Annotated in this window: 61 protein-coding genes, 1 tRNA gene and 1 pseudogene (1 of these 63 running past the window's edge); 39 read left to right on the top strand and 24 right to left on the bottom strand. The window is 48.4% G+C overall.

All coding sequences use genetic code 11. The annotated features are described in order from the left end of the window. Both rpmB and rpmG read left to right on the top strand, forming a co-directional pair. A pseudogene (gene rpmB / locus M0R47_RS10180) lies at positions 1–85 on the top strand (50S ribosomal protein L28); the annotation flags it as partial. 12 nt (positions 86–97) lie between these two features. After that, positions 98–253 carry a 50S ribosomal protein L33 gene (gene rpmG, locus M0R47_RS10185; protein ID WP_006890747.1) on the top strand — a complete coding sequence of 52 codons (156 nt, stop codon included), beginning with the start codon at positions 98–100 and terminating at the stop codon, positions 251–253. Positions 254–416: 163 nt separating this feature from the next. Here the strand turns inward: rpmG and M0R47_RS10190 are convergent, their stop codons facing one another. Beyond that, positions 417–1793, bottom strand: coding sequence for a cyclic nucleotide-binding domain-containing protein (locus M0R47_RS10190; protein WP_292553993.1), 1377 nt, complete (start codon positions 1791–1793; stop codon positions 417–419). 134 nt (positions 1794–1927) lie between these two features. Here M0R47_RS10190 and M0R47_RS10195 point away from each other — a divergent pair, with 134 nt between their 5' ends. From M0R47_RS10195 to M0R47_RS10215, 5 genes are all read left to right on the top strand, one after another. Then, positions 1928–3286, top strand: a complete 1359-nt coding sequence (locus M0R47_RS10195; protein ID WP_292553997.1) for a DegQ family serine endoprotease — start codon at positions 1928–1930, stop codon at positions 3284–3286. 93 nt (positions 3287–3379) lie between these two features. After that, on the top strand, positions 3380–3901 hold the full coding sequence (gene moaB / locus M0R47_RS10200; protein ID WP_292554000.1) for a molybdenum cofactor biosynthesis protein B: 522 nt from the start codon (positions 3380–3382) through the stop codon (positions 3899–3901). Further along, the gene (locus M0R47_RS10205; RefSeq protein WP_292554003.1) at positions 3901–4305 is read left to right on the top strand and encodes a DUF423 domain-containing protein; all 405 of its coding nucleotides are present in this window, start codon (positions 3901–3903) and stop codon (positions 4303–4305) included. The genes moaB and M0R47_RS10205 overlap by 1 nt, the downstream gene beginning before the upstream one ends. Further along, positions 4305–6965 (top strand): aminopeptidase N, encoded by a 2661-nt coding sequence (gene pepN / locus M0R47_RS10210; protein ID WP_292554006.1) that lies wholly within the window; start codon positions 4305–4307, stop codon positions 6963–6965. Before M0R47_RS10205 ends, pepN begins: the two co-directional genes overlap by 1 nt. A 155-nt stretch (positions 6966–7120) precedes the next feature. After that, positions 7121–7861 (top strand): pteridine reductase, encoded by a 741-nt coding sequence (locus M0R47_RS10215; protein ID WP_292554009.1) that lies wholly within the window; start codon positions 7121–7123, stop codon positions 7859–7861. Here the strand turns inward: M0R47_RS10215 and folK are convergent. Then, positions 7850–8350 carry a 2-amino-4-hydroxy-6-hydroxymethyldihydropteridine diphosphokinase gene (gene folK, locus M0R47_RS10220; RefSeq protein WP_292554012.1) on the bottom strand — a complete coding sequence of 167 codons (501 nt, stop codon included), beginning with the start codon at positions 8348–8350 and terminating at the stop codon, positions 7850–7852. The two genes, M0R47_RS10215 and folK, sit on opposite strands and share 12 nt — an antisense overlap. After that, on the bottom strand, positions 8347–8706 hold the full coding sequence (gene folB / locus M0R47_RS10225; protein WP_292554015.1) for a dihydroneopterin aldolase: 360 nt from the start codon (positions 8704–8706) through the stop codon (positions 8347–8349). The genes folK and folB overlap by 4 nt, the downstream gene beginning before the upstream one ends. Before the next feature lie 95 nt (positions 8707–8801). On the opposite strand from folB, the gene plsY reads away from it, so the two are divergent. Further along, positions 8802–9389, top strand: a complete 588-nt coding sequence (gene plsY / locus M0R47_RS10230; protein ID WP_292554019.1) for a glycerol-3-phosphate 1-O-acyltransferase PlsY — start codon at positions 8802–8804, stop codon at positions 9387–9389. On the opposite strand, the gene tsaD is transcribed toward plsY, so the two are convergent. Continuing rightward, the gene (gene tsaD / locus M0R47_RS10235; protein WP_292554022.1) at positions 9375–10385 is read right to left on the bottom strand and encodes a tRNA (adenosine(37)-N6)-threonylcarbamoyltransferase complex transferase subunit TsaD; all 1011 of its coding nucleotides are present in this window, start codon (positions 10383–10385) and stop codon (positions 9375–9377) included. The two genes, plsY and tsaD, sit on opposite strands and share 15 nt — an antisense overlap. Positions 10386–10490: 105 nt before the next feature. Between tsaD and rpsU the strand changes: the two genes are divergently transcribed. From rpsU to M0R47_RS10290, 11 genes are all read left to right on the top strand, one after another. Next, entirely contained in the window at positions 10491–10724 is a 234-nt protein-coding gene (gene rpsU / locus M0R47_RS10240; protein ID WP_006890759.1) for a 30S ribosomal protein S21, read from the top strand. A 16-nt stretch (positions 10725–10740) separates the two neighbouring features. Next, on the top strand, positions 10741–11190 hold the full coding sequence (locus tag M0R47_RS10245) for a GatB/YqeY domain-containing protein (protein ID WP_292554025.1): 450 nt from the start codon (positions 10741–10743) through the stop codon (positions 11188–11190). 74 nt (positions 11191–11264) lie between these two features. Further along, positions 11265–13031 carry a DNA primase gene (gene dnaG / locus M0R47_RS10250; RefSeq protein ID WP_292554027.1) on the top strand — a complete coding sequence of 589 codons (1767 nt, stop codon included), beginning with the start codon at positions 11265–11267 and terminating at the stop codon, positions 13029–13031. 68 nt (positions 13032–13099) lie between these two features. Further along, on the top strand, positions 13100–14908 hold the full coding sequence (gene rpoD, locus M0R47_RS10255) for an RNA polymerase sigma factor RpoD (protein ID WP_292554156.1): 1809 nt from the start codon (positions 13100–13102) through the stop codon (positions 14906–14908). 11 nt (positions 14909–14919) lie between these two features. Further along, positions 14920–14996, top strand: a tRNA-Ile gene (locus M0R47_RS10260). Between the two features lie 66 nt (positions 14997–15062). Beyond that, positions 15063–16226: a methionine adenosyltransferase gene (metK, locus tag M0R47_RS10265; RefSeq protein WP_292554030.1), complete on the top strand. Its 1164-nt coding sequence runs from the start codon at positions 15063–15065 to the stop codon at positions 16224–16226. A 16-nt stretch (positions 16227–16242) separates the two neighbouring features. Further along, positions 16243–17535: an adenosylhomocysteinase gene (gene ahcY, locus M0R47_RS10270; RefSeq protein ID WP_292554033.1), complete on the top strand. Its 1293-nt coding sequence runs from the start codon at positions 16243–16245 to the stop codon at positions 17533–17535. A gap of 166 nt (positions 17536–17701) precedes the next feature. Next, a complete protein-coding gene (metF, locus tag M0R47_RS10275; protein ID WP_292554036.1) occupies positions 17702–18550 on the top strand; it encodes a methylenetetrahydrofolate reductase [NAD(P)H] in 849 nt (282 codons plus the stop codon). A gap of 96 nt (positions 18551–18646) precedes the next feature. Continuing rightward, a complete protein-coding gene (locus tag M0R47_RS10280; RefSeq protein ID WP_292554038.1) occupies positions 18647–19999 on the top strand; it encodes an adenosylmethionine--8-amino-7-oxononanoate transaminase in 1353 nt (450 codons plus the stop codon). Positions 20000–20001: 2 nt separating this feature from the next. Then, positions 20002–20745: a 16S rRNA (uracil(1498)-N(3))-methyltransferase gene (locus tag M0R47_RS10285; protein WP_292554041.1), complete on the top strand. Its 744-nt coding sequence runs from the start codon at positions 20002–20004 to the stop codon at positions 20743–20745. Next, positions 20742–21617, top strand: a complete 876-nt coding sequence (locus M0R47_RS10290) for a CPBP family intramembrane glutamic endopeptidase (RefSeq protein WP_292554045.1) — start codon at positions 20742–20744, stop codon at positions 21615–21617. The genes M0R47_RS10285 and M0R47_RS10290 overlap by 4 nt, the downstream gene beginning before the upstream one ends. Before the next feature lie 3 nt (positions 21618–21620). Here the strand turns inward: M0R47_RS10290 and M0R47_RS10295 are convergent, their stop codons facing one another. Beyond that, positions 21621–22103, bottom strand: coding sequence for a YajQ family cyclic di-GMP-binding protein (locus M0R47_RS10295; RefSeq protein ID WP_292554046.1), 483 nt, complete (start codon positions 22101–22103; stop codon positions 21621–21623). Positions 22104–22156: 53 nt separating this feature from the next. After that, positions 22157–23401 (bottom strand): multifunctional CCA addition/repair protein, encoded by a 1245-nt coding sequence (locus M0R47_RS10300; RefSeq protein WP_292554049.1) that lies wholly within the window; start codon positions 23399–23401, stop codon positions 22157–22159. A 111-nt stretch (positions 23402–23512) separates the two neighbouring features. Here M0R47_RS10300 and M0R47_RS10305 point away from each other — a divergent pair, with 111 nt between their 5' ends. The 4 genes from M0R47_RS10305 (at position 23513) to M0R47_RS10320 (ending at position 26404) form a co-directional block, all read left to right on the top strand. Further along, the gene (locus M0R47_RS10305; RefSeq protein ID WP_292554051.1) at positions 23513–24304 is read left to right on the top strand and encodes a sulfite exporter TauE/SafE family protein; all 792 of its coding nucleotides are present in this window, start codon (positions 23513–23515) and stop codon (positions 24302–24304) included. A gap of 100 nt (positions 24305–24404) precedes the next feature. Beyond that, positions 24405–25313: a recombination-associated protein RdgC gene (rdgC, locus tag M0R47_RS10310; RefSeq protein ID WP_292554054.1), complete on the top strand. Its 909-nt coding sequence runs from the start codon at positions 24405–24407 to the stop codon at positions 25311–25313. A gap of 224 nt (positions 25314–25537) precedes the next feature. Continuing rightward, positions 25538–26002 (top strand): peroxiredoxin, encoded by a 465-nt coding sequence (locus M0R47_RS10315; RefSeq protein WP_292554057.1) that lies wholly within the window; start codon positions 25538–25540, stop codon positions 26000–26002. Between the two features lie 27 nt (positions 26003–26029). Continuing rightward, the gene (locus tag M0R47_RS10320; protein ID WP_292554060.1) at positions 26030–26404 is read left to right on the top strand and encodes a VOC family protein; all 375 of its coding nucleotides are present in this window, start codon (positions 26030–26032) and stop codon (positions 26402–26404) included. A 6-nt stretch (positions 26405–26410) separates the two neighbouring features. Here the strand turns inward: M0R47_RS10320 and M0R47_RS10325 are convergent, their stop codons facing one another. From M0R47_RS10325 to M0R47_RS10335, 3 genes are all read right to left on the bottom strand, one after another. Beyond that, positions 26411–26686 carry a SemiSWEET transporter gene (locus tag M0R47_RS10325; RefSeq protein ID WP_292554062.1) on the bottom strand — a complete coding sequence of 92 codons (276 nt, stop codon included), beginning with the start codon at positions 26684–26686 and terminating at the stop codon, positions 26411–26413. A gap of 21 nt (positions 26687–26707) precedes the next feature. After that, positions 26708–26923: a DUF1289 domain-containing protein gene (locus M0R47_RS10330; protein WP_292554065.1), complete on the bottom strand. Its 216-nt coding sequence runs from the start codon at positions 26921–26923 to the stop codon at positions 26708–26710. A 156-nt stretch (positions 26924–27079) separates the two neighbouring features. Then, positions 27080–28759, bottom strand: coding sequence for a FapA family protein (locus M0R47_RS10335; RefSeq protein WP_292554068.1), 1680 nt, complete (start codon positions 28757–28759; stop codon positions 27080–27082). Positions 28760–29306: 547 nt separating this feature from the next. Between M0R47_RS10335 and hisB the strand changes: the two genes are divergently transcribed. From hisB to M0R47_RS10385, 10 genes are all read left to right on the top strand, one after another. Then, a complete protein-coding gene (hisB, locus tag M0R47_RS10340; RefSeq protein ID WP_292554070.1) occupies positions 29307–29900 on the top strand; it encodes an imidazoleglycerol-phosphate dehydratase HisB in 594 nt (197 codons plus the stop codon). A 26-nt stretch (positions 29901–29926) separates the two neighbouring features. Beyond that, entirely contained in the window at positions 29927–30571 is a 645-nt protein-coding gene (gene hisH, locus M0R47_RS10345) for an imidazole glycerol phosphate synthase subunit HisH (protein WP_292554073.1), read from the top strand. Between the two features lie 92 nt (positions 30572–30663). Then, positions 30664–31398 (top strand): 1-(5-phosphoribosyl)-5-[(5-phosphoribosylamino)methylideneamino]imidazole-4-carboxamide isomerase, encoded by a 735-nt coding sequence (gene hisA / locus M0R47_RS10350; protein WP_292554075.1) that lies wholly within the window; start codon positions 30664–30666, stop codon positions 31396–31398. 2 nt (positions 31399–31400) lie between these two features. Then, positions 31401–32174, top strand: coding sequence for an imidazole glycerol phosphate synthase subunit HisF (gene hisF, locus M0R47_RS10355; RefSeq protein WP_292554078.1), 774 nt, complete (start codon positions 31401–31403; stop codon positions 32172–32174). Next, entirely contained in the window at positions 32171–32563 is a 393-nt protein-coding gene (gene hisI / locus M0R47_RS10360; RefSeq protein WP_292554081.1) for a phosphoribosyl-AMP cyclohydrolase, read from the top strand. The genes hisF and hisI overlap by 4 nt, the downstream gene beginning before the upstream one ends. Next, positions 32560–32877 carry a phosphoribosyl-ATP diphosphatase gene (locus tag M0R47_RS10365; protein WP_104424462.1) on the top strand — a complete coding sequence of 106 codons (318 nt, stop codon included), beginning with the start codon at positions 32560–32562 and terminating at the stop codon, positions 32875–32877. The genes hisI and M0R47_RS10365 overlap by 4 nt, the downstream gene beginning before the upstream one ends. Positions 32878–32913: 36 nt before the next feature. Continuing rightward, the gene (tatA, locus tag M0R47_RS10370) at positions 32914–33126 is read left to right on the top strand and encodes a Sec-independent protein translocase subunit TatA (RefSeq protein WP_292554088.1); all 213 of its coding nucleotides are present in this window, start codon (positions 32914–32916) and stop codon (positions 33124–33126) included. Between the two features lie 5 nt (positions 33127–33131). After that, a complete protein-coding gene (gene tatB / locus M0R47_RS10375) occupies positions 33132–33494 on the top strand; it encodes a Sec-independent protein translocase protein TatB (protein ID WP_292554091.1) in 363 nt (120 codons plus the stop codon). Continuing rightward, on the top strand, positions 33481–34293 hold the full coding sequence (gene tatC / locus M0R47_RS10380) for a twin-arginine translocase subunit TatC (RefSeq protein WP_292554094.1): 813 nt from the start codon (positions 33481–33483) through the stop codon (positions 34291–34293). Before tatB ends, tatC begins: the two co-directional genes overlap by 14 nt. A 340-nt stretch (positions 34294–34633) precedes the next feature. Continuing rightward, on the top strand, positions 34634–34837 hold the full coding sequence (locus tag M0R47_RS10385; protein ID WP_292554096.1) for a cold-shock protein: 204 nt from the start codon (positions 34634–34636) through the stop codon (positions 34835–34837). Between the two features lie 71 nt (positions 34838–34908). On the opposite strand, the gene M0R47_RS10390 is transcribed toward M0R47_RS10385, so the two are convergent. The 8 genes from M0R47_RS10390 to M0R47_RS10425 form a co-directional block, all read right to left on the bottom strand. After that, positions 34909–35337, bottom strand: coding sequence for a TM2 domain-containing protein (locus M0R47_RS10390; protein ID WP_292554099.1), 429 nt, complete (start codon positions 35335–35337; stop codon positions 34909–34911). A 95-nt stretch (positions 35338–35432) separates the two neighbouring features. After that, positions 35433–35876, bottom strand: a complete 444-nt coding sequence (locus M0R47_RS10395; RefSeq protein WP_292554102.1) for a universal stress protein — start codon at positions 35874–35876, stop codon at positions 35433–35435. Between the two features lie 8 nt (positions 35877–35884). After that, positions 35885–36397: a hypothetical protein gene (locus M0R47_RS10400; protein ID WP_292554106.1), complete on the bottom strand. Its 513-nt coding sequence runs from the start codon at positions 36395–36397 to the stop codon at positions 35885–35887. Positions 36398–36480: 83 nt separating this feature from the next. After that, positions 36481–38364, bottom strand: coding sequence for an ATP-binding cassette domain-containing protein (locus tag M0R47_RS10405; protein WP_292554108.1), 1884 nt, complete (start codon positions 38362–38364; stop codon positions 36481–36483). 68 nt (positions 38365–38432) lie between these two features. Continuing rightward, on the bottom strand, positions 38433–38831 hold the full coding sequence (locus M0R47_RS10410; protein WP_292554111.1) for an MAPEG family protein: 399 nt from the start codon (positions 38829–38831) through the stop codon (positions 38433–38435). Positions 38832–38919: 88 nt separating this feature from the next. After that, on the bottom strand, positions 38920–39450 hold the full coding sequence (locus M0R47_RS10415) for a YcxB family protein (RefSeq protein WP_292554114.1): 531 nt from the start codon (positions 39448–39450) through the stop codon (positions 38920–38922). A gap of 85 nt (positions 39451–39535) precedes the next feature. Then, the gene (locus M0R47_RS10420) at positions 39536–40843 is read right to left on the bottom strand and encodes an NAD(P)/FAD-dependent oxidoreductase (protein ID WP_292554116.1); all 1308 of its coding nucleotides are present in this window, start codon (positions 40841–40843) and stop codon (positions 39536–39538) included. Positions 40844–40917: 74 nt separating this feature from the next. Then, positions 40918–41601 carry a YggS family pyridoxal phosphate-dependent enzyme gene (locus M0R47_RS10425; RefSeq protein ID WP_292554119.1) on the bottom strand — a complete coding sequence of 228 codons (684 nt, stop codon included), beginning with the start codon at positions 41599–41601 and terminating at the stop codon, positions 40918–40920. A 123-nt stretch (positions 41602–41724) separates the two neighbouring features. Here M0R47_RS10425 and M0R47_RS10430 point away from each other — a divergent pair, with 123 nt between their 5' ends. Continuing rightward, complete coding sequence (locus M0R47_RS10430) at positions 41725–42762, top strand: type IV pilus twitching motility protein PilT (protein WP_292554122.1); 1038 nt, start codon at positions 41725–41727, stop codon at positions 42760–42762. Positions 42763–42991: 229 nt separating this feature from the next. Further along, the gene (locus tag M0R47_RS10435; protein WP_292554124.1) at positions 42992–43885 is read left to right on the top strand and encodes a phosphoribosylaminoimidazolesuccinocarboxamide synthase; all 894 of its coding nucleotides are present in this window, start codon (positions 42992–42994) and stop codon (positions 43883–43885) included. A 168-nt stretch (positions 43886–44053) separates the two neighbouring features. On the opposite strand, the gene murJ is transcribed toward M0R47_RS10435, so the two are convergent. After that, entirely contained in the window at positions 44054–45601 is a 1548-nt protein-coding gene (gene murJ, locus M0R47_RS10440) for a murein biosynthesis integral membrane protein MurJ (RefSeq protein ID WP_292554127.1), read from the bottom strand. Between the two features lie 97 nt (positions 45602–45698). On the opposite strand from murJ, the gene rpsT reads away from it, so the two are divergent. After that, positions 45699–45962 (top strand): 30S ribosomal protein S20, encoded by a 264-nt coding sequence (gene rpsT, locus M0R47_RS10445; protein ID WP_006890844.1) that lies wholly within the window; start codon positions 45699–45701, stop codon positions 45960–45962. 85 nt (positions 45963–46047) lie between these two features. On the opposite strand, the gene proB is transcribed toward rpsT, so the two are convergent. The 4 genes from proB to rplU all read right to left on the bottom strand — a co-directional run bounded on the left by proB (position 46048) and on the right by rplU (position 48922). Further along, complete coding sequence (gene proB, locus M0R47_RS10450; protein ID WP_292554130.1) at positions 46048–47169, bottom strand: glutamate 5-kinase; 1122 nt, start codon at positions 47167–47169, stop codon at positions 46048–46050. Further along, on the bottom strand, positions 47156–48190 hold the full coding sequence (gene cgtA, locus M0R47_RS10455; protein ID WP_292554132.1) for an Obg family GTPase CgtA: 1035 nt from the start codon (positions 48188–48190) through the stop codon (positions 47156–47158). Before cgtA ends, proB begins: the two co-directional genes overlap by 14 nt. Positions 48191–48335: 145 nt before the next feature. Further along, positions 48336–48593: a 50S ribosomal protein L27 gene (gene rpmA / locus M0R47_RS10460; RefSeq protein ID WP_292554135.1), complete on the bottom strand. Its 258-nt coding sequence runs from the start codon at positions 48591–48593 to the stop codon at positions 48336–48338. A gap of 17 nt (positions 48594–48610) precedes the next feature. Continuing rightward, the gene (gene rplU / locus M0R47_RS10465) at positions 48611–48922 is read right to left on the bottom strand and encodes a 50S ribosomal protein L21 (protein WP_006890855.1); all 312 of its coding nucleotides are present in this window, start codon (positions 48920–48922) and stop codon (positions 48611–48613) included. Positions 48923–49179: 257 nt separating this feature from the next. Here rplU and M0R47_RS10470 point away from each other — a divergent pair, with 257 nt between their 5' ends. Next, the gene (locus M0R47_RS10470) at positions 49180–50190 is read left to right on the top strand and encodes a polyprenyl synthetase family protein (protein WP_292554138.1); all 1011 of its coding nucleotides are present in this window, start codon (positions 49180–49182) and stop codon (positions 50188–50190) included. Positions 50191–50205: 15 nt separating this feature from the next. On the opposite strand, the gene M0R47_RS10475 is transcribed toward M0R47_RS10470, so the two are convergent. Next, positions 50206–50613: a hypothetical protein gene (locus M0R47_RS10475; RefSeq protein WP_292554141.1), complete on the bottom strand. Its 408-nt coding sequence runs from the start codon at positions 50611–50613 to the stop codon at positions 50206–50208. Between the two features lie 203 nt (positions 50614–50816). Then, positions 50817–51626: a VacJ family lipoprotein gene (locus M0R47_RS10480; RefSeq protein WP_292554144.1), complete on the bottom strand. Its 810-nt coding sequence runs from the start codon at positions 51624–51626 to the stop codon at positions 50817–50819. Between the two features lie 948 nt (positions 51627–52574). Here M0R47_RS10480 and M0R47_RS10485 point away from each other — a divergent pair. Further along, a complete protein-coding gene (locus M0R47_RS10485) occupies positions 52575–53279 on the top strand; it encodes a hypothetical protein (RefSeq protein ID WP_292554146.1) in 705 nt (234 codons plus the stop codon). Between the two features lie 139 nt (positions 53280–53418). Beyond that, positions 53419–56540, top strand: partial view of an AAA family ATPase gene (locus tag M0R47_RS10490; RefSeq protein ID WP_292554149.1) — the 5' portion only. Its footprint extends 2023 nt past the window's final position; only the first 3122 of its 5145 coding nucleotides appear in the window; its start codon is at positions 53419–53421; its stop codon lies beyond the right edge, outside the window.

Raw genomic sequence — 56540 nt, forward strand, 5'->3', positions numbered from 1 at the left:
TTCCACCAAAGGCATGCGTATCATTGACAAGAGAGGCATCGATGCTGTTCTTGCCGATTTGCGTAAAGCCGGCGACATCTCTTAAGAGGATAAAAAAATGCGCGATAAAATTAAATTGATTTCAACTGAAGGAACCGGGCACTTTTATACGACAACCAAAAACAAACGGACTATGCCCGAAAAAATGGAGATCAAAAAATTTGATCCTGTTGTCCGTAAACACGTTATTTACAAAGAAGCAAAAATCAAATAATTATTTGACTTAAGCTTCTTTTCGGTTTGTGTTCCTAAAGCGCCTGCTTTTGGCGCTCCCGGCATCTGCTTCATAGGCACAAACCCAGCATATCGTAGCCCGGCATCTGCAATCTGACTGCCGGGCTACAACTCCGCTTTTATGGCCCACAGGCCGCTCGAACTTATCCTCCTTTTAACTTATCCAGTACTTGGGTCAGCTTCTCCATCTGCTTGTGCAGTATTCGACATTGCTTCTCAGCATGTTGCTTGTCAAACTCCAGCTTCATGCACTTATCATTGAGCTGCTGGTTGGCATTTTTGAGGGTTTCATTTTCAAGCTTAAGGACTCTTAACTGGTCTTCCAATATATTGGTAGCAACAGTCGCCGAATTATTTGCCGGCTGTTTCCTGTCACTATTTTCAGCAACATTCTCACTTTTTGAATGATTGAAAGAAGAAGCTTTATTTTCCGTCTCGGGCGTAATATCCGGCTTTATCTCCAGGGATGGAGTGCTTGCCGCAAGGCCTTCCATCCCATTTCTCAAAATCATTGCGTCAATTTTATTCCTGAGCAACAAAAATGCAGCCGCTTCACTGACCTTACCATCCTGACAAACGACAACAACAGGCTTTTCCGGGCTTAATGTCTTAAGTTGCATCCTTAACGAGAAAAAAGGCGCATTCATACTGCCTTCAAGATGATGATTTTCATACTCATCCGGGGTACGCACATCCAACAAAAGCGCCCCTTTTTTTATTGTTTCCTGCACGCCTTCATAATCAACAAACTTCAAAGAAGGCTCTTTTATTAAGGATATAAATTGTTGTTTATCCAAACGCAATAAAACAATATCCGTCAGCGCCGTAATAGTTACGTTCCTGGGCGCACCGGAAAGCAATGCATCTTCCCCAAAGGTGTCGCCGTTTGTTAGTTGCGCTAATTTAATTTCTTTTGCATTGGGTGTTGGCTTGCGCGTTAACAGGCATTGCCCGTTTTTAATCAGATAATAGTAATCTCCAACGCTCCCTTGTTCGATTATGGTTTCGCCTGTTTTGAAATGAACAGCCTCCAAAGTCATTAAGATTTTTTGTAAATTAGCGGGAGGGAGACGTTGAAAAATTGGCGACCGCAATAATGCTGTCATCCAGTCATTTGAATCGCCTTCAGTCTCGTCAATGACCATGTAACTGTTGTCCTCTTTATAAGCAAGGGAGAGTGAATTATTAATAATATCGGCATTCAGTCGCAAAAAACGTACCCTTCCGTTCGCGACTGCATCAATTTTTCGTGGGATCTGATGCGCCAGGGCAAACTTGGCAGAATCACTGTTTGCAGCAATAACCTCGACGACCAGTCCGGCCGCCTGAAGAGTAACCTCTCCAGTTATCAGATAAACAAGTTCGGGGGATATATCGTCTTTTTTAAACAAAAAGCCGTCTTGTATCTCTTCGACCGTTATTTCAGCGCATAACGCATTAAACTGGGCCCCCGGCAATGTTGCAAGCGGGATTAGCTTACGAATAACCAGCCCATCTTCAGAATTGCCGTCTATAGCCATTCAAATATTTTAAGCAAGATAATAGCCAAATGACAGTGTTGATCTTTAAAAAAACTACTTTAACACACCTTGTATTAAACATTTTTACGCATATATTGTAGACCATGTATGTTCACAAACGCCTGGAAAACATAATGAATACTAAAACTGTAAAGCAGCTGCTATTTATAACTTTCTTATCCATTTGTATATCTGCCCCTGCAACAGCAGCTTTGCCGGCTTACGTAGAAGGCCAGGCATTGCCGTCTCTGGCCCCCATGCTTGAACGCAGCATGCCGGCGGTAGTCAATATCTCAACCTCGACCAACATCACGATCAGTGAAAACCCACTGATGCAGGACCCAGTTTTTCGCCAATTTTTTAATATCCCCGACCAGCAACTGCGACGGCAGCAAAAAAACAGCTTGGGCTCTGGCGTTATTATCGACAGCAAACAGGGACTGGTTCTAACCAACAACCATGTTATCGACAAAGCGGACACCATCACGGTGACCCTGAATGACGGCCGCCAGCTTGCCGCAAAATTAATCGGCACCGACCCTGAAGCCGATGTCGCAGTCATCCAGATTCCTGCCGATAACTTAACTATGCTACCCATTGCCGATTCCACGCAACTTAAAGTCGGCGATTTTGTGGTTGCCATCGGCAATCCGTTCGGCTTGGGACAGACCGTCACTTCCGGCATAGTCAGCGCCTTGGGCCGCTCCGGTCTGGGCATAGAAGGCTACGAAGATTTTATCCAGACCGACGCATCAATCAATCCTGGCAATTCAGGCGGTGCGCTGGTTAACCTGCGCGGCGAACTGGTCGGCATGAATACCGCAATCCTGGCGCCGACCGGCGGCAATGTCGGCATCGGCTTTGCCATACCCTCCAATATGATCATGACCATCAAGGAATCGCTGGTCAAGCACGGAGAAGTCCGGCGCGGCTTGCTGGGCGTAACCACCCAGGATCTGACGCCTGAGCTGGTTAAGGCCTTTAACCTTCAAAACCTACAGGGCGCCGCAATTAGCCGGGTTGAAGCCAACTCACCCGCGGCCAAAGCCGGATTGGAGCCAGGCGACATTATCGTTTCGGCTAACGGCCACCCCATTAAAAACAGCCATGACATACGCAACATCATCGGCATGCTGCAAATCGGCGATAAAGTTGAGCTGGAATATTTCCGCGGCAACGAGAAAAGACAGGTTACCGCATCAGTCGGCAAACAGGAGTTGCCTCGACTGGCAGGAAGCCAACTGCACCGCTCGCTAAAGGGCGCACTGCTAAGCAACTCGCAAAGAAACCAGATTGAAGGCGTTTTAATTGAAAAAATCGACACAGCGTCCGATGCATGGCGTGCGGGCCTGCGTCCCGGCGATGTTATCGTGTCGGCAAATCGCTATCGCGTTCGCAATATTGAAGAATTGAAACAGGTGGCTAATCCGAATGGCCCATTATTGATGAACATCCAACGAGGACAGGAAGGCTTCTTTGTTGTGTTAAAGTAATCAGATGAAAGACGAAGGGCTAAAGGCGAAAGGTACAACTTTCAAATATTGCACCTTCGCCTTTAGCCCTTTGCCCTTTGCCTCTAAAAAAACATGCCTACAGATAGAAATTTCATCCCCTTAAACATTGCGATACTGGTCGTTTCCGACAGCCGCACCGATGCCGACGATGTATCCGGCAAAACGCTGGCGGAACGTGTAACCGATGCCGGGCATCAAGTTATCGAAAAGAAAATAGTGCCCGATGACATTTATCAAATCAGGGCGGCTGTTTCAAACTGGATTGCCGCAGATAACGTTAATGCCGTAATCAGCACCGGCGGCACCGGCGTAACCGGCAGGGACGGCACGCCTGAGGCGGTTGCCCCGTTGCTGGACAAAATGCTGGACGGTTTCGGCGAGGTCTTCAGAATGCTTTCCTATCAGGATATTAAAACCTCGACCATTCAGTCCAGGGCGATTGCCGGGGTTGCCAATGCGACTTATATTTTTTGCCTGCCCGGCTCATCGGGAGCCTGCCGCACCGCTTGGGACGCCTTGATTAAGGAACAACTGGATCACCGCACCCGCCCCTGTAATTTAGTGCAGCTCATGCCCAGACTACTGGAAAAATGATGAAATCGACTTTTTTATTGCTCGGCGCGTTAAGCGCACTGATCGGCGTCGGCATGGGCGCATTCGGCGCTCATGGTTTAAAAACAGTTATCAGCCCGGAGATGCTAACCGTCTACCAGACCGGCGTGACTTATCAAATGTGGCATGCGTTGGGATTGATCGGCGTCGCCCTGATCCGCCAGCAAGCGCCCGGCTCCAAATTATTGTGCTGGGCAGGCTGGTTAATGTTCGCGGGCATCTTGCTGTTCTCCGGCAGCCTGTATGCTCTGTCATTGCTTAACCATACTTGGCTAGGCATGATCACTCCTTTCGGCGGTGTTTGTTTTTTAGCGGCTTGGCTATTAATCACACTATCCGCCGCCCCAATCATCAGATTTTCCGGTCACAACAGCAGGTATAAATAATGCGCGACGCCAACCCACAAACCATCTACCTAAAAGATTACACCGTACCTGAATACCTGGTTCACAGCGTTGCTTTAAATTTCGCTCTGGATGATGAAGACACGCTGGTCAGCTCAAGACTCATCCTGAGCCGCAACCCGGCCAGTCGGTCAAGCAACACATCGCTGATTTTATCGGGCGAGACCCTGAAACTTATCCGGGTTAATCTGGATGACGGCAACGACTTAAGCCAGGATCAATACCTGCAAACCCAGGATGCGCTGATCATTCATAATGTTCCGCAGCAGCAGCGTTTTGCGCTGACCATCGAAAATACCATTAACCCGAAAGCCAATACCGCCCTGGAAGGGCTGTATTTATCCAACGGCATGCTCTGCACCCAATGCGAGGCGGAAGGTTTCAGGAAAATCACTTACTTTCTGGATCGACCCGATGTGATGACCCTATTCACCACCACGCTGGTCGGCGATAAAGATCGTTATCCGGTTTTATTATCCAACGGCAATAAGGTCGCTCAAGGCGAACTGCCGGATAACCGTCACTGGGTAACCTGGGAAGACCCGTTTAACAAACCATGCTATTTGTTTGCGCTGGTGGCAGGGCAACTCGAATGCATCGCTGACCGTTTTACCACGCAATCCGGCCGCGACATCGACCTGCAAATCTTTGTCGAAAAACACGATCTGGATAAATGCGATCATGCCATGCAGTCCTTAAAAAACGCGATGCGCTGGGATGAACAAGCGTATGGCCGCGAGTACGATCTGGATTTGTACATGATCGTCGCAGTGGGCCATTTCAACATGGGCGCAATGGAAAACAAGGGACTGAATGTCTTCAATACCAAATTTGTGCTGGCGCGGCCCGATACCGCGACCGACTCGGATTACGAACATATCGAAGGCGTCATCGGCCATGAATATTTCCATAACTGGACCGGCAACCGCATCACCTGCCGGGACTGGTTCCAGCTCAGCCTGAAAGAAGGCTTTACAGTATTTCGCGACCAGGAATTTACCGGCGACCGCACTTCCAAAGCCGTTAAACGCATCGAAGATGTCAACATGCTGCGCACCCGCCAGTTTGCTGAGGATGCCGGGCCCTTGGCGCATCCGATACGCCCTGATTCCTATATAGAGATCAACAATTTTTACACCTTGACCGTATACGAAAAAGGCGCGGAAGTGGTGCGCATGATCCGCACCCTGCTCGGCGCTGAAGGCTTTCGTAAAGGCAGCGATTTATATTTTGAGCGTCATGACGGACAAGCGGTTACCTGCGATGATTTCGTCAGCGCCATGGAGGATGCCAACGGCATTGACCTGAGCCAATTCCGCCGCTGGTACACCCAGGCCGGAACGCCGGTATTAACGGCTCTACAGCACTATGATCCATCCGCACAAACCCTGACCTTGACCATCAACCAAAACTGCCCGCCGACTCCGGGACAGGCCGTTAAAGAGCCATTGCATATTCCGGTGACGATGGGCTTGCTTAACAAAGACGGCTCCGTCGCGCCTTGCAAGCTGCATAGCAGCGACCAAGCCTGCGATGAAGTCATTTTGCAACTGACCCAGACGGAACAGGCCTTTACCTTTGAAGGCTTGGCCGAGCAACCGGTCGTTTCTATCCTGAGAGGTTTTTCAGCGCCGGTCAAACTGGTCATGGAACGTAGCCTGGATGAGCTCGCGTTCTTGTTGAGCCACGACAGCGACACCTTTAATCGCTGGGAAGCGGGACAACAACTGGCCGGGCAGATAATTACCGGATTAAGCGCCGACCTGCAAAACGGCCGGGAGATGCACGTCAACCCCATTATGGTCGCCGCCATTAAGCAAGTGCTGGAGCAACCCTGGGACGACTTGTCGTATTTTTCCCTGCTGTTAAGCCTGCCTTCGGAAACCTATCTGGCCGAACAAATGCAGGTTGTGGATGTGGAAGCCATCCATGCCGCGCGCGAATTTGTCATGCTGACCTTGGCCGAACAGCTACAACCGCAGTTCCAGGCTTTATACAAGAATAATCATCGGGATGAATCCGGAAAATTCGACGCCGGCGCCATCGGCCGCAGACGGATTAAAAACACCTGTTTAAGTTATTTAAGCAAACTGGAAAACCACAACATTCATCAATTGTCTCAGCAGCAATTTAATGCCGCTAAAAACATGACCGACCAGATAGCGGCGTTAACGGTCATTGTCGATAACCCACATCCCGCCAAACAGCAGTGCCTGGACAGCTTTTACTATCAATGGAAAGCGGAAGCGCTGGTTATCGATAAATGGTTTGCGCTGCAAGCCTCCAGCAGCATGCCGGATACCTTTGCGACAGTGCAGGCGTTAATGCGGCATCCGGCATTTGATTTGAAAAATCCAAACCGCGTCAGGTCATTGATTGGCGCATTCAGCCAGTCTAATCCGCGGCATTTTCATGCCGCCAATGGCCAAGGCTATCAATTTCTCGCCGACCAAATTATCGCACTGAACACGTTGAATCCGCAGGTTGCATCGCGCATGGTCGGCGCATTGACGACGTGGCGTAGATATGACGAAAGCAGACAGGCGCTGATGAAAGCGCAGCTGGAACGGATTATATCGACAGAAGCGATTTCCAAAGATGTTTACGAAGTGGCGAGCAAAAGCCTGGCTCAGCAAGCGTAACCTTAAAGTCTTTTGTTCACCACGAAGGCACGAAGAACACGAAGTTTTTATCCCTTCGCGTTCTTCGTGCCTTGATGGTGATAATCTTTTTTGTTTGTTAACAAGATTTACCCGTTTTTAATCGGAAATCACTATAACGCCGTTATAAAACCCCAATGAACGATCTTGCCAAAAATGTGTTGATTACCGGCGCCGCCAAGCGGATAGGGGCGGCTTGCGCCCGCTTGCTGCATAGTGAAGGCTGCAATGTTTTTTTGCATTACCGGTCTTCAAGAGCCGAGGCGCAGCAGCTTTGCGATGAGCTGAATCGACAGCGCCCCGATTCGGCGAAACTTATTCAAGCGGATTTGCTGGATATGGCCGAGCTGGAGGCGGTTGCCCGTGACGCCGGCAGGGTCTGGGGCGGTATAGATGTGCTGGTGAATAATGCCTCGTCCTTTTACCCAACGGCCATATCCGATGTAACCGAGCGGCAATGGGACGAGTTATTGGGCAGTAATTTAAAAGCGCCGTTTTTTCTGTCTAAAGCCTTGGCGAAGACCTTAGCCGACAATAAGGGCTGCATCGTCAATATTGTCGACATCCACGCCGAACGCGGGCTGAACGGTTATCCCGTGTACAGTATTTCAAAAGCGGGGCTGGCCGCCATGACCCGGGTTTTAGCCAAGGAATTGGGGCCTGCCGTCAGGGTCAACGGCGTAGCTCCGGGAGCCATACTCTGGCCCGATAACGACTTGTCCGAATCGGCCAAACTGGAGATACTTCAACGGGTAATGCTAAAGCGTAGCGGCGAGCCGATGGATATCGCCAAGGCGGTGCTTTTTCTGGTTAAGGATGCCGACTATATCACCGGCCAAATACTGACAGTCGATGGCGGACGTACTTTATTTTCTTAACGTCCAGGACGGTATGACGCGCTTTTGCCTGAGGCCGGTCTTATCGAACCTGTCCCAAAGCTCGGCATAGCTCAAATGGCTGATCGGATGCTTTAGGGTCGGGGCAATTTCCGCTAAAGGCTCAAGCACAAAAGCGTAGTGCTCAATCTCGTCCCGAGGTATCCGCAGGCGTCCATCGTTGACGATCAGGTCGCCATATAAGATTAGATCCAGATCGAGGGTGCGTGCAGCAAATTTTCGGCTGTCGGGAGTTCGGCCATTATCAAGCTCAATTTGCCTAAGCTGTTTGGCAACTGCTTTCACCTCCAAATCGGAATCGAACCCGACCACAAGATTGTAGAAAACATCGCCTGTAAAGCCCACAGGCTCGGATTCGTAAATACTTGAAATCGTCAGCTCGCCAAAGGCTTGCTCGAGCGCCCTGAGGCTGGCAGGAATATGTTCATCCTTGTTTATGTTGCTGCCTATGCTGATGTAGCCCCGGGTCACGATTTTTTCTCTCCCCGCTCAATGATAATGCCGACATCCTTAGCGGCACTGATCGCGCCTTTTTTATTCAGAGTGATTCTGACCCAAGGCACATTAAACTCGCTGCGTATAATATCGGCAATTTCCGAGATTAATTTTTCCACCAGAAGAAACTGGCTGGCTTCAACAAAAGAAACAATGCGCTGAGAAACCGTTTTGTAATCAAGCGCATATTGAATATCATCGGTTTCAGCAGCTTTTTGAATATCAAAAGCCATCTCAATATCAAGAATGACGGTTTGTTTGGCCACTCTTTCCCAGTCATAAATGCCGATGATCGTTTCGATTTCCAGCCCGCCTAAAAATATGATATCCATTGTGATTTCCGGTTATGATGCGTGTTTTTTAAAAAGCGGTAAGTATCAGGGAAACGCACTGCGCTTACAAGTTCTGAATGTTAAAAGGTTATGCAATGATTGAATGGTTGTTTGTTCCGGCTGCCTACCTGATAGGCTCAATTTCCAGCGCAATTATTATTTGTCGCCTGATGGGCTTGCCGGATCCCCGCGAACAGGGTTCGGGCAATCCCGGCGCGACTAATGTAATGCGTATCGGGGGAAAAAAAGCGGCCGCAATTACGCTGCTGGGCGATTCGCTAAAAGGTTTAATCCCGGTTTATGCCGCGAATGCAATGGGAATACAGAACGAGCTGATTGCCGCTACCGGATTGGCAGCCTTTATAGGCCATCTCTATCCGGTGTTTTTTGGCTTTAAAGGCGGCAAGGGTGTTGCGACATCGGTTGGCGTTTTGCTCGGCTTTTTCTGGGCGCTGGGTCTTGCGTTCATGGCAACGTGGTATCTGATTTACAAATTGGGCAAAATTTCGTCTCTGTCCGCATTAGTCGCCTCGACCCTGTCGCCGATCTTTGCCTGGTTCATAGTTGGCGATGAGACTATTGTTGCAGCTTCCACGGTCATGACAGTCTTCTTGCTATGGCGGCATAAAGGCAATATTCAGCGGCTACTGGCCGGGCAGGAAGGCGGATCAGCTGCCCGATAACTCACTAATCGGCCAGCGCGGGCGAGCATAAATCTCCAGCCCTTGTTGCTGCCCTGCCATTAAACGCTGGCAACCGGCATAGGCGATCATCGCGCCGTTATCGGTACAGAACTGAAGTCTCGGAAAATAGAGCTGGGCGTTTTCCTTGACCACCATCTCCGTCAAGCAGGCTCTGATTTGCTTGTTGGCGCTGACGCCTCCGGCAACAACCAGTCTTTTCAGGCCGGTTTGTTGCAAGGCTCGCCTGCATTTAATGCTAAGTGTTTCGGCAACCGCCTGTTGAAACGCGGCGGCAACATCAGCTTTATCCTGATCAGTTTTTTCAGAAGCGTTAATGATATTCAGCGTGAATGTTTTTAAGCCGCTAAAGCTAAAGTCCAACCCAGGGCGGTCGGTCATCGGACGAGGAAATTTAATCTGCGGTTTACCTTGTTCAGCTAGCGCGGACAATCTTGGGCCGCCGGGGTAACCCAAACCCAGCATTTTCGCGGTCTTATCAAAAGCCTCACCTGCGGCATCATCCAGAGACTCCCCTAACAGTTGGTAGCGACCGATACCTTCAACCTGCACAAGCAGGGTATGCCCTCCGGAGATCAGCAATGCGACAAAAGGAAATTCCGGCGGATTTTCTTCCAACATAGGCGCCAGCAAATGCCCTTCCATATGATGAACGGCAAGTGCCGGGACTTGCCATGCCCAAGCCAGACTTCTGGCTGTTGCCGCACCGACCAGCAATGCCCCCATCAACCCGGGCCCTGCTGTATAGGCAATGCCGCCAATATCGTTACTGGTCAATTGACTTTCTTTTAAGCATTGCTTGATCAGCGGTACTAATTTTCGAATGTGATCGCGCGAGGCAAGCTCCGGAACAACACCGCCGTATTCGCTGTGCATATCAACCTGGCTGTATAAAAGATGGCTGCATAAGCCTTTTTTGGAGTGATAAATTGCGACACCGGTTTCATCGCATGAGGTCTCTATGCCTAAAACGTACATTGATTTTTGAAATTTTTAAAAGTAAAGGTATAATTAAGGGTTCTGTTTGTGCAGTGGATTAAAAAATCCTAACTTTTTAAATATTAACATATTCGGGTCATTATAATGCCGTCAGTAAAAATCAAAGAAAACGAACCATTTGATATTGCAATTCGCCGTTTTAAACGCGCTTGTGAAAAAGCGGGTGTATTAGCTGAAGTACGTCGCCGCGAGTTTTACGAAAAACCAACCGCAGAGCGCAAACGCAAAGGCGCTGCTGCTGTTAAGCGTCACTTGAAAAAATTAGCGCGCGAGCGTTATGCATTGAAAAACTTACGTCGCGGCCGTCCTGCACTGTAAAACCAAGGTCAATACGATGGATTTGTTAACAGATCGTATCAAGGAAGATATGAAAGCCGCCATGAAAGGCGGCGACAAAGCACGATTAGGCGTAATTCGCTTGATTTTGGCCGCCATTAAGCAGGTCGAGGTCGACGAGCGCATCACTTTGGATAACGAACGCGTTATCCAGGTACTCGATAAGATGCTCAAACAACGCCGCGAATCTATACGTCAATTTGCCGAAGCCGGTCGACAAGACTTGGTAGACATTGAAGAGGCCGAAATTCCGGTGATCCAGGATTTCTTGCCTCAGGCTTTGACTGAAATCGAAATCGACTTAATGGTCAAAGATGCTGTCACTGAATCCGGCGCTGAATCCATCAAGGATATGGGCAAAGTCATGGCTTTGCTTAAGGCAAAAATGCAAGGGCGCGCCGACATGTCCGTTGTGAGCAACAAGATCAAGGCAGCTCTAGCTGGGTAGATTGTTTTTACCGGTTTTTGTCGGCAACCGCTTCCCTCGCTGCCTTACATCCACGCAGTTGTCGGAGCGTAGCTGTGTCCGGTAGAATTCCTCGTGAGTTTATTGATGAGCTTTTGGTGCGGGTTGATATTGTCGACTTAATCGATTCGCACGTTCCTCTAAAAAAAACGGGCGCTAACTTTGTAGCCCGCTGCCCTTTTCACACCGAAAAAACTCCCAGCTTTTCCGTAAACCGAAAAAAACAATTTTTTCACTGTTTTGGCTGCGGAGCCAGCGGTAACGCCATCAGCTTTCTAATGAACTTCAGCCATCTCGATTTTGTTGAAGCCGTTGAAGACCTGGCAGGATTTGCCGGGATCGCAGTACCCAGAGAATCTATCGAACATCAACCAAGGCAGCAGAAAGAAGACCTAATCAGTCTATATGCGCTAATGGAACAGGTAGCCGCCTTTTATACCGAGCAACTAAGGACCGGCAACGAAGGGAAAAAAGCAGCTAAGTATTTAAAAAATCGAGGTGTCAGTGGCGATTGCGCCAGCGATTTCATGCTGGGCTACGCGCCTGACGAATGGAAAGCCTTGGCGACCCGCTTCGACCAGAAATTATTGCTCGAAGCCGGATTACTGGTCAGCAAAGAGAACGGTCAGCCCTATGACCGATTTCGCGGCCGAATCATGTTCCCTATCAGGGATAAACGAGCACGAATTATAGGCTTTGGCGGACGAGTACTCGACAATTCTTTACCCAAATACTTGAATTCTCCAGAAACGCCCCTATTTCATAAAGGCAAAGAAGTTTACGGCTTACATGAGCTTCTGCAAAAGAATGCCAAACCTCAAAGGATCTTGATTGTAGAGGGCTATATGGATGTTATTACTTTGGCTCAGTTTGGCATTCATTACGCAGTTGCCGCATTAGGAACCGCAGCATCGCAAACACATCTTGATTTATTATTCCGGTTTTCTTCGGAATTGGTGTTTTGTTTTGATGGCGACAAGGCGGGGCGCGAAGCAGCATGGAGAGCCATGGAGCCGGCTTTTTCCAGCTTAAAGGACGGACGACAAATTCGCATCATGCTGCTACCGCAAAATCATGACCCAGATTCGCTGGTGCGTGAGGAAGGCGTTGATGGATTTATTGGCCGCGTACAGACCGCCGAAACCTTGTCGGAGTATTTTTTCGGGCATTTTTCGAAAGAGCTGAATCTATCCGAAATGGAAGGACGAGCACAATTAGTAACTAAAGCCAAACCGTATCTAGATAAATTACCGGAGAGTATTTTTAAAGAGATGATGTTTGCACGATTAAAAGAATTATCTGGATGGGCCAATCTGGATGTTTTGGAGAGTACAGCTACACTTGTCTCCAAGCAAGACCCAAAGCGATATAGGAATACAGCCAGGAATCGACCTCAGGATAGTGGCAGATTATCGTCGGCGCGAGCCGCTATTGCCTTGCTGGTCCAGAACCCCCGCCTGGCCGAGCTGATTGAGCAGCGGGAAATTGACTGGAACGGACTGGACTTTTCAGGTGCAGCCCTTTTTAAAAATATCCTGCAAGTCATTGCAGACAAGAATCCGTCAAATACAGCGGTTTTAATGGAATGCTACCGAGACACCGCCGAAGAAAAATTTATAAAGGCATTAGCTTTACTAGATGTGCAAGTTTCGGATGACCAGATAGAAACTGTATTTTGCGACTCCCTGGACAGGTTATTAACTCAAGCCAGGGAAACCGTTTTAACTAGATTATTGAATAAAGGCAAGACAGAAGGACTGGATGCACAGGAGAAAGAGCTGTTACGAAAAATGCTAACAGCCCAAAATTTTGGTGCCAAATAATAGGAATTCGTAGTATAATCATTGGTTCGGCGAAGTTAGGCCGAAGCAGAGTCTTCCGTGAGTAAATGATGAACCAAGAACAACAGCAGTCCCAACTTAAACAATTGATAGCCAAAGGCAAAGTCCAGGGTTACCTGACCTATGCCGAGGTTAATGATCACTTGCCGAGTGATATTGTTGATCCTGAGCAAATTGAAGATATTATTGGCATGATCAATGATATGGGGATTCAGGTTTACGAAGTTGCGCCTGATGAAGACTCCCTTATCACCGACTCAGCGGCTGTTACTACAGACGATGAAGACGCCGAAGAAGTTGCGGCTTTAGCTTCTGTTGATAGCGAATTTGGCAGAACCACCGATCCAGTACGCATGTACATGCGGGAAATGGGTTCAGTGGAATTGCTGACTCGAGCAGATGAATTAAAAATTGCCAAGCGCATTGAAGAAGGCCAACAGCAGCTGGTCAAAGCCATCGCTCGCTCCTGCATCGTTGTTGAAGATTTTTTACAATCATTCGACAATATTTCCGGCGAAGAAGGCGGTATTCGTCTTACCGATTTGGTTTCCGGCTTTGTAGATTTAACGGAACCCGAGGATTTTGTTAACGTCCTGCCCGTGAGCGAGGATGTCGAAGAGACTCCAGCCGAAGAAGAGCCAAAAGGACTGAATTACGAAGAAGTCAAAGAGAAAGTTGAGGCTCTCAGAAAGCAATTAAAAACAGCCGCCGCAGCAATTAAAAAGCATGGCTACTCAAGCGATAAAACCGAAAAAGAATTTGAGGCATTAGCCGACTTGTTCATGGAGTTTAAATGGACTCCGCAATACTTAAAGAAATTGACGGCTATTATTCCTAATGGTGTTACCGCTGTGCGGGAGCAGGAAAAACTCATTATGGATATTTGCGTTAATCATGCAAAAATGCCGCGCAAAGAGTTTATTGCCTCCTTTCCTGAGCACGAGACCAGTTCAGAATGGCTTGACCAATATTTGAACTCAGCCAGCAAGTATGCAGCATCACTAAAAGAACGCGAGAAAGAAATAAGAAAAGCCCAAAAAGTATTGGCTGATATTGAGGCCGACTACGGCCTAACCATTAGCGGCTTAAAAGATATTAACCGGCGCATGTCTATCGGCGAAGCTAAGGCAAGGCGGGCGAAAAAAGAAATGATCGAGGCCAATTTAAGGCTGGTTATTTCAATAGCTAAAAAATATACTAATCGTGGACTGCAATTCCTGGACTTAATTCAAGAAGGCAATATCGGCCTAATGAAAGCAGTCGATAAATTCGAATATCGCCGCGGTTACAAGTTTTCGACCTATGCCACGTGGTGGATTAGACAGGCTATCACCCGGTCAATCGCAGACCAGGCTAGAACCATTCGTATCCCGGTGCATATGATCGAAACGATCAATAAATTAAACCGGATTTCCAGACAGATTCTTCAGGAATTAGGACGGGAAGCGACACCGGAAGAATTGGCGGAACGCATGGAAATGCCGGAAGACAAGGTCCGTAAGGTATTGAAAATTGCCAAAGAACCTATCTCAATGGAAACGCCTATCGGTGACGATGAAGATTCTCATTTGGGAGATTTCATAGAAGATGCTAAAGTATTGTCCCCGGTTGAGGCTGCAACAATCGCCGGTTTGCGTGAATCGACACAAAATGTGTTAGCTGGATTAACCGCAAGAGAAGCAAAAGTCCTGCGCATGCGCTTTGGTATTAACATGAATACCGACCATACACTGGAAGAAGTGGGCAAACAATTCGATGTGACGCGTGAGCGGATTCGTCAAATTGAAGCCAAAGCATTGAGAAAACTTAGACATCCTTCAAGATCAGAGCAATTAAGGTGCTTTCTGGATGGCGAGTAAATAATATATAAGGGCCCTTAGCTCAGTTGGTTAGAGCGTCCGACTCATAATCGGCAGGTCGTAGGTTCAAGTCCTACAGGGCCCACCATACGCAAGAAGGCTGCCTCGGCAGCCTTTTGTATATCTGGGTTTTACATTTTAACAAGGTGGTATCGTGAGCAATAATTATACTTTCACATCAGAATCGGTTTCAGAAGGTCATCCTGACAAGGTTGCTGATCAAATTTCAGATGCAGTACTTGATGCCTTATTGGCACAAGATCCTCGTTCGCGCGTCGCTTGCGAGACACTGGTAAAAACCGGCATGGTCATTCTGGCCGGCGAAGTCACTACTGATGCCTGGGTTGATCTTGAAGCGTTGGTCCGAAAAGTTGTTTGCGACATCGGTTATGATCATGGCGACATTGGATTCGACGGTCAAAGTTGCGCGGTTTTAAATGCTATCGGTAAACAATCGGCCGATATTGCGATGGGCGTCGATGAAGCCGAAAATCACGAACAAGGCGCCGGCGACCAAGGCTTGATGTTTGGTTACGCCAGCAATGAAACCGATGTACTGATGCCGGCTCCAATCACTTATTCCCATCTGCTGGTCAAACGTCAGTCCGAAGTACGTAAAAATAAAACCTTGCCTTGGCTGCGTCCTGATGCCAAAAGCCAGATTACTTTCCGCTACGAAGATAACAAGCCCGTAGCTATCGATGCGGTGGTTTTGTCTACACAGCACTCGCCTGAAATTGCTACCAAAGCATTGCATGAAGCGGTAATGGACGAAATTATCCTGCCGGTTCTGCCTAAAGAATGGCTTCATAAAGATACCAAATATTTCATTAACCCAACCGGTCAATTCGTTATCGGCGGCCCTGTCGGCGACTGCGGCTTAACAGGGCGTAAAATTATCGTCGATTCTTACGGCGGCATGGCAAGACACGGCGGCGGCGCGTTTTCAGGCAAAGATCCTTCAAAAGTTGACCGTTCTGCTGCCTATATGGCGCGCTATGTAGCTAAAAACATTGTTGCGGCCGGATTGGCCGAGCGCTGTGAAATTCAGGTTTCTTATGCGATCGGGGTTGCGGAACCTACATCTATCACTGTTGAAACTTTTGGCACCGGTAAAATCAGCGAAGACAGGATGGTACAAATTATCAGGGATATTTTTGATTTAAGGCCCAAAGGCTTGATTGCGATGCTGGACTTGTTAAAGCCTATCTACCAACCGACAGCAGCATATGGCCACTTCGGTCGTACCGAAGAGTCCTTTAGCTGGGAAAAAACCGACAAAGTTGACGCATTGAAAGATGCGGCTGGCCTTAAATAAAAACAAAGGAACAGTAATGAATAAACCAGATTATAAAGTCGCCGATATTTCATTGGCAGAATGGGGCCGCAAGGAAATCAATATCGCCGAAACTGAAATGCCGGGCTTAATGGCCCTGCGTGAAGAATTCGGCGCAGAACAACCTTTAAAAGGCGCACGTATTGCCGGCTGTTTGCATATGACCATTCAAACAGCGGTATTGATTGAAACCCTGACTGCATTAGGCGCAGAAGTTCGCTGGTCTTCTTGCAACATTTTCTCTACCCAAGATCATGCCGCTGCGGCAATGGCCGCTGCGGGCATTCCGGTTTTTGCCTGGAAAGGCGAAACCGAAGTAGAAGCCGAATGGTGTATCGCGCAAACAATCGACGGTCTTGACGGCTGGCGCCCGAACATGATTCTGGATGATGGCGGCGACTTAACCGTCATGATGCATGAAAAATACCCTGAATTAATGGCCGATATTAAAGGCTTGTCCGAAGAAACCACTACCGGCGTATTGCGTCTGTATGAAATGGTCGCTAAAGGCACTTTAAAAGTCCCTGCTTTCAATGTTAACGACTCGGTCACTAAATCAAAATTCGACAATCTGTACGGTTGCCGAGAATCACTGGTTGACGGCATCAAGCGCGCTACCGATGTGATGATCGCCGGTAAAATCGCTGTCGTTTGCGGTTACGGTGATGTCGGCAAAGGTTGCGCTCAATCGTTGCGCGGCCTTGGCGCAACCGTATGGATCACCGAAATCGACCCGATTTGCGCATTGCAGGCTGCGATGGAAGGTTATCGCGTAGTCACAATGGAAGACGCCGCCCCGCTCGCCAATATTTTCGTTACCGCAACCGGCAACTTCAATATCATCACTCATCAGCACATGCTGGCGATGAGAGACCAGGCGATTGTTTGCAATATCGGCCATTTCGATGCTGAAATTGAAATTTCCTCATTGCGTCAATACAAATGGGAAAACATCAAGCCTCAAGTCGATCATGTCATTTTCCCTGACGGAAAACGCCTGATTATTCTGGCAGAAGGCCGTTTGGTTAACCTGGGCTGCGCCACCGGGCATCCAAGCTTTGTGATGTCTAACTCATTCTGCAACCAGGTTCTGGCACAAATTGAACTTTGGAAAAACTCTGCGCAGTATGAGAACAAGGTTTACATCCTGCCTAAGAAACTGGACGAAAAAGTCGCCAGATCGCATCTTAAACAGCTGGGCGTGAATTTGACCGTGTTAACTGAAGCGCAAGCCAAATATATCAATGTTCCGGTAGAAGGACCGTTTAAAGCCGATCATTACCGTTATTGATTAATCATCGTTCCCACGGCCTCCGTGGGAATGCGGTCCGTGTCGCTTCGGCGATGCGGACTGCAATGCGTCCACAGCGGCATCTCGACAGAAACCGCGGGAACGATACATTTCGACAGACATCTGTAGCTACAGTCGTTTGATTCCCGGCAGTGAGACCGTAAAAATGCAAAAGCATCCCCAACTATTTAGTTTCGAATTTTACCCGCCGAAGACCGAAGAAGGCGCTGTAAACCTGCAAGTTGTTCATAGCAAACTGGCAAAACTCAATCCGGACTTTTTTTCCGTTACCTTTGGCGCAGGCGGCTCGACCCGCGACAAAACCTTCGCTACGGTCATTGATATTCAATCCAAAGGCATAGCTGCTGCACCGCATTTGTCCTGTGTTGCCTCAACCAAAGCCAATATCCGGGCGATTCTGAAAGACTACCAGGATCATGGCATCACTAAAATTGTCGCATTAAGAGGCGATTTGCCATCCGGCACCATGTCAGCCGGAGAATTTCGCTACGCTAATGAGCTGGTCGAATTTATCCGCCAGGAAACCGGCGACCATTTCCAGATTCATATTGCCGCCTATCCCGAAGTGCATCCGCAAGCTGCCAGCGGTGCGGAAGACTTCAACAACTTCAAGCGCAAGGCAACAGCGGGCGCCAACGCGGCCATTACCCAGTATTTTTACAATGCTGAAGCGTATTTTTATTTTGTTGATAGCTGCGAAAAAAATGGCATAACCATCCCCATCGTACCCGGTATTATGCCGATTACCCAATACACGCAGTTGTTCCGCTTTTCGGAAATGTGCGGCGCGGACATCCCCCGCTGGCTCAGAAAACGCCTGGAAAGCTTTGGCGATGATCGGGAATCAATACAGAAATTCGGCCTGGACGTGGTCAGCAGCCTGTGCCAACGCTTACTGGAAGGCGGCGCGCCGGGACTGCATTTTTATACAATGAACCAGGCTGCGCCCACCCTGGCGATTTTGGAAAATTTGCATATCAAACCCAAAGACTAAACACAAGGCCGCGCTCCCAACCCGTATTTGCAGCAAGAATTACACCGTTCCCAAGCCCGATTGGGAACGTCCACCAAACCTGAGCGCAGCTAGCTTATGTCGTCCAACCAATCCCTTTCCAACCGTGACCTTTCCGTAGTGTGGCATCCTTGCACGCAAATGAAAGATCACGAAACTTTCCCGCTTATACCGATCAAAAAAGGGCAAGGCGTTTGGCTGGAGGATTTTGACGGCAACCGCTATCTCGATGCGATCAGCTCATGGTGGGTGAATCTATTCGGCCATGCCAATCCTGCCATTAATGCGGCATTAAAAGACCAACTCGATACCCTGGAGCATGTGATTTTCGCCGGATTCACCCATGCGTCCGCAGTCGAACTGGCGGAAAAACTAATCGAAATAACCCCGCCAGGACTAAGCCGCTGTTTTTATGCCGACAATGGTTCTGCTGCGGTGGAAGTCGCGCTCAAGATGAGCTTTCACTATTGGCGCAACCTCGGGCAAATCCAAAAGACCAAATTCATCACCCTGGAAAACAGCTATCACGGTGAAACCTTGGGTGCGCTGGCCGTCGGCAACGTATCGCTCTATAAGGAAACTTACGCACCGTTATTAATGGACGTCATCACCGTACCCGGTCCGGACTGTTACCACCGCGAACCCGGCGAATCATGGGAAGATTATTCCACCCGCCGCTTCACGCTGATGGAGGAGACGCTGCAACAACACAGCAATACGGTGTGTGCGGTTATCATCGAACCCTTGGTGCAATGCGCCGGCAATATGCGCATGTATGACCCAGTCTATTTGCAATTACTTCGCGCCGCTTGCGACAAATACCAAGTGCATTTGATCGCCGATGAAGTCGCGGTCGGCTTCGGGCGCACCGGGACCTTGTTTGCCTGCGAACAGGCGGCAACCAGCCCCGATTTCATGTGCCTGTCCAAAGGCTTAACCGGCGGCTATTTACCGTTGTCGGCAGTGTTGACCACCGATCAGGTCTATCAGGCCTTTTATGCCGATTATCAAACGATGAGCGCGTTTTTGCATTCGCACAGCTATACCGGCAATGCTCTGGCTTGCAGGGCAGGCATTGCGACCATCGATATTTTCCGGCAACACAACATCATCGAAAAAAACCGCTCGTTGGCTGACAGCATGGCGAAAGCGGCAGCGCGTTTCCATGACCATCCGCATGTCGCTGAAGTCAGGCAAACGGGCATGATCCTGGCGATTGAACTGGTCAAAAACAAACATACCCGCGAACCCTATCCCTGGCAGGAGCGCCGTGGACTCAAAGTCTATCAGTACGCGCTGTCCAAAGGCGTATTACTGCGCCCCTTGGGCAACGTTATTTATTTCATGCCGCCCTATATTGTCACCGAGGATGAACTATTATTGATTGCTGAAGTTGCATGGCAAGGCATACAACAGGCAGTTAAGGACTGATTATGCGAGTTTCCAGATTATATACGCCGGCACCGCTGGCCACGGGCAACTTGGTCGAACTGGATGATGACAACGGGCATTATGTCAGAACGGTGTTGCGGTTAAAAAAAGACGACCCGATCATTCTATTTAACGGGCACGGCGGTGAGTATTTGGGCACCGTTGCCGAAGTCAGCCGAAAAGCCGTGCTGATTGCCGTCGGGCAATGGGATGACCGTAGTGTGGAATCGCCGTTGCAGGTCATCTTGGGTCTGGGCATCTCACGAGGCGACCGGATGGATTTGACGGTGCAAAAAGCCGTGGAGCTGGGCGTCAACCACATCACACCGTTATTGACCGAGCGCTGCCTGGTGCAATTCAAAGGCGAAAAAAAACCGCAACGCCTGTTGCACTGGCAAAAAATCGTCCAACATGCCGCCGAACAAAGCGGCAGAACCGCCCTGCCCGCAATGCCGGAAGTTGAGCGGCTGCAAGACTGGGTGAACATCCAACAGGGACTGAAAGTATTTCTCGACCCCTACGCGGAAACGACATTAATGGATTTAAAACCCGACGCAGTGACAGTCACCTTACTCACCGGCCCCGAAGGCGGCTTTTCCAGTCAGGAACGGGACATAGCCAAAGCCTCCGGCTTTATACCCGTCCGCCTGGGCGCCCGCATATTAAGAACAGAAACCGCATCCATTGCCGCCTTGGCCGCCGTGCAGCTGTTATGGGGCGATTTCGGCAAAGGAAATAACGGATGATCAGGAAAATTATTTATTCAATAGTGCCGCTGCTAGTATTGCTGGCAGCTTCATCGTTAGCCTGCATCGTAGGCTATTTTATTTTCCAGGGTATTGACGGCCGGTTTCCTTTATCCAAAGTAATCACCAAATCGACGCAGCTGTTTTTGGTGCTGAGTATTTTTCCAGCCATGGCTTATCTGAAATTGAGCAAGACCGATCTAGGCTTTGCTGCAAAAGCGGTATTTTTTAAGCAAGTATTGCTGGGGTTCGGCTTGGGATTTGCAACGTTGATGCCGGTGTTTATCGCCGAATATGCGCTTGGCATCCATATCATTGATCAGACGCAGCATTGGACTGCCGGTTTACTGGCTGAAAAAGCGCTTATCTCGTTGTTGCTTGCGTTGTTGATTTCGATGATTGAAGAGCCTATTTTCCGGGGCATTCTCTTCGCCGGTTTAAAAAAGAACTTGCCGGTCATTGCGGCAATTATTATCAGCTCAGCTTATTATGCAGCGCTGCATTTCCTGGACAGCAAAACCGAAATACCTTTGCAACAAGCCGACTTATTCAGCGGCTTTACCTTGCTAGGCGAAGCCTTTGCCAATTTAATGAACCCGCAAATCCTGTCGACATTTTTAGCTTTGCTGATGGTGGGTATCTTTCTTGGCGTGCTCAGGACAAACATCAAACAAAGCCTGGGCTTATGTATCGGCTGCCATACCTGCTGGGTGTGGCAAATCAAGATGAGCAAGAGTTTATTTAATACTGATTCCAGCTCGGAATATCTGTATCTGGTCAGCAGCTATGATGGCGTCATCGGCCCATTGGTTACCGGCTGGCTCAGCCTCGCCCTCATCGGCTATTTTGTTTACAAAAAGGTTCGGGGATAAATCTCAATCCCTGAAATTTTCAAACTGCAACGGCATGTCCAGCTTCTCTTCCCTGAGCATTTTAATTACGTCTTGCAGATCATCGCGGCTTTTGCCGGTCACCCTGACCTGGTCGCCCTGAATGGCGGCCTGAACTTTCAGCTTTTTATCTTTAATCAATTTAACGATTTTTTTAGCCATCTCCTTATCCAGCCCCTGCTTCATAGTGATTTCCTGACGCATCCCCTTACCGCTAGGCTTTGCATCACCTGTCTCCATGCAAGCTATATCAATGCCGCGCCGCGTGAGTTTTGCGCAGATAACTCTGAACATTTGCTGTAACTGGAACGTCGATTGGGAGATCATAATCACTTTATCGTCATTCAGTTCAAAGCTTGAGTCGGTGCCCTTAAAATCAAAGCGCGTGCTGACTTCCTTATTGGCTTGGTCAACGGCGTTAGTAAGCTCGTGTTTATCGAATTCTGAAATGATGTCGAAAGAAGGCATGATTATGATGTCAGGATAATAAAAGGAGCCTAACTATAATAATCTTTGCGGCATTATTCAACACCCCTAGCCGATGCAGACGCTCTAATAAACTCGCTGACGGCCTTGATCCGCAAGCGCCGAATCGCTTCGCCGATCTGTGCGCCTTTAAGTTCGCCGTTCAGAATAGACGAAGTATCGATCGATGCTCCCGCCCTGGCTGCACCGCTCAGCAGTTTGGCTTGATGATAAGGGACATTTTCAAGCCCGGCCCGGCCTTTGGCATCCGCCTCGCAGGCCAGCAAAAACTCAGGCAATTTATTGACCGGCTTGAATGCCCCCAGAGCGGTCAGCGTATCGGTTAACGTTGAAGCGCGTAATTCGAAAGCCCGATGACAATGGCTATGGTATTGCATGACCTGCAAGGCCAGAGCCTTAAACGCGTTGGGCACACGCAAGCGGAGGCACATTTGTTCCAGAATCGGCAGCCCTTGGGTTTCATGCCCATGATGATGCGGCCAATGTGCTTTGGGCGACACGCCCTTGCCCAGATCATGAACCAATGCCGCAAATCGCACTTCGGGGTTGGGTGACAACAGCGCCGCCTGCTCCAGGCAGAGCATGACATGAACGCCGGTATCGATTTCCGGGTGATATTTTTCCGGCTGCGGCACGCCGAATAAGCAAGCTATTTCCGGCAAGATTTTATCCAGCGCCGAGCAATCTTTTAAGGTATAGAAAAAAGCGCTGGGCGATTTTTCATTAAGCGCTTTAAACAATTCCGCCCATACCCGCTCGGGCACCAGATGATCCACCTCCCCTGCCGTCACCATGGCTTGCATCAAGCCCTTGGTTTCCTCGGCCAACGTAAAGCCGAGATGCTGATACCTTGCCGCAAAACGGGCGATGCGCAATATCCGCACCGGATCTTCGGCAAAGGCCGGCGAGATATGCCGGAAAATGCGTTTTTCAAGATCGCCCTGCCCGCCGTAAGGGTCAACAAGCTGTCCTTCTGGCGTCATTGCCATGGCATTGATAGTCAGGTCGCGGCGGATTAAATCCTGCTCCAGGCTGACATCAGGCGCTGCATGCACCGTAAAGCCTTTATAACCGGGCGCGGTTTTTCTTTCGGTTCTGGCTAGCGCGTATTCTTCCTGGCTTTGCGGATGCAGGAATACCGGAAAATCCTTGCCCACCGGTCTAAAACCCTGACGCACCATGGATTCCGGGGTCTCGCCGATCACCACCCAGTCCTTCTCCTTGACCGGAAGCCCCAGTAATTGATCGCGCACTGCGCCGCCAACAAGGTATATTTCCACTTAGTCGCTCAAGCCGTTTAACAATGCCCTAGAATAACACAGCTGCATTCGAAAAAAGGCATAATGGCCGTGCGTCCGACGCATCACCCAACCTATAATCAGGGAAACAAAATGATAGCAATTTTTTTAGCCAGCCTTGTACTGGGCGCTGTTTCTGGGCTCATGGCAGGCCTTTTCGGAATAGGTGGCGGCCTTATTATTGTGCCGGTTTTAGCCGTATTATTTGCGGGGCAAGGGTTTCCCTCCGAACTGACCATGATCATGTCGGTGGCAACCTCGCTGGCGACCATTATTTTCACCTCGATTGCTTCAGTACTGGCGCATCATCGATTGAATTCCGTTTTGTGGTATAGAGTTCAGGCCCTGGCCCCAGGAATTATGGTCGGTTCGGCTATCGGAGCCGTGGTCGCGGATCATATAGACGCTGACCTGTTACGCTCTATCTTCATCATCTACTTAGTTTCCGTAGGTGTGCAAATGGCTTTGAAATGGAAGCCTAAACCCGGACGAGAACAACCATCCAAAGAACTGGATTTCGGTGCGGCAGTCATCATGGGACTGCTGTCATCATTACTCGGCATAGGCGGAGGCACACTGACAGTGCCATTTTTAGTCCATTTCCAAACGCCTATGCGAAACGCAGTCGCGATAGCCAGCGCCTGCGGCTTGCCGATAGCCTTGGCAGGAACGTTGAGTTATGCCCTGTTGGGTCGGGATGCATTGCAATTGCCGGAGTGGAGTTTAGGCTATATCTACCTGCCTGCTTTTCTGGGCATCATACTGACCAGCATCTATACCGCCCCGATAGGCGCCAAACTGGCTCATAAACTGCCTGCCGAGGAATTAAAACGCTATTTTTCGCTGCTGTTGTTTGTGATGGCGGCTAAGTTGATATGGTTTTGAAACTGCTTAAATTACCCCCATTCTTAAAATTTACATTATTTTTATGCCGTCAAATTTGCGATAATGCGCAGTCATTTTATTTACAAGGTATCCGTTGCACATGTGGTTTAAGAATCTAAGCATTTTCCGTCTTACTGAAGATTTCACTCTAGCTCCAGCAGACCTGGAACAAAAACTTGAACAAATGGCTTTTCGCCCCTGCGGCAGTCATGAGGAATTCACTTTTGGCTGGACGTCACCGTTGGGAAAATCGTCTGAGCAACTGGTGCATAGCGCGAACGGCTTTTTGATGTTGTGCGGAAAAAAAGAGGAAAGAGTCCTGCCTGCGTCTGTCGTCAATGAAATGATGCAGGAAAAGATTCTTGAAACCGAAGAACAACAAGGGCGCAAATTATCTAAAAAAGAACGCACCGCTATCAAAGATGAGCTTATCTTTGAGTTATTGCCCAGAGCTTTCACGTTCTCGAACAAGACTTACGCCTATATCGACCCTAAAGGCGGCTGGCTGATCGTCGATGCGGCTTCCGCAAAAAAAGCCGAAGATTTGCTGAGCAGCTTGCGCAAATGCCTGGGTTCGTTGCCGGCCGTTCCGCTTAATACTATCGAAAAACCGGTTAAAATCATGACCGAGTGGCTGGTCAATAATCAGGCGCCGGACGATATCACGATTGAAGACGAGTGCGAATTGCGCTCACCGGAAGAGGAAGGCGGCATTATTCGCTGCAAGCGCCATGACCTGAGCCTGCCGGAAATTAAAAATCATCTGGATACCGGCAAGGAAGTTATCAAACTGGCCGTGAATTGGGCCGATCGCATTGCTTTCATTATCGATGAGAATCTGGCCATTAAACGCCTGAAGTTTCTTGATTTGATTCAGGATCAGGTGGCCGATACTGAATCAGGCTCTGAAGCCGAGCAGTTCGATGTGGATTTTTCGATCATGTCGCTGGAACTGTCAAACTTCTTTCCGCGTTTGCTGGAGCTGTTCGGCGGCGAGAATAAGGCGTGATTGTAGTTTCCATCTAAATATCTCACCACGAAGGCACGAAGGACGCGAAGAAATAAAACTTCGCGTCCTTCGTGCCTTCGTGGTGAATAAAAGAGATTTTTCCACGTTCCAGTCTAAATAACGTACACATATCCAGGTTTTATGAGGCTTGCAGTGAAACTTTGATTGCGCTTACACTGCGGCTTCAGGCTTTTAACTATCCGTGAACTCGCAAGGAGATTCCCATGTTAGAACAACACCAGCAAGCCCCGCAGTTCAGTGTAAAAAATCAATTTAATGAAACGGTCAATTTGTCCAATTATCTGGGCAAAAAGAATGTGGTTTTGTATTTTTATCCCAAGGATGACACCCCCGGCTGCACCATAGAAGCCAACCAGTTCACCCAGCTTGCGGAGGAATTTGCCAAGGCGGACACCGTGGTTATCGGTGTCAGCAAGGATACTTGCGCCAGCCATACAGATTTCATTAACAAATACGGATTGAAAGTGGATTTGCTGGCCGACGAAGACGGCAAACTCTGCGAAAGCTATGGCGTATGGCAGGAACGGGAAAAGAACGGCGTTAAAAGCATGGCGATTCTTCGCTCCACGTTCATTATCAACAAGCAAGGCGAATTGGTTGATGTGGCTTACGGCGTTACGCCCGAAGGTCACGCCCAGGAAGTATTGGAAAAAGTAAAAAACTTGTAATTCATGGCAACTGTTTTGGATAGTCTAATGTCAAAATTTAATTTCACCATGCATCATGCCAGTCTCGTTGTTGCCGATACGACGGCATCGTTGAAATTTTACTGCGACATTCTTGACATGCCACAGACCGCCCGGCCGGATCTGGGTTTTCCCGGCGCCTGGTTACAATTGGGCGCTCAACAGATTCACTTGCTGGAACTTAAAAATCCTGACCCGACAACCGGCCGCCCCGAACATGGCGGGCGCGACCGGCATATTGCCTTAAGCGTGCCGGATCTGGAGCCGGTCCGGGAAGCGCTCGAACAAAACGGTATCGCCTACACCCTGAGCAAATCCGGCCGGAAAGCGCTATTTTGCCGTGATCCGGACGGCAATGCGCTGGAGATTCTTCAGCAGCTCTAAATTTGCCTAGGTTTTGTTGTTGCGAACTAAATTGTAGATTTTGAAGCTTAGTATCGACGCAGCCAACAGCAGCGTTATCGAGTTTGCAATGATGATGGCCATATCGCCGAGATGAATGCCGTAAATCAGCCAGCACAACACGCCCAAGGTAAAGGTGCTGTACATGCCCAGGGAAAGAGATTCGGTATCCCTGGTTTTTATTGTCAATACGGCCTGCGGCACGAATGAACCTGTGGTCAGTGTTGCGGCTAAATAGCCGATAATTTCAGGAGTGAATATCATAACTATTTGGGCGTAACGCCACTATTTTCCCGCCGCAGATTTCTTTAGCTTTTTCAGTACGCTTTGACCGATAGCGTTGGCAAAATCCTCAATATTTTCATACTCCTGCTCTTGGGCAAAATTCACTACCGCCATGACCAACTTTTTAGTTTCGGCTATTTCTTTGTGTGTTCGACCGCAGCCTTCACAGTGAGTTCCTTCGTAAGTACATTTATCAACGCATGGACTGAATTTCATGATATTTCCTCTAATGTTATAGCCTGTTCATAACGATAAATAAGCAGGCAAACTAAAATAAGCTACCCACTTTGAATATTTCAGGAATTTTACCACACCGAAAATAAGCAGTTACATCCCTTATCAATAATCACGCCCGGCTATAAATCTTCTATCTCAGTTTGATCCGTTGATGCTCAACATGGTATTGTCAAAATCAATTTCGCCCTCAACGATTCTAAAAACACCTTTGCCACGTTCTTCATTATTTTTCCAAATAGAATTTCCAATCTGGATTTCGGCACCGCAATGGACGGCTTCTTCCGCAATCACTTGAACGTGCTCGGCAAGGGTTATTTCCGACAGCAAATGGATGCGATCGGCATGAAGCTGAGCGCGGTCAACTTCGAGTTTTTCCCGGGTGTGAAAGAGCTTATTCAGTAAACCATTCTTGTCCTTTTCGGGATGCATTGAAATAAAAGCAATAATTTTTCTGATGTCCCCCTGCTCTTTTTCGTTCGCATCAATCTTGAGCTTAAACTTGTCTATCTTCGCCTGAAGGTAAGGGTTGAAACCCGCCCTGACCTTGGTTACAAAGCCGGCGCTTGAACCAATTATCGCTGTTTTTACCAAAGCGGGTGCACAGGTAATGCCGCCGATAATACGGCCTTTTTTCCCGCCTGATTTCCCCACCAAGATCCGATTAAGAGCGGTCAAATGGTTATGCATGGAGAATTCTTCAATGATGATATCGATGCCCGCATTCATAGAGACATTTTCGGCAAAACGCGCACTGATTGAACCTTTGCTGATAATTTTCGCGTTAAAGATGAGATCTTCGCTTGGATCGCCGCTCTGTTCACTATGGCCGATTACACCGCCTTTTATAACGACATTCCCACCCGCTTCAATTTCTGCCGCTTCGACGGTACCTCCCACGAACACATCTCCCGTCACGTGAATTTTCATCCCTTCCTTGACGTCGCCTTTAATATTGATAGTGCCATCGAAGCGCATATTGCCGGTTGAAATATCCACCTGCGGTAGAGCAATAGTAGGTTCCACCACAACACCATTAGGAACCAACTTTGGCTGACCAGCGATAGCTGCCAACAGCAGACTGTTATTATCAGGATCAAGCTCGTCATCCGAATCCAACTCTACACCTTGCAACCCCGAGGCAAACGGTATGTCCTGTCCGGGTTGAGGCATAACTACTTGTCCGGTAATGTCCCAGCCTTTTTCGCCCTCGGTGGGCGGAGTACGGCACATCAACGGATCGCCAGGCTTTACGACAATCAGCTGCCCAAGATCGCGGTAATTGACGATACCGCGCTCGTCTATTCGGGGTTTCCGTTCTCTTATTTGCGGTATCAGACTCTGAAACCGTGCGTCAATGCCACGTACAGGCTGCGCTCCTTGGGCGATGACACGTTCTGTGGCGTAGCCTTCTTTTAAGGCGGCCTCGATTTCATTCTTTATGATGCCCTTGACTACCCCTTTTTCCTGTAAAGCTTGCTGAATTTGAAGCAGACCGACTGGAGTTCCGCCATAGGGAGGGATTAAAGTAAGCTTGGCGGCCATTTTATCGTCATCGATTTTAAGTATACATATACCATCTCTGCGCTCACCGATTTCCAGCACAAAGCCTTCAGTAGCCTCGCTATACTTTTTTATCAAATCCGGGAGGGAGTTTTCATACAGAAACAGGCTGGACAAACCTTGTTCAGCCAGTGCATCTTTGATTATTGCTTTATCTAGCGGAGGTTTGCACTCGCACGCTTCAAATATTGCAAGCAACTTGCCGTCATCGACAAGCTTAAATGTCAGAACATCTGTAGGCGACTCATCATTCACAGCGTGCTCCTTGGAGAATTATTTCGGCCTTCAAGAATAAAGATATTAAGAAACCAGCCGTTTTTAATTATCTGATTATCAGCACCAATAAGAAGCGCTTTATGTTTAACTTAACCAAATACCCTAACTTTAAAGGTAGCACACTATTAAAAAACCACATTTAATAGCAGAAAAGGCAAAGGATAAACTTGTCCGCAATATGCGGGGAGTCGATTGTGCGATGGGTATGATGGGCTTTTATTCAAAAAAAAGTCCCAGAACACAAGGGTATGTGCTGGGACTAAAAGTCACCTGCTTGGTTGGCACTTTATTCCCTCCTTGGCAACATCTTGTTGAACTTTCTTAAAATCCATCTTCTCTTTTGGTGACATGGCTATTGTCTCAGAAAATAACCATAAAAAAAGCCAGCCAAAGCTGAATATGATGTACGCTCAAAATTACATATGCATCAAGGGCCGAGTAAGTTCGACAGTGCAAATAACAAACGCTGCAAAATCTTGCTTGGCATAGTAATATATTGCCAGTCTTTAATATAAGTAATACAAACATGGATCAACGTACAGCAGAAGTAGAGCGAAATACGCTTGAAACTCAAATTAAAATCAAAATTAACCTGGATGGTTCGGGTAAATCCTCGTTTTCAACCGGCGTACCTTTTCTTGAACACATGCTCGACCAGATTGCCAGACATGGCCTGATTGATATGGACATTGAAGCCAAGGGCGATTTGGATATTGATGACCACCACACGGTTGAAGACATCGGCATTACCTTAGGCCAAGCGTTTGCCAAGGCCATGCAAGACAAAAAAGGCATTTACCGCTACGGCCATGCCTATGTGCCGTTGGATGAAGCCTTATCGCGGGTTGTGATTGATTTTTCCGGACGCCCCGGATTATTTTATGAAGTTAAATACCCAAAGGCCATGATCGGCAGTTTTGACGTGGATTTGTTCCGCGAATTTTTCCAGGGCTTTGTCAATCATGCCGGAGTGAGTTTACATATCGACAATTTGAAAGGCGCAAATGCCCACCATGTTGCAGAAACCATCTTTAAAGCCATGGGCCGAGCCATACGCATGGCGATTACCGCCGACCCGCGTATGGCAGGCATGATGCCATCTACCAAGGGCACTCTTTAACCTCTAACTTTTAGCCTGTATTTCTTATGTCTTCTGTCGCTGTAATTGATTATGGAATGGGCAACCTGCACTCCATCGTAAAGGCCCTGCAACATGCAGCGCCTGAAGTCGATGTTGCGTGCGTGTCCGATGCCGACTCTATCCTCCGTGCTGACCGGGTGGTTTTTCCCGGTGTCGGTGCAATACGGGATTGTATGCAGGCACTCAATCAATCGGGCTTATCCGATGTTATCCAGCAGGTTGCCAAAAGCAAACCTTTGCTGGGAATTTGCTTAGGCATGCAGGCTTTATTGACCGATAGCGAAGAAAACGGCGGTATAAAATGCCTGGACGTTTTTCCCGGGCACGTTGCACATTTCCCTGAATCGCTAAAAGACAGCGACGGCAATTCGCTCAAAATTCCGCACATGGGCTGGAATCAGGTCCATCAACTGCAACACCATCCGTTATGGGAAAATATCCCCCAAGACAGCCGCTTTTATTTTGTTCATAGTTATTATGCGCAGCCGGATGATGCAGCGATAATGGCGGCGACTACACAATACCCGAATGCATTTACCTGCGCTTTGGCACAAGACAATATCTTTGCCGTACAATTTCACCCCGAAAAAAGCCAGGCCGTCGGCTTGCAGCTACTGAAAAATTTCATGCATTGGGATGGACAAGCGTAAGAATGGATTCAATTGTGCCTTCTAGGTATTTCGTCTTTGGGCGGACAATCCGCCTCTATAATAATTACATGCCGTTGAGGATTTTATAAGTTATGTTGCTAATACCTGCAATCGATTTGAAAGAGGGAAAATGTGTTCGTTTGCGTCAGGGACGAATGGATGATGATACGGTTTTTTCCGATGACCCGGTCGCCGTAGCCGGCAAGTGGGTTGCCGCCGGCGCAAAAAGAATTCATTTGGTAGACCTGGATGGCGCGTTTGCCGGAAAACCAAGAAATGCCGATGTGATTCATGCCATCGTCGAAGCCTACCCCAATGTACCGGTACAGATAGGCGGCGGTATTCGCGATGAAGAAACCATTCAGGCTTATCTTAACGCTGGCGTCGAATACGTCATTATCGGCACCAAGGCCGTTAATGAACCGCATTTTGTCAGGGATATGGCGCTGGAATATCCACGCCGCATCATCGTCGGACTGGATGCAAAAGACGGCAAAGTGGCTATTGACGGCTGGTCCAAATTATCCAAACACGACGTAATCGACATGGCTCAACATTTTGAGGAATACGGCGTAGAAGCCATTATCTACACCGATATTTCCAGAGACGGCATGATGTCTGGAGTTAATGTCGAAGCGACAGCCAGATTGGCGCGCGCGATCCGCATTCCCGTTATCGCTTCCGGCGGCATTACCAATATGGATGACATCAAAGCCTTGGGCGCTGCCGCAGGCGACGGTATTATGGGCGCCATTACCGGACGGGCCATTTACGAAGGCACGCTGGATTTTGAAGCGGCCGAAAAATTAGCGGAATCATTCGAATAACCATGAGCTTAGCCAAACGCATTATCCCCTGTTTGGATGTCGATAATGGCCGCGTCGTTAAAGGCGTAAAATTTGTCGATATCCGCGATGCCGGCGATCCCGTAGAAATTGCCCGACGTTATGATCGCGAAGGCGCTGACGAAATCACTTTTCTGGATATTACCGCCACGCACGATAACAGGGACACCATTGTCCATGTCGTTGAGCAGGTGGCCGGCGAAGTCTTTATTCCGCTGACGGTCGGCGGCGGTATCCGGACTTTGGAAGACATACGCCGTATGCTTAACGCGGGGGCCGATAAAGTCGGCATTAACAGCGCCGCGGTTGCAAATCCGGAATTTGTCCGTGACGCAGCTGAGCGTTTCGGCTCGCAATGCATCGTAGTAGCCATAGACGCTAAAAAAGTCAGCCAGCCAGGCGAAGCCAATCGATGGGAAATTTTTACGCACGGCGGGCGTAAACCCACCGGCATTGATGCCATTGCATGGGCAAAGAAAATGGTCGGCTATGGTGCCGGGGAAATCCTGTTAACCAGCATGGATCGGGACGGAACCCGTGAAGGTTTTGATTTGCCGCTAACCCGCGCTATCAGCGAGGCGGTGACGGTACCAGTCATTGCATCCGGCGGCGTTGGCAATTTGGATCATTTGGCCGATGGTATTCTTGAAGGCAAGGCTGATGCGGTATTGGCCGCCAGCATTTTCCACTTTGCCGAATACACCATTGAACAGGCCAAACAGCGCATGGCCTCGCGCGGCATAGAGGTACGCCTGTGAACGCCTCCTGGCTGGACGAGATCCGCTGGACCGGCGACGGCTTGGTGCCGGTTATCGCTCAACAAGCGGAAACCGGAAAAATATTAATGTTCGCCTGGATGAATCGCGAGTCATTGGCTTTAACCGTTGCAGAAGGTTATGCGGTTTACTGGTCAAGGTCACGCGGAAAGTTATGGCGCAAAGGCGAAGAATCCGGGCACAGGCAGAAAGTGCTAGGTATCGCTCTGGATTGCGATGAGGACGTCATTTTGCTTAAAATTGAACAAGAAGGCGGCATTGCCTGCCATACCGGCCGGGAAAGCTGTTTTTATCGCAGCCTGGTTGATGGTCAATGGCAAAGCGTAGAACCGGTTTTAAAAGATCCTGAAGCTATTTATAGAAAATCATGAGCGATGTATTACAACAGCTGGCACAAATTCTGGAACAGCGTAAACTGGAATCTGCCGATAAATCTTATGTCGCCAGTCTGTATGCCAAGGGACTGGACAGCATACTGAAAAAGATCGGCGAAGAAGCCACAGAAACCGTTATTGCCGCCAAAGACGGCGATAAAAAACAGATTATTTATGAAACCGCCGATTTGTGGTTTCATTGCATGGTGTTGCTGGCCGATCAGGGACTGGGACCGGATGATGTATTGCAGGAACTGCAACGTCGTTTCGGTTTGTCCGGCCTTGAAGAAAAGGCGCAACGTAACAAATAATGACTTTGCTTGGCAAGGTCTCCATTGGAGTTAGAAATGGGTCTTAGCGTTACTCACTTATTAGTTGTATTAGCCATCGTCATTGTTGTATTCGGCACCAAGCGTCTACGCAATATAGGTTCCGATCTGGGCGGAGCCATCAAAGGCTTTCGCACAGCCATGAAGGAAGGCGAAGAAGACAAGCCCGCCGAAGATAAAAGTGAAACCATCGAAGGCGAAGTCACTTCCAAAAAAGACGATAAAGATTAACACCTATGTTTGATGTAGGATTCTCGGAACTTTGCCTGATCGGCCTGGTCAGCTTATTGGTGATAGGTCCTGAAAGATTGCCCAAAGTAGCTAGGGTTGTCGGGTTCTGGCTAGGCAAGACGCGCCATATGGTGGCTTCCGTCAAGGAAGAAATCAAGATGGAACTGCATGCCGAAGAAATGCGCCAGATATTTAAAGAGCAGTCCGGCTTGCCGGAAGTTCAGCAAATAATGGATGAAACCTCTAACACCCTGAAATCCACGATTTCAGAGGCGCAGGACAATCTGGATACAAGGGCGGTTACCGACCCAGAACAACATAAGGAGTCGTTACCGACATCCAAAGCCGAACAGCATGAGCCAAAATAACTTTGACGGAGGCGGAGAACTGCCTTTTATCAGCCACCTCATTGAATTGCGCAACCGGTTGCTGCGTATAGTTTTTTTCGTATTAGCGGTATTTTTGGGGTTGGCTTTCTACGCTAACGAAATTTACACCCTGCTAGCCGAACCCTTGCTAAAGTACATGCCTAAAAATAGCACGATGATCGCTATTGATGTGGCCTCCCCTTTTTTCACGCCGTTTAAATTGGCGCTACTACTCTCGATTTTTATTTCCGTTCCCTTTATTCTTTACCAGTTCTGGGCATTTGTAGCACCAGGCTTGTATAAACGGGAACGGCGGATGATTTTGCCGTTGCTGGTCGCCAGCACGCTACTGTTTTACATAGGCGTGGCTTTTGCCTACTTCGTGGTTTTCCCACTGGTTTTTAAATTTTTGGCTGCCGCCGCACCCGATGGAGTAGCGGTAATGACCGATATTGCCAAGTATCTGGATTTTGTTTTAGCCATGTTTTTTGCGTTTGGCGTATGCTTTGAAGTGCCGATATTCACCATCGTATTGGTTTGGACCGGCATGGTAACTCCGGCTGATCTTGCCGACAAACGCCCTTATGTGGTCGTCGGCGCGTTTATCGTAGGGGCCGTTTTAACCCCTCCCGATGCCCTCTCGCAAACCTTGTTGGCGGTGCCGATGTGGATGTTGTTCGAATTGGGATTGTTATGTTCAAAGCTTTTTGTGCCTAAGTCCGATAATGATTATCAAACACCCGATAATCTCAAAACGGAAGCCCGGCTGAATAAAATTGAACAGCAAGAAGATGAATAATTATCGCCCATGCGTTTGGACGGTCATCAGCATATTGATCAATAAATTATAAATTTCTTTACTCTGGCTTTATATATTGCTAGTAGCGCTATGTCAGCGTTGAGCGGGTAAATATCGCAGTTTATTTCTCCTCTCTGTACCACGGCATCCAGCCTCAATTCTTTAGCAGCGCGCGGCTTTTTTATACAATCTGCTGATGACAGTATCATAAAAAAAACAGTACAATACCCCAAGTCAGAAAACAGATGTTGAGTTAAGGGATTCCTAAATTGTTAGGTTGTCCGGTTATCAATGTTGTAGTTCTGTGTTAACCGTAAGTTTTTATTTTAGGAGTTTCAAAATGGCAACAGGCACCGTAAAGTGGTTTAACAACACGAAAGGTTTTGGTTTTATTGCACCTGCTGATGGCGGCGAAGACGTTTTTGTTCATCATTCAGTTATTCAAGGCGAAGGATTTAAAACTCTGACTGAGGGCGACACAGTCTCTTTTGATATTGAATCAGGTCCAAAAGGCTTAACTGCGGTTAATGTTAGTTCCAAATAAGGAATAAGCAGCTTTAAAAAAGCCCTTGTGACAACTTCACAAGGGCTTTTTTTTGTCTTGCTGTTTTTAAGCTATTTTAAAGGACGATCTTTAGCATCTTTGTTGATCTGTCCGCCAAAAAGCAGAATGCCTTCGATAAAACCCCAGAGCGCCGCAAACCCGGGCAGTCCGGTTACATAAAGTATCACTGTCAGCATTAACTGTATAAAGGCCATTTTATAAAAGCCCAAATAAAGCCTATGTATCCCTGTCCATCCTAAAAACAATGCCAGCACAGAGGCCAAGTATTTATATTTAACGGCTTTAGGCGGCTCCAAATATGCGCCCACCAGATTAATATTGCGTGCAAATGTACCTTCGGCGTCAAAGCTAACATCATCGCCTTCTTCCGGCGGCACGTCCGCAATCCATCCGTCTAAATGAAACGTAAACAACTCTTTCTCCGTTTTTATCACCCCGGTTTGCGTATCGGGATCATAACTTTCAATCTGTCCAATCATTTACTATCTACCTTTAAAATTAGAACGCCCATAGGCCGCCATTTATAACCGTCAGGATACAAGTACCCTATGAATACTACAGCACCAGTACCAAATCACTCATTTTGCAATCGCACGGCTAAAACATCACACAGCGCGTGATGCAACACGCCGTTTGCGGTCGACCCCAGCAACAGCGCGAAACCATGCCGACCGTGTGAGCCGACCACGATCAAATCCACCTCGTTTTCCTCTGCAACCCTGATTATTTCCAATTTAGGGCTGCCCGTTTCCATCCATCGACAATCTTCAGCAATATTAAGTTTGTCAGCCAAGTTGGCCAGTCTCTTTTTTGCCGATGCCATTAACTCGGCAGTTAAATCAAGATCAAAAGGGATCGTTGATCCATAAGCCGCATCGGTAATCAGCAAATTATCCATTACATGCACAATACTCAGTTTTGCCTGGTATCTCTCGGCTAAATCTTTCGCTCTGGTGGCAACAGCTTCGCCATGCTCGGAAAAGTCAGCCGCCAGTAATATGTGTTTATAGCTTTCCATGATCCCTCCTATTTAACACCGGCAACTTCAGGAAACAACAAAGCTATCACCTGATAAGATCCCAGTATGTATAAAAATGCCAAGCCTAAACTAAAAGTCCAGGTTTGTCCCAACGCATTGCGAAAAATATGTCCTGTAACCAGCCAATGCCAAGCCATTAAAACCATCGTTACCGCAAATACCAATAAAGAGCCTGTTCCGATTGCCATTGAAGCTATCGCCGGCAGGGCAAAAAAACTAATCAATGCATCAGTACCCAATAAGGCGCCGCTTGTTTGGTAAAATCGCTCCGGCTTTCGGCCTACATATAACATCAGCCAACTAAATCCGACGATCAACAAAGCGGAAACAACAGACTGTAACAGTGAGTTAAGCCGGTCCGTATGGATATTTATCATTAAGAAACTGACGACAACATCACCAACAACTAACAGCCGCCATACCCATACTGAAAATGGCAAGTCCTGCGGCCCCTTTTTAAACAGGCAGATATCAAATAACAGTTTTATGATCTCGAACATGGTTTTTCCTGCTATGCGTGGGTCTTGATCATACGACTTGCTCAGAGAGCGACCAACCGGTCGGCCTGCACAGACCGTTTTCATTATTGCGCCGCTTGAATATTTTCTTCAGCCTCCATCCAGGCCGCTTCCGCCTCATCCAAAGCCTTGTCGACGTTTACTTTGCGTTCCATCAGCTTTTTTAACTGCTCTTTTTCCGATTCCGCATAAATGGCAGGATCAGCCAGTTGCTGTTCCAGTTGCCGCTGTTCATTATGGTATTTTTCAACGGCGATTTCAGCTTTTTTAAGCGCATCAAATAAAGGCTTATGTTTTTGTCTGCGCTCTGCATCCAGCTTTCTTTGATCTTTTCGCGATACCGTCGACACAGCTTCAGCAACGGTTTTTTCTTCGCCTTTTTTCTGCTCCGTCAGCCATAGCCGGTAGTCTTCAAGATCGCCATCGAAAGGCTGTACCTGGCCGCCGGACACCAATAATAACTGATCGGTTACCGAGCGCAATAAATGCCGATCATGCGAAACGACCACTATCGCGCCTTCATAATCCTGCAAGGCGACGCTCAGAGCATGACGCATCTCCAGATCCAGATGGTTAGTCGGCTCATCCAGCAGCAGCAGGTTCGGATTTTGATAAACCAGCAGCGCCAACACCAAACGCGCTTTTTCGCCGCCGGAAAAGGGTTTGACAGCCTCCAGCACTTTGTCGCCGCAAAAATCGAAACCGCCCAGGAAATTCCGTAAATCCTTTTCGGTCGCCTGCTTGTCGAGTTGCTGCAAATGCCACAACGGGCTTTCATCAATGCGCAGTTGCTCCAGTTGATGCTGGGCAAAATAGCCTATTTTTAACGCTTCCGCTTCATTCCTATTGCCGGATAATGGCTGCATATCGCCTGCCAGTACCTTGATCAAGCTGGACTTGCCCGCGCCATTCGGACCGAGCAGGCCGATACGGTCGCCCGGCGATATGGACAGCCCCGCCTGCTTAATCACGCAGGTTTGCCCGTAGCCGATGTCGACCTTATCCAGCGTTAACAAAGGATTAGGCATTTTTCCCGGCTTGGCGAAGCTGAAATCAAACGGCGAATCGACATGCGCTTGAGCGATCAGCTCCATGCGCTCCAGGGCCTTGATCCGGCTTTGCGCTTGCCTTGCTTTAGTCGCTTGCGCCTTGAAGCGGTTAACAAAGCTCTGCATATGGGCGATTTCGCGTTGCTGCTTTAGATAAGACGACTGCTGTTGCGCAAGCTTTTCGGCACGCATCCGTTCGAAAGCCGAATAGTTGCCGCTATAAATTTCGGCCTTGTTCTGCTCGATATGCACGATATGGTCGGCGATGGTGTCCAGAAAATCCCGGTCATGAGAAATCAGCAACAAAGTACCGGGATATTTGCAAAGCCAGTCCTGCAACCAAATCACCGCATCAAGATCCAGATGGTTGGTCGGCTCATCAAGCAATAATACATCCGAGCGGCACATCAAGGCCTGGGCCAGATTAAGCCGCATCCGCCAGCCGCCGGAAAACGAGTTGACGGCATTGTTTTCCTGATCCGAGCTGAATCCCAAACCGTTCATTAAGCGTGAAGCCCTGGCCTGTGCACTATAACCGCCGATAACGTCCAACGCGGCATGCAATTCGGCCTGTTTTAGCCCGTCATCGGCCTGTTCGGCAGCGAGCAGCTGGGCTTGCAAGCGTCTTAACGGCTGATCGCCGTCAATGACATAATCGATAGCAGAGCGGTCGACGGCAGGCGTTTCCTGGGCAACGTGAGCAATTTCCAGCCCCGGGGGCATCGAAAAATCGCCCTCGTCCAAATGCAGGTCGCCTCTGACCAGCGCAAAAAAACTGGACTTGCCCGCGCCGTTTGCGCCGGTAAAACCCACTTTTTGGCCTTTGTGAATGGTGAACGAAGAGTTGGCAAACAACACCCGCACACCACGGCGAAGGGTTATATTTCTAAAATTTAACATTGAAGTTCAAGGTGAAAATTTTCAGTTCGTAGATTGATGTTTGATATCAACCAAAGCAGACGTAATTGCTAAAGTTTAAGCGCCCCGGCAAACGCTGGGAATAACAATAATATATTCAGTATCGCCAAGCCGATTAACAGATAGATTGTTATCTGCATGCCCAATACTCTTTTCTTTAAGTTCTTTGCGGGAAGCCCCATAGCATGCAATATTCGGCCGGTTAACAACGTGGCACCCAATATATGAATCAATATTTTCGGCGCCCCGTTTAACTCGAGCATTAATAAAAGCATTAACGCTATCGGAATATATTCCACTGCATTTGAATGAGCGCGGATCGCTAACTGTAAGGCCTCATTTCCGCCATCACCAACACTGACCCGGTTTTTTCTGCGAAGTTTTATTACCGAAAGAGAGAGTCTTACTATTAATAATGCTGATAATGATGCATATATTGCCGTAATCATGGCTTTTTACTTTATAGAAAATTATTACGCTATCAATACGGGAATCGATATGAGCGGCAAAAGCCGTCCATATCGTATCTTCGGGTTTCTACGCAAACCGCTCAATCATCTTTTCCGCCTGCTCGGCAAATTGCTCAAGATTACCTTTTTTGACAGTCTCTACCGGAATTACCAACGCAGTGCTTAAGTTGATATAGATATATACATAGCGTTTACCGTATTCCACCCTGACCAGCTCGCCCCAAGCCATTTTATGCTTGCCGCTGGGCGATTTTTCCAGCAGGTAGTTGGGATTGGCGGGGTCAATGCTCAACGTATAAGTGCCGAACATATTGACCTTTTCTTTAGGGGTATAGTTTTTGAGTATCTGCCTGCGCAAATCCAGCATCATTATTTTTGGCGAAAGCAATGCCCATAGCACCGCAATAACAACAATGTATCCCGCTGACTTCATATCCTGATAGTAGAAGTAATAAAACGAACCGATCAGCCCCATAATGCCCGGCACTATCCAACGGTTTTTCCTGATATTGCTTTGTATCTCTTCATTTCTCATGAATTGCATTTCATTAAAATGGATTAAATCTTCTTCGCGGAATTCGTATTCAATTTCAAACATGTCTTTGGTCTTTGTAAATGGTTATAAAAATAGTTATGTAGGTAATTAAGAGTTAAATAAAAACGGGCACGGACACATAAAAGCTCTAATGCATTTTTATTTTTGCATGAGCGCTACGTCTGAATAAATTGGAAAGCGTCAGCATTGCCGTCCTAAAATAACCATGTACAGCCACCTGATGCATTTTATACAAGGACAGATAAACCACCCTGGCGATAAATCCCCCAACACTGACCGAGCCCATCAGATTGCCCATCAAATTGCCGACCGTGGTGTATTTGCCCAATGCCACCAGCGACCCATAGTCGAGGTAGACATACTTCACCGGCTTGCCGCCCCGCAACCGGTTGGTTATCGATTTGCTCAACGTCGATGCCTGTTGATGCGCTGCCTGCGCTCTCGGCGGCACATTGGCACCATGGCCCGGCCAAGGGCAGGCCGCGCAATCGCCGATGGCAAAAATATCATCGTCGCTGGTTTTTAAGGTCTTATCGACCACCAGCTGATTAATCCTGTTAACTTCCAGCCCATCCAGATTTTGCATCCAATCCGGCGCCTTAATGCCCGCCGACCAGACTTTAAGGTCCGCCGGTATCATCTCGCCATCATGGGTATGAACCCCTTCCTTGGTGACCTCGATCACCCGGCGGCCGAGCTTAAGGTCAATGCCCAGCTTGACCAGCTGCTGTTGCGTGGCATTGGCTAATTTGACCGGCAATGCGGGCAACAATTGATTAGCCGCTTCGATAATGGTCAATTTCACATCGCTGGACTCATCCAGGCCGTAAACCGCCAGCAGATCGGTTACCTCGTGCAATTGCGCCGACAACTCGACGCCGGTAGCTCCCGCGCCAATGATAACGATAGACAGGGTCTTATCGTCGGCATGACTCTTGCCGGCATGGCTTTTGATATACGATTCAACCAACTGCTTTTGAAACTTAAAAGCCTGTGCGGTGGTGTCCAGGAACAAACAGTGTTCAGCGACGCCCTTAATATTAAAGGTGTTGCTGATACTGCCGACCGACATTACCAGTGTATCGTAACTGAACGTCCGCCTGGGGATTAATTCTTCGCCGCTGTCGCTCAGCGTGGGACTGACATAAATTTCCTTTTTCTGCCGATTCAAGCCCTCCATCCTACCCAGCCTGAAGCGAAAATGATTCCGGTGCGCCTGGGCGAGATATTCAGTCTGTTCGGATTCATCCAAGGTACCTGCTGCCACTTCATGCAACAGCGGCTTCCAGATATGCGTTGGCGATGCGTCCAGCAACATGACCTCAGCTCGGCCTTTTTTGCCTAATTTTTTACCCAGACTGGTAGCAAGCTCAAGACCCGCCGCGCCGCCGCCAACGATCACTATTTTGTGTTTTTCATTATTCTTATCGGTCATCGCCCCCTCCTCAATTATCTTTGTACTATAGCATTATATCGAATCAACCCCATTGTGACCGGTTGAAGCTTTTGTCAACCGTAATCCCGCTCGCCAAACAGCGCGGTGCCGATTCTAACGATAGTGGAGCCTTCGGCGATCGCGGCTTTTAAATCCCCGGTCATGCCGAACGAAAAGGTGTCCAGTTCGGGCCGATTAAGCTTTGCAACGGCTTGATAAAGTGTTTTATAGGGTTGGCGTTGATGCTCAAAATCCTGTTGCGGAGCTGGAATGGCCATGATGCCGCGCAGTTTCAGGTTAGGCAGTCTGACGATCTGTTCATACAGTTGCGGCAGTTCGGCCAGGGTAATGCCGGATTTGCTCTGTTCGTCGCTGATATTGACTTGCAGGCAAATATTCAATGGCGGCAAATGGGCTGGGCGCTGCTCGCTCAGGCGCGTGGCTATTTTTAGACTGTCGACGCTGTGCACCCAGTCAAAATGCGTCGCCAGCGCCTTGGTTTTGTTGGACTGTATGGGGCCTATAAAATGCCAGGTAATATCATAAGCGCCCAATTCCTGCTGCTTTCTCAAGGCCTCCTGCAAATAATTTTCGCCGAAATGACGCTGCCCGGCGTGATAGGCGGCGGCAATATCTTCGGCCGGTTTAGTTTTGCTGACGGCCAATAACAGCACCGAACCCGGTTGGCGCTTGTAGACGAGTTCCGCATCGCGGATTTGCGAACGTATTTGTTTGAGTCTTTGGGTTATGCTTGTCATGGGGCGTTGGTTGTCGATTACTAAGTAACACAATCCGTAAAAGCTAACACAACACCCTACATTCAAAAAACAAAAAGATGAACTATGCTATAAAGATAATTTTTTTGTCTTCATGAGGATGTTATGGATATCGCCGAATTACTGGCTTTTTCAGCTAAAAACAAAGCGTCGGATTTACATTTGTCGGCGGGGCTCCCGCCTATGATCAGGGTTGACGGCGATATTCGGCGGATCAATATTCCCGCGCTGGATCATAAAGAAGTCCATGCGTTGATTTATGACATTATGAATGACCAGCAACGCAAAGATTATGAAGAGTTCCTTGAAACCGATTTTTCGTTTGCATTGCCCGGCGTTGCCCGGTTTCGTGTTAACGCGTTTAATCAGGAGCGCGGCGCGGCGGCGGTATTCAGAACCATTCCCTCGACAATATTGAGCCTTGAAGACCTGAAAGCGCCTAAATTTTTTGAAGAGTTATGCCAAAAACCGCGTGGCCTGGTTCTGGTGACCGGCCCTACCGGCTCCGGCAAGTCGACTACGCTGGCGGCGATGATCAACCATATTAACTGCAATGATTATGCGCATATCCTGACCGTAGAAGATCCTATCGAGTTTGTTCATGAGAGCCAAAAGTCATTGATTAACCAGCGGGAAATCAAGCGCGACACCCACGGTTTTAATGAAGCGTTGCGTTCAGCACTGCGTGAAGATCCGGATGTTATCCTGGTCGGCGAAATGCGCGATTTGGAAACCATACGGCTGGCCATGACGGCGGCTGAAACCGGCCACCTTGTGTTCGGCACACTGCATACCACCTCCGCAGCTAAAACCATCGACCGTATTATCGACGTATTTCCGGCCGCGGAAAAAGATATGGTCCGGGCCATGCTGTCTGAATCGTTGCAGGCGGTTATTTCGCAAACGCTGCTTAAAAAAATCGGCGGAGGCCGTGTTGCCGCGCATGAAATCATGGTCGGCACTGCCGCTATCAGAAACCTGATTCGTGAAGCCAAAGTCGCGCAAATGTATTCTGCGATTCAAACCGGACGCAAGGACGGCATGCAAACGCTGGATCAGAACATGAAAGAACTGGTTGATAAAGGCCTGATTACCGCCAAAATGGCTATGGAAAAAGCCGTTAATAAGGATATGTTCCGCTAAAAAATCCAGCTTTATAGTGTCACGGGTCGTGCAGGGTCTACGGATCAACGGCGAGGGATATGCTTGGAACCGGTTGATTAAATCCGTTGTTGGCCCAAGGCTTACATACGTTTCGAAAACGCCGGTCATTTTGGCAATAATGAATGAGCTTGCCGAATATCGATAACTAAATGGAGCTTAGCCAAACTTACAGGTAAAATCACCCTATTTGACACCCAGCGAGAACCTAATGACCGCTCCAGAAGCCCTATATCAATCAACACTGTCGTCTTTAAAGCTCCGCGCTCGCGGCAAAGTGCGCGATATTTACGATATTGACGACAAGCACATGCTGATCGTAACCACCGACCGGCTGTCCGCATTCGATGTGATTTTGCCAGACCCGATTCCCGGCAAAGGCCGAGTTTTAACCAACGTGTCGAATTTCTGGTTCGAAAAAATGAAGCATGTGATACCCAATCACTTGGCCGACATTCCGCTGGAGCAGGTCGTCCCCGATCCGGCCGAACGCGCGCAAGTCGAGGGCCGCGCCATCGTCGTCAAGTTATTGAAGCCATTGCCGGTTGAGGCGATTGTGCGCGGCTACCTGATCGGTTCCGGCTGGAAAGACTACCAAAAATCCGGCGCGGTCTGCGGCATTAAGCTGCCCGAAGGCTTGCAACAAGCTCAGCAACTGCCTGAACCGATTTACACCCCGTCTACCAAAGCCGAAGTGGGCGATCATGACGAAAACGTATCTTTTGAAAAAACCGTTGAATTGATGGGGCAGGAGTTGGCCGAAAAAGTGCGCGATGCCAGCCTCAAACTGTATAAGGAAGCCGCTGCCTACGCCAAAGAGCGAGGCATTATTATTGCCGATACCAAATTTGAATTCGGCGTTGACGATAATGGTGTTCTCTACCTGATCGATGAAGCGTTAACCCCCGATTCGTCTCGCTTCTGGCCTGCCGACCAATATCAGGTAGGCATCAGCCCACCCAGCTTCGACAAGCAATATGTCCGCGATTATCTGGAAACGCTGGACTGGGACAAAACCGCGCCGGGACCTCACCTACCAGCCGAAGTGGCTGAGTTTTGCGCGGCAAAATACCATGAAGCGGAAGTCAGGTTAACGCAGGGTTGATTGGTAAATCAGTTCATCCACGAAAAACACAAAAAGCACGAAAATATCCAGAGCTCATATTATGATTTTATACGGAGATCGATTTCCAGAGATTTTTTAATGGCGGTTTACACGGAAATTTTTACATCCTCATTCCAGAGGACTGAATTAGAAATCTGCAATATCAGATTAAACGTTAGCATGCATCTGACCAGTCAGATGCTTTAACCTTAAGCCCGTCAACAGCAATGTTGCCGTGTAGATTACCAAACCTATCCCGATCCATTTCACCAGATTAATCACGCGCGCCGTCGAATTCCAGTCATTCCACCAGGCTGCATCGACAAAATAATACAGCCCGGCAGACATTGCCCCGGCAGCCAGCAATACCCTGACAAAAAACAGCCACCAACCGCTTGCTGGCTGATACACATTATCCTTCCGCAGTTTTATCAATAACAAAGCCGCGTTAAAAAATGCGCCCAACGAAGTCGCCAACGCCAGCCCTGCATGCGCCAGCGGGAAAACCAGCGCCAGATTCAATCCCAAACTGACCATCATCGCGTACATCCCATAGCGAACCGGCGTTTTCATATCGCCGCGCGAGGTAAACCCCGGCACCAGCACTTTAACCAGGATAAAACCCAGCAATCCCAACGAATAGGCCTTCAAGCTCAATCCTGCAAAATGCACATCGCTGATGGCGAATTCATTATATTGGAACAGCGTCGACAGCATCGGTTCGGCCAGCACCACCAAGCCGATGGTCGCGGGCAATCCGATCAACACGACCAGCCGCAAGCCCCAATCCAGCGCATTGGAAAAAGCGGCTTTGTCTTCCGCAGCATGGCTTTTAGCCAGACTCGGCAAAATGACCGTCGCCAGCGCAAGCCCCAAAATACCTAGCGGGAACTCCACCAGACGATCTGAATAATACAACCACGATACGCTGCCAACGGTTAAGAACGAGGCAAACAAGGTATCCAGCAACAGGTTGATCTGAGTCACCGAAACGCTGAAAATGGCCGGCAGCATCAGGCTGATAATCCGTTTCACGCCTGCATCGTTAAAGCCTAGTCTTGGTCTTGGCACCAGCCCCAAGCGCATCAACGACGGAAACTGAAACAGCAGCTGCACGATGCCCGCCGTAAAAACGCCCCAAGCCAATGCGGTTACCGGCTCGGCCATCATCGGCGCAAGCCAGATGGCGGCGGCAATCATGCAGATATTCAGGAAAACCGGCGTTAACGCGGGAACGGCAAATTGTTCGTGCGCATTTAATATGCCCCCGGCAAAAGCTACTAGTGCAATAAAGAACAGGTACGGAAAGGTTATCTGTAACAGTTGCACGGACAGCTCGTATTGGCTTCCCTGCCACATAAAGCCGGGAGCCAGCAGCATGATCAGCACAGGCGCGGCCACTACGCCGGCCAATGTAAGCAGCAATAAAAATACCGACAGGGTTCCGGCTGTTTTATCGATAAACTGTTTTAACGCGGCTTTACTGCCACGCTCTTTGTAATCGGACAGCACCGGTACGAAGGCGTGAGCAAAAGCGCCCTCGGCAAATAGCCGACGCAAAAAATTGGGAACCTTGAACGCCACAAAAAAAGCATCTGTCGCCGAATCCACTCCGAAAATATGGGCAATCAACATATCCCGGATAAACCCGAGGATACGCGAAATCAAAGTCATGCTGCCGACAATTAAAGTCGATTTAAAAAGCCGCCTGCTCAACGGAACTCCTGTTATGATGCATTAAAAGGTTTGACAATATTATCACTTGTAATGATAATACACGGTTTAATTAACTTACCTCAAGAATCGAGACACTATGGCTAATACAGCACAAGCTAAAAAGCGTGCGCGACAAGCGGAAAAAAGCCGTATTCGCAACGCAGGACAACGTAGTAACTTACGCACCTTCATCAAAAAAATCATTGCCGCAGTTAAGCTTGGCGACAAAGAAAAAGCGCAAGCCGCCTACAACACTGCTGTTCCGATTATCGATTCAGCGGTTACCAAAGGCATTATTCACAAGAATAAAGCCGCACGCGGTAAAAGCAGACTGAATGCAAAAGTAAAGGCTATCGCTTAATTGCTTTAATCTTACTCAATAAAAAAGGCCGGACTCTTTGATTTACGGCCTTTTTTATTGGAGTTTTATCAGGCCATCACGCCCGCTAAATTACCACCAGATTGTCTCGATGTATCAGCTCGGAATCATCGAAGTAACCCAAGATACCCTCAAAATCCGAACTGCTCTTGCCTGCTATTAACTGGGCATCGGCATTACCGTAATTAGCCAGTCCACGCGCAACTTCCAAGCCGGTTTCATCCATACAAGAAACCAATTCGCCGCGCTCAAACCGTCCCGACACCGCTTTAACGCCGACAGCCAGAAGACTTTTACCTTCATTCTTCAACATCCTGACCGCTCCCGCATCCAGAACCAACTGCCCCTTAACCTGCAACTGACCGGCAAGCCAACGCTTTCTTGCTACCAACGGCTCTATGTCCGGCAATAAATGGGTACCCAAATCATCCCCGGCAATAACAGAAACAATGATGTTATCAACAGCGCCCGCAGCAATAACCGTAGCCGCACCGGACCTGGATGCCAGCCGCGCAGCCCGCACTTTGGTGCACATGCCGCCCCGACCCAAGCCGCTACGGCTATCGCCAGCCATCACATCAAGCCGATCATCGTTAACACTAATCTCGGAAATTAATTTGGCATCGGGATTTAAGCCGGGATCAGCCGTAAACAAACCCTTTTGGTCAGTCAAAATAATCAATAGGTCAGCCTCGACCAGATTAGCCACCAATGCCGCCAGCGTATCGTTATCCCCAAAACGAATTTCTTCAGTCGCTACCGCATCATTCTCATTAATAACCGGCACCACGCCAAGCTTGAGCAAGGTCAGCAATGTGCTTCGAGCATTTAAATAGCGCTGCCTGTCAGACAAGTCATCATGCGTCAATAACACCTGCGCCGCATGCAGGCGATGCTGCTGAAAATTATCGTCAAAGACGCGCACCAAGCCCATTTGACCGACAGATGCCGCCGCCTGCAATTCATGCAAGGTCTTGGGCCGCACTTTCATATCCAATCGGCACATGCCTTCTGCGACGGAGCCGGAAGAAACCAGGATCACATCGATAGATTGCCGCCTTAAACCAGCCATCTGCTCAACCCAGGCAGCGATAGAGGCCTTATCAAGCCCTTGGCCGCCCTTAGTCAATAAAGAGCTGCCTATTTTGACGACAACTCGCTTAACTTTGGCAAAATCATTCCTGCTCACTTTTTTCCCGCCGCTGCTGTTCCAAAAAGTTCATGATGGCGAACATCAGCTCTCTCGTGCCCTCGCCGTTAATTGCGGCAATTTTAAAGACCGGCCCCGTCCATTCCAGCTCGTCAACAATTGCTTGGCAATGCTGCTCGACTTCTTCGGCAGGCAACCGGTCTATTTTGTTCAATACCAGCCAGCGCGGCTTGGCCGCCAGCTCATCACTCCATTTTTCGACTTCGTTGATGATTTTTCTGGCCGCCTGCACTGGCGATTCCGTACTTTCATAAGGCTCAACATCAACCACATGCAGCAACAATCCGGTGCGCAGCAAATGCTTTAAGAACTGCAAACCGAGGCCCGCGCCTTCCGCAGCCCCTTCGATAACACCCGGAATATCGGCAATTACAAAACTACGCAAATCATCGACTCTAACCACACCCAGATTGGGATGCAAGGTCGTAAAAGGATAGTCCGCAACTTTCGGCGTTGCCGCCGATACTGAGCGAATCAGGCTGGATTTTCCGGCATTGGGCATGCCCAACAGGCCGACATCGGCAATCAATGTCAGCTCCAGATTAAGCCTGCGATGCTCGCCTTCGCTGCCTTTACTGGCCTTTTGCGGCGCCCTGTTAATACTGCTTTTAAAGCGCGTATTGCCCAGACCATGAAAACCGCCTTGAGCGACCAGCAATGTTTGGCCGATTTTAGTTAAATCACCTATGACTTCGCCTGTTTCCGCATCGGAAACCAGTGTCCCAAGCGGTACCGGCACATAACAATCATCGCCTTTTCTGCCGGTACAATTGCGGCTCATACCATTCTGCCCGCGCTGCGCTCTATGGACGGCGTGATACCGAAAATCCACCAACGTATTTACATTCTCCGCAGCAATCAGATAAACACTGCCGCCATCGCCGCCATCGCCGCCATCCGGACCGCCCATTGGAATGTATTTCTCGCGCCGAAAGCCGATAGTACCATTGCCGCCATCGCCCGCTTCTACGCGAACTTCCGCCTCGTCAACAAATTTCATAAATCACACGCCGCCAAACTTCAAATCCAACCGATAAAAACAAAAAAAGCCCCGCCATAACAACGGCGGAGCTTTTTTAAAGTTGCCGGGCTCATTACCCGACCCAACTGTCCCGCCATGCTACTGCGCGATACAGCTGAATGTCTTATGCTGCAACAATACTGATAAATTTGCGGTTGTTAGGTCCTTTAACCTGAAAAACCACTTTGCCGTCAGCCGTTGCAAACAATGTATGATCTTTTCCGCAACCTACGTTGTCACCTGCATGAAACTGAGTTCCACGTTGACGAACGATAATATTGCCTGCCGTTACACTCTCGCCACCGTAACGCTTAACACCTAATCTTTTCGCATTAGAGTCGCGTCCGTTACGCGTACTACCACCAGCTTTCTTATGAGCCATTTGTAACTCCTAATATCTTAAGCAGAAATGCCAGTAATCTGGATTTCTGTATAGTACTGACGATGCCCCATTTGTTTCATATGGTGCTTACGTCTTCTGAATTTAATAATTTTGACTTTCGCGTGTCTACCTTGAGACAAGACAGTCGCTGTAACTTTGCCGCCTTCGATAAAAGGCATGCCGACCTTAACAGCATCGTCAGACTGAATCATCAGTACTTTATCGAATTCAATGCTGTCGCCTTCGCCTAGCTCCAGTTTTTCTATTTTTAAGTAAGTACCTTCTTCTACGCGGTACTGTTTACCACCTGTTTGAATTACCGCATACATCGGCGCAAGCTCCATCAAGCATTAATCTGTTTAAAGTGAACAAAAAATTATATTTTTAAAACAAGCCCAAGTCAATCTAAATTAAATTGGCACCCTGAATATCTTATTAAAATAGCATAAAAAAGCTATTATTATCAACCCACCGGCTCAATAGCATGGGCGATTAATGTTTTATTAAGTTATAATAGCTTAACAGACTTTGATTTTCATAGCTATCGCCATGAAAACTAACCCAAACTTACACGCATCACAAAATAATGGCATCGCAACCACAATCTTCGACTAACATCCCTGCCCCCATTGATTTTGATTCAATCAAAAAATTAACTACAACTGAGGCAAAAGCTGTCGATCAGCTTATTATTAACGAGTTAAGTTCCGATGTCGTCCTCATCAACCAGATGGGTCATTATATAGTTGGAAGCGGCGGCAAAAGATTACGTCCAATGTTGCTGTTATTGTCGGCTAAAGCATTGGGAGGAGCCAGCGATAACCACCTGCTGCTGGCGGCGGTCATCGAATTTATTCACACTGCCACACTGCTGCATGACGATGTTGTGGATGACTCCGACCTCAGACGCGGCAAAGAATCCGCCAATGCTGTCTGGGGCAATGCAGCCAGCATATTGGTAGGCGATTACCTTTATTCCAGCGCGTTTGAAATGATGGTCCGCACCGGCAATATGCGAGTGATGGAAATCCTGTCAAAAACCACCACCGCCATTGCCGAAGGCGAGGTACTGCAACTTTTAAACTGCAATAATCCCGAGACGACAGAGCAAAAATATCTCGAAGTGATTGCCAGAAAAACAGCTATCTTGTTCAGCGCAGCTACCAAGTTAGCCGCAGTTATTGCCGGCGCATCAACCGAAATCGAACAGGGACTGGCGCAATATGGCCAGCACCTGGGCATCGCTTTTCAACTGATTGATGACGCACTCGATTACAAAGCCAGTAAAGATGAACTGGGCAAAAATCTCGGCGACGACCTTGCCGAGGGCAAACCAACTTTACCGCTGATTTATGCCATTCAAAACAGCAGCGAAAGCGAGGCAAAAACCATTATCGATGCGATCAAAAATGGTGACCGTGATGCCTTTAACGAAGTTTATGCTATCGTGCAAAGTACTAAGGCCATTGACTACACAGAGCGGCGCGCCGACGAAGAAGCTCAAAAGGCGATTTCCGCATTAAGTGTCTTGCCTGATTCCGAATATAAACAAGCGTTAACCTTACTGGCGTTGTTTTCTGTCCAACGCAATTACTAGAGCTACACGCCGCGTTTAGGCTTTGAGTAGCGCATTGTAAGCGTGCGCTTTCTCAAGCAATAGATTATATTTATGCTCAACCTTATCCATTACTTCGGTTAAAAACTGCGTTACTTCGGCATTTTCAATACCTTCCGCTGCCGACAATACATAAGCCTCCAGCTCACCAACCGCATCGGCATCAACAACCTCATCGAGCAGAGTCGCCGCTTCGGAAGCATGGATAGCCTTAACCAGCTCATCTGCTGCCAAACCCTGCTGTAACAGTTGTTGCAGCACATCAATCGCTTGCATCATCTCCTGAGCCTTTTCATTAACCGCTTGAAGTAACGTTAAATTTTCAGTGAACTCAAGAAAGTCGCTCACCGCTTTTTTAAGCTCATACAAACGTAGCTCATGTTTTGCTTTTATTATTTGCCGCATAGCTATCCAGTTCACAAAAAAATTGCGCCAATTATAATTCGGATTTAATTTACCGACCGATTCGACAACTCTCAAGTCGCTATACCATAAGCGGAAAAAGCGTAAAACTGTATCGTCAACCTTTTTCTTTTCCGATCAGTGCCGATTGGACTTATGAGACCAATCCTCTAATACGACTGAACAGATATTTGAATCTCAGCCCGTTACTGCTTCTCGTCAGGTGCTTTTAAATCAAGGTCATGCCTAATGTTATTTTGCACAGGTGGTTGCTTATTGGAATTGGGCGGCATCGGTTTTGCACTATTATCATTTTTATTTTCGGAACCATTGCCAGCATCATCAGAACTATCGCCACCGCTTTCATCAACATCCAAAGGATCAATTTCATTCGGCGGATTGCCGTCGTGTATCAGATATTCACGATGCTGTAGATAGGAGTTTTTTATAAAATCGTAGCGATTGCCATCGGTTGCCTCATTAACCACTTTTTCGCTGGACATAACACCCGCACGATAATCCGTCACATCCAGCGCACTGGTACCTATTGTCGCGATGTTGCCCGCAAGACCGCCAAAGATAGAGACATAGGTTAAAGGATCCAAAAAGGCATCACCAAGCAATCCTACGGTATCCCTGGGCGTACTTGCACCAAAAAACGGCAATACCAGATAAGGCCCTGCCGGCACACCCCAATAACCTAAGGTTTGACCAAAATCTTCATTATGTTTAGGCAAGTCAATTTCGTTAGCCCAGTCAAAAATACCCCCAACCCCGGCAGTTGTATTGATAAGGAATCGACTAATGTCCATGCCGCCTTGCAATAACTTCAACTGTAAAATATCGTTAATAGTGACGCCTATGTCGTTAATATTACTAAAAAAGTTAGTAACACCTTTATCAACAGCGCTATTGGTAACATGCAAATAACCTACAGCAACCGGCTTTAATATGTGCTTGTCAAAGCTATCGTTAAAAGATTGCGTACCTTTGTTCCATCCTTGCCAAGGATCCATTTCTACGGCTTCCTTAGGCGTGGTAGTGGCACAACCGGTTATCGCCATAGCCGCAAAGCAGACTAATAGAAGCTTAATATTGCTGGTCTTACGCCTATTCATGAGTGGCCTCTTTGAATTTTATTGTCATTTTTCAAGCCGAGGAAAAATTTAATTTTATAACACGTAACAATCCTTTTTATCCTACCATCATTAGCCCATGCGGGAACTCTATCTTTCGCTTACGCCATTAATAAAAGCGGTTTGCTTGGATGCGCCATCAACGGCTTTGCAAATGCAGACTCAGTCAGACTCCTGTATCGTCGGATTGAGTAAATATTAATCTTATAAAACCAACAATCCAAAGAAAGCTTTTTAAAAATAAATACAGAAGAGAATGGGATATTATTTGGCGCTGCCAATTAAACTGGCAAGTCCCCAGAAAATTCATTTTCAATGAGTTTAATAGGTGTTTATACGTATTTTTTTCATTTTTACTTTTTGTTCTAATGTAAATAAATAAGTTGTTGCCCGGTAGAATAATATTGCAATAATTTAACAAAATCAGGCTATGCCATTAAAAAGTAAAATGAGGCCACTTCATATCCTGAAGAGATCAGTATGACGGTATATCAGGATATGCTTTCAATCATTGAGTAACAAATCGCGTCAGGGATTAGTGAATTTGCAGGAAACAAGTACAAAATACGCGATTGCTAATTGCTTACTCGGCCTCAGCCGTCCTGCTTTCTTCGTTTTATACCTAAAAACTGAGCGTGCAATGACTCAATACGGCTTCCGAAAGTCTCCATTTTTACCCTATGAACACACTTCGGCTTCTGGGACTATTTTCCGTCACTTCGCTAAACCTCTTTTCATGGAAAACAGCACAAGATTTTTGTTCTGAAACATTACTCTTTACCTGTATGCGGCCAGCTGTTTCCACCATATACTTCAATTAGATATTCAATGAACCGTACCAACAACTTAAAAAATACAACTCAGTTAGCCTATCAGGAAATTAGCCGGGAAACAGCTATCCATGAAGCTGGACATGCAGCTGCGATTTATCTTGGCAACCAGCAAAAAGGATTACCGCCGGTTTTCTTTCAGATTTTTATTAGCCTGTCGAACAGTGGCCCTCAGTCATCCGGTTTTTTAAATCGGGCTTCTGAGCGCGATATCGCTAAAGTAGAGGGCGGTCGCCTGATTCATACCCTACCGTTATCGTTTGATGAGGCCACAAAAGACCTTTCTGTTGCACAGAAGCATGCTTATCAACACGCCTTCGAGGCCGATATAATCAATTTACTCGCAGGACCTATCGCCGAAGCCCGATATGTCGCACTGCGCGACAACGAACCGATTAACCCGGAACTGATAAATATCAATGCGCTGCAATATTATGGCGGCTCATCCGATTTAGCGATTGCCAACGAATATCTTGAGTGTTTTATCGACAACGATGAACTGAGGGAAAGAAAAATGACTGAGCTATTTCTGGCGGCATTCAATTTTGTCAGCAGACGGCCGAACTGGCTTGCGGTTACCGCGCTGGCTGACTATATTCTGGCGAGCGAGGAAAATATCATTAAGTGCAATGAAATTATTGACATACTTGAACCCCGCGGAAGCCGAATGACTACCTCGCAAAGCATGGCAAGCTTCGGGTAGGGATTGGGTGCCTGCATAACAGTGCTCAAATTCAGTCGATACCATGCATCTCAACAGTAATAACTTACAAGCCTAATTTTGGCCTGACGATGACTTTATCATGCCCAGCACCACTCTCCGCTCCGAAAGCGCATCCCAAATGATTGATATAACCGCAAAAAATCAACCGCAGGATGCGCCGAAACTGGGTAACTACGCCGTTAACGAAAAGCTGGGGGAGAGCTTGCAGGCCGTAGTATTCAAGGGCTACCACAAACATGTTCCCGATAATCCGTTAGTTATCAAACTGCTGAAACAGATGTCGAGCTGGGATGACCAGTCCCGGCATTTGCGCCAAAAAATCGAACGCCTGAAAGTGCTGCACGATCCACGAGTTTCTACACCGCTCGCCTTAGAGTCCTACGGCGACCAGCAGTTTATCGTTCAGCCCTGGTTCGCCGGACAACCGCTGAACTGTTGGGCCAAACAGCAAGATAAACTCGACCTCAACGATTTTTTTACGCTGGCCTGTACATTAGCCGATACGCTGCAAGCGGTACACGATGCAGGTATTACTCACGGCGGCGTCAAACCGCACAATATTCTGCTGCAACCGGGAACGCTGACCTTGCGGCTGACCGATTTCATCACCCCGCTCGACATTCGTGACGTCAGCCATTTTATCTACGACCCGGAATTCGTACGCCATACCTTGGCCTACACCTCGCCGGAACAGACCGGCCGCATCAACTATAGAGTGGATTATTCCACCGATTTGTATTCGTTGGGAATCGTATTTTATGAACTGCTTACCGGCCAACTGCCGTTTTTTTCCAGCGATCCGCTGGAGCTGATTCACTCGCATCTGGCCGAGGAAGCGCCTAAAATCAATCAGCTCAATCCGCAAATCCCTCAAGCCCTGGCCGACATCGTTGCCAAACTCACCGTCAAGCAGCCGGAGAAACGTTACCAGAGCACCTCGGGCTTGCTGGCCGACTTGATCCGCTGCAAGAAAGAATACAGCGCCACCGGCAGCGTATCGGCTTTTACGATCGGTCAGCATGATCGCAGCCGCCGGGTCGTTTTTATCTCGAAAATGGTAGGCCGTCAGACCGAAAGCCGATTGATACAACAGCAATACAGCGAGGTCACCAGCGGTAAATTCCGTTCCATGTTTATTTCCGGCCTGTCCGGCATCGGTAAAACCCGGCTGATTCAGGAACTGCAAAAACCATTGGTCAAAAACCGGGGTTACTTCACCTCCGGCAAATTCGACCAATACCAGAAAAATATCCCCTACAGTTCGCTGATTCAGGCCTTGCGCAACCTGATCCGTATATTTTTGACCGAAAGTGACACGCAGGTGCAACAGTGGCGCACTAAAATACTCGACGCTGTGGACAGCAATGGCAGCGTCATCGTCGACGTGTTGCCGGAACTGGAATTCATCATTGGCCATCAGCCGGAAGTGCCACATTTGCCGCCGGTGGAGGCCCGCAACCGTTTCAACAACTTGTTCGGCCGGTTTCTGGCCTGCCTGGCCAGCGAGGAAAATCCGCTGGTGCTGTTTATCGACGACTTGCAATGGTGCGACAGCGCCACCTTTGATTTTCTGCAAAACCTGTTCGACAGCCACCTTGAGCACCCTTTCCTGTTTTTCATAGGCGCCTACCGGCACAACGAAGTCGACAACAGCCATCCGCTCAGCAAACTGATCCGCAAGATTCAGGAAAACAACGACCCGTTCGCGGAAATTCGCGTGGAGGCGCTCACCGACGCCGACTGCCACGAAATGGTGGCCTATATCCTCAATTCCTCGCTGGAAACCACAGCCAATCTGGCGGAATTTATCGCCCACCTTACCGAAGGCAACCCGCTGTTCGTCAGCGAAAGTTTGGCCTGGCTGTACAACGAGAACTTACTGAATACAGACACCGAACAACACTGGCACTGGGACATCAAGCGGATTCGCGATACCCAGATGCCGACTTCGGTAGTGGAGTTATTCAGCTCCAAAGTGAGCAGGCTACCGGCCAACACCCTGCATATCCTCGATCACTGCGCCTGCATGGGCAACCGTTTCAGCGCCGATGATGTAGCGCTGGTGCTGGATATTCGCATTGAACAGCTGTTTGAAGATTTGAAGCCGGTATTGAATCTGGGCATGCTGCTGGAAAACAAATCCGATTTACAGTTCGTCCATGACCGGGTTCAGGAAGCGGTACTGCGCCAAGTCAATCCCGAAATCAAGCCCGCTATCCACTGGCGCATCGGCAACCGGCTGCTGCAAGCGGTACCGGCCGGAACCGATCCTGAATCCCTTGACAACCTGTTTACCATTGCCGCCCACCTCAATTTGGGCCATCCGGCTGACATGGATCAGGAATTGGCGTATCGGCTGGTCAATATCAACTTCCATTCCGGCAACAAGGCGCTGGATGCGCTGGCCGGCGATGCCGCCAACGATTTTTTCCTGAAAGCCCACGATTATCTACCGGACAATTGCTGGGAACAGGCTTACGATCTGACTTTCCGCATCTATCAGCGCCTGGCCAAAACCAATCTGATGTGCGGCCATTATGAAGCCTCGGAATCACTGCTTAATCACCTGGTCGAACACGCCGTCAGCGACCTGGACAAAGCCGAAGCCCTGGCTGAACAAACCACTTCGTTGTCCTCGTTCGGTAATTTCAACAAGGCGATAGCGACCGCTAACCGCGGCCTGGCCTATTTCGGCAAGTCAATCCCCGATCAGCCCGAGACAGCCCGGCAGCGGATGCTGGCTTTAATGGCGGAAATCGAACAGCAAGGCGACGTCTGGACAACTATCCTGCACATGCCTTTTACCCAGGATCGCAAAAGCAAGATCGAGCTGGCGTTTTACAGTGAGTTAATCCCCGACCTCTATATGTCCGGCCTGGTGCCGCAGCTGTATCTGTCAGCGGCGCAGTCTACTCTGCATTGCCTGCAAGGCGGCATGGACGAATCGGTGATTTACTCGTTTTCGATCATGGGCCTCAATCTCGGCGAACAGGGCAAGTTCGAGCAGGCATTCCTTTATGAGGACCTGGCCCATGACCTGTGCGCCAAGCATCCCAATACCTTTGGCGCCACCCGCGGCATGAACGGCATTGTCTGGTGCAACATGCATTCGCGCAGCCATCCGGCCGAGATCGTCGATTATTGCCACAAAGGCATACAGTGCGGTAAGAATTGCGGCGATTTATATAACGCCGGCCTGTCCTATGGACCATTAATGTGGAATTTGCAGATACAGGGCAA

The organism is Methylobacter sp. (assembly GCF_023227905.1).
Classification (GTDB): domain Bacteria; phylum Pseudomonadota; class Gammaproteobacteria; order Methylococcales; family Methylomonadaceae; genus Methylobacter_A.

Bases quoted from the DNA above. Each gene is read 5' to 3' on its own strand.
- rpmG (WP_006890747.1), top strand. From the start codon at position 98: ATGCGCGATAAAATTAAATTGATTTCAACTGAAGGAACCGGGCACTTT.
- M0R47_RS10190 (WP_292553993.1), bottom strand. From the start codon at position 1,793: ATGGCTATAGACGGCAATTCTGAAGATGGGCTGGTTATTCGTAAGCTA.
- M0R47_RS10195 (WP_292553997.1), top strand. From the start codon at position 1,928: ATGAATACTAAAACTGTAAAGCAGCTGCTATTTATAACTTTCTTATCC.
- moaB (WP_292554000.1), top strand. From the start codon at position 3,380: ATGCCTACAGATAGAAATTTCATCCCCTTAAACATTGCGATACTGGTC.
- M0R47_RS10205 (WP_292554003.1), top strand. From the start codon at position 3,901: ATGAAATCGACTTTTTTATTGCTCGGCGCGTTAAGCGCACTGATCGGC.
- pepN (WP_292554006.1), top strand. From the start codon at position 4,305: ATGCGCGACGCCAACCCACAAACCATCTACCTAAAAGATTACACCGTA.
- M0R47_RS10215 (WP_292554009.1), top strand. From the start codon at position 7,121: ATGAACGATCTTGCCAAAAATGTGTTGATTACCGGCGCCGCCAAGCGG.
- folB (WP_292554015.1), bottom strand. From the start codon at position 8,706: ATGGATATCATATTTTTAGGCGGGCTGGAAATCGAAACGATCATCGGC.
- plsY (WP_292554019.1), top strand. From the start codon at position 8,802: ATGATTGAATGGTTGTTTGTTCCGGCTGCCTACCTGATAGGCTCAATT.
- tsaD (WP_292554022.1), bottom strand. From the start codon at position 10,385: ATGTACGTTTTAGGCATAGAGACCTCATGCGATGAAACCGGTGTCGCA.
- rpsU (WP_006890759.1), top strand. From the start codon at position 10,491: ATGCCGTCAGTAAAAATCAAAGAAAACGAACCATTTGATATTGCAATT.
- M0R47_RS10245 (WP_292554025.1), top strand. From the start codon at position 10,741: ATGGATTTGTTAACAGATCGTATCAAGGAAGATATGAAAGCCGCCATG.
- rpoD (WP_292554156.1), top strand. From the start codon at position 13,100: ATGAACCAAGAACAACAGCAGTCCCAACTTAAACAATTGATAGCCAAA.
- ahcY (WP_292554033.1), top strand. From the start codon at position 16,243: ATGAATAAACCAGATTATAAAGTCGCCGATATTTCATTGGCAGAATGG.
- metF (WP_292554036.1), top strand. From the start codon at position 17,702: ATGCAAAAGCATCCCCAACTATTTAGTTTCGAATTTTACCCGCCGAAG.
- M0R47_RS10280 (WP_292554038.1), top strand. From the start codon at position 18,647: ATGTCGTCCAACCAATCCCTTTCCAACCGTGACCTTTCCGTAGTGTGG.
- M0R47_RS10285 (WP_292554041.1), top strand. From the start codon at position 20,002: ATGCGAGTTTCCAGATTATATACGCCGGCACCGCTGGCCACGGGCAAC.
- M0R47_RS10290 (WP_292554045.1), top strand. From the start codon at position 20,742: ATGATCAGGAAAATTATTTATTCAATAGTGCCGCTGCTAGTATTGCTG.
- M0R47_RS10295 (WP_292554046.1), bottom strand. From the start codon at position 22,103: ATGCCTTCTTTCGACATCATTTCAGAATTCGATAAACACGAGCTTACT.
- M0R47_RS10305 (WP_292554051.1), top strand. From the start codon at position 23,513: ATGATAGCAATTTTTTTAGCCAGCCTTGTACTGGGCGCTGTTTCTGGG.
- rdgC (WP_292554054.1), top strand. From the start codon at position 24,405: ATGTGGTTTAAGAATCTAAGCATTTTCCGTCTTACTGAAGATTTCACT.
- M0R47_RS10315 (WP_292554057.1), top strand. From the start codon at position 25,538: ATGTTAGAACAACACCAGCAAGCCCCGCAGTTCAGTGTAAAAAATCAA.
- M0R47_RS10320 (WP_292554060.1), top strand. From the start codon at position 26,030: ATGTCAAAATTTAATTTCACCATGCATCATGCCAGTCTCGTTGTTGCC.
- M0R47_RS10325 (WP_292554062.1), bottom strand. From the start codon at position 26,686: ATGATATTCACTCCTGAAATTATCGGCTATTTAGCCGCAACACTGACC.
- M0R47_RS10330 (WP_292554065.1), bottom strand. From the start codon at position 26,923: ATGAAATTCAGTCCATGCGTTGATAAATGTACTTACGAAGGAACTCAC.
- hisB (WP_292554070.1), top strand. From the start codon at position 29,307: ATGGATCAACGTACAGCAGAAGTAGAGCGAAATACGCTTGAAACTCAA.
- hisH (WP_292554073.1), top strand. From the start codon at position 29,927: ATGTCTTCTGTCGCTGTAATTGATTATGGAATGGGCAACCTGCACTCC.
- hisA (WP_292554075.1), top strand. From the start codon at position 30,664: ATGTTGCTAATACCTGCAATCGATTTGAAAGAGGGAAAATGTGTTCGT.
- hisF (WP_292554078.1), top strand. From the start codon at position 31,401: ATGAGCTTAGCCAAACGCATTATCCCCTGTTTGGATGTCGATAATGGC.
- M0R47_RS10365 (WP_104424462.1), top strand. From the start codon at position 32,560: ATGAGCGATGTATTACAACAGCTGGCACAAATTCTGGAACAGCGTAAA.
- tatA (WP_292554088.1), top strand. From the start codon at position 32,914: ATGGGTCTTAGCGTTACTCACTTATTAGTTGTATTAGCCATCGTCATT.
- tatB (WP_292554091.1), top strand. From the start codon at position 33,132: ATGTTTGATGTAGGATTCTCGGAACTTTGCCTGATCGGCCTGGTCAGC.
- tatC (WP_292554094.1), top strand. From the start codon at position 33,481: ATGAGCCAAAATAACTTTGACGGAGGCGGAGAACTGCCTTTTATCAGC.
- M0R47_RS10385 (WP_292554096.1), top strand. From the start codon at position 34,634: ATGGCAACAGGCACCGTAAAGTGGTTTAACAACACGAAAGGTTTTGGT.
- M0R47_RS10390 (WP_292554099.1), bottom strand. From the start codon at position 35,337: ATGATTGGACAGATTGAAAGTTATGATCCCGATACGCAAACCGGGGTG.
- M0R47_RS10395 (WP_292554102.1), bottom strand. From the start codon at position 35,876: ATGGAAAGCTATAAACACATATTACTGGCGGCTGACTTTTCCGAGCAT.
- M0R47_RS10400 (WP_292554106.1), bottom strand. From the start codon at position 36,397: ATGTTCGAGATCATAAAACTGTTATTTGATATCTGCCTGTTTAAAAAG.
- M0R47_RS10405 (WP_292554108.1), bottom strand. From the start codon at position 38,364: ATGTTAAATTTTAGAAATATAACCCTTCGCCGTGGTGTGCGGGTGTTG.
- M0R47_RS10410 (WP_292554111.1), bottom strand. From the start codon at position 38,831: ATGATTACGGCAATATATGCATCATTATCAGCATTATTAATAGTAAGA.
- M0R47_RS10415 (WP_292554114.1), bottom strand. From the start codon at position 39,450: ATGTTTGAAATTGAATACGAATTCCGCGAAGAAGATTTAATCCATTTT.
- M0R47_RS10420 (WP_292554116.1), bottom strand. From the start codon at position 40,843: ATGACCGATAAGAATAATGAAAAACACAAAATAGTGATCGTTGGCGGC.
- M0R47_RS10425 (WP_292554119.1), bottom strand. From the start codon at position 41,601: ATGACAAGCATAACCCAAAGACTCAAACAAATACGTTCGCAAATCCGC.
- M0R47_RS10430 (WP_292554122.1), top strand. From the start codon at position 41,725: ATGGATATCGCCGAATTACTGGCTTTTTCAGCTAAAAACAAAGCGTCG.
- M0R47_RS10435 (WP_292554124.1), top strand. From the start codon at position 42,992: ATGACCGCTCCAGAAGCCCTATATCAATCAACACTGTCGTCTTTAAAG.
- rpsT (WP_006890844.1), top strand. From the start codon at position 45,699: ATGGCTAATACAGCACAAGCTAAAAAGCGTGCGCGACAAGCGGAAAAA.
- cgtA (WP_292554132.1), bottom strand. From the start codon at position 48,190: ATGAAATTTGTTGACGAGGCGGAAGTTCGCGTAGAAGCGGGCGATGGC.
- rpmA (WP_292554135.1), bottom strand. From the start codon at position 48,593: ATGGCTCATAAGAAAGCTGGTGGTAGTACGCGTAACGGACGCGACTCT.
- rplU (WP_006890855.1), bottom strand. From the start codon at position 48,922: ATGTATGCGGTAATTCAAACAGGTGGTAAACAGTACCGCGTAGAAGAA.
- M0R47_RS10470 (WP_292554138.1), top strand. From the start codon at position 49,180: ATGGCATCGCAACCACAATCTTCGACTAACATCCCTGCCCCCATTGAT.
- M0R47_RS10475 (WP_292554141.1), bottom strand. From the start codon at position 50,613: ATGCGGCAAATAATAAAAGCAAAACATGAGCTACGTTTGTATGAGCTT.
- M0R47_RS10480 (WP_292554144.1), bottom strand. From the start codon at position 51,626: ATGGATCCTTGGCAAGGATGGAACAAAGGTACGCAATCTTTTAACGAT.
- M0R47_RS10485 (WP_292554146.1), top strand. From the start codon at position 52,575: ATGAACCGTACCAACAACTTAAAAAATACAACTCAGTTAGCCTATCAG.